Below are 56,294 nucleotides of genomic sequence, written 5' to 3' on the forward strand. Positions count from 1 at the left end.
CTCGCCGAGGGCGACGTCCACCGACGTGCCCTGTCGGCCGTCGTCGACGAGTTGTGCGCACGGCAGCGCCAGCCACACGGCCGCCGCGCTGGCCTTGCCTGCCGGGCCGTAGCGGATCTGGGCGTAGCAGGCCAGGTCCTGATTGGCGTAGAGGGTGTCGTCGGCATAGGGCGTGTCCGGCACGGGGTTGAAACCCTGCGCGGTCAGGTCGTCGGACACCGAACGTGCGGCGCCGCGCTGCGATGACGCGTTGAGGACGCGCACACCGAAGGTCGACAGAGCGGCCGGGGCCACCGCGAGCATCTCGTCGCGGTCGGCAGCGGTCAGCTTGGGCAGCGGCGCGGCGGAGGTGGGTGTCGCGGGAGCCGCGGCAGAGGCGTCGGCGGACGCCGGCGATGGCTGGTTGCACGCGGTGGGGATGGCCGCGGCTCCGGTGTCGCTCAGCGCGATCGCCCAGGTGATCAACCCGGCGACCAGCAAGATCACCCCCATGATGACCGCCGGGAGCAGGCGGCGTCGTCGGAACGGACGGCCTTTGTGATCGACCGAGGACCCCGCGGTAATCTGCGCCACCACCGTGTTCTGGCTCCTTCTCGTGCAGGTGTGCCGCCCACTGTAGAGGGTCGTCGGCGGCGCAGGGCGCAGGCAGGCCGTCGCCGGGCCACACGTGTGATGCCGGCCGCATGGTTTGGAACCCGACACGCACGGGAATGATCTCCGCGAGGAGATCGTTGACCCAGCGGCACGGGTGCACTAGGCTTCGGGCGCCCGCCCTCCTCAGCGCACGGAGGGCATGCCGATCCGATGTGATGAAAGTCACTACGATCTGCAGGGTCCTGGGTAACGAATTGCACCGGTCATGACGTTGTAGTGACGCCGCCGGCAAGACAATCCCGGCGGGGCTCGCGCACCCTACGTTTGTTCGGCCACAAGCCGACATGCGAGAGCGCCCCTCACACTCTCACACTAGGTAAGGCACACAATGGCTACTGATTACGATGCGCCACGACGCACAGAGACCGAGGACATCAGCGAGGACTCCCTCGAGGAGTTGAAAGCGCGCCGCAGCGAGGCCCAGTCGTCCGCGGTCGACGTCGACGAGACCGATACCGCGGAGTCGTTCGAACTCCCGGGTGCGGATCTGTCCGGTGAAGAGTTGTCGGTTCGGGTGATCCCCAAGCAGGCCGACGAATTCACCTGTACCAGCTGCTTTCTCGTGTACCACCGCAGTCGACTCGCCCGTGAGAACGGGAACTCGATGATCTGCGTGGACTGCGCGTGACGCAGCTGTGACACATCGGGCGGGGTAGTCGCCGGCGGTACGCCGACGGACCCCGATCGGGACCGCGTGAGACGAGGCGGGTCGGCAGTGCCGGACCCGCCTCGATGCTCATTCGCCCCAGACGCTCATTCGTCGATGCCCGCCTCGGTGGCCGCGTCGGGCAGATCGAGCGCGGCGAGCACGGCGGACGGATTTCGCGTGGACACCAGCCAGTAGGGCGTCGGGTCGTCCGGGTCGTCGAGCACCAGCAGCACCATCGTCTTCACCCATGCGCGGTGGACCAGGAACGCCGCCGGATCGAGCTGGCGGCCCAGGGCCGCGCTCTTCGCGGTCGCGGGCACGGTCGCCCCGCGCGCGATCACCGCTCGCGGCAGGCGTGCCTTCCCCGCCTGTAACTGGCGATCCGCGGTGACCCGAACCGTGACTCGCCCCAGCGACCACAGCATCCACGCGCACAGCAGGCCGACCACCACGTAGCCGACGACGCTCCATGCGGAGCCGTGCGCCGACAGCTGGATCTCGTAGCCGACCACGCCGGTCACCACGGCGGCGGCGAGCCACCACCACCACGTGACGTGCAGGCGCTCGTGATAACGATCCGAACCCGAGTTGTCTTCTGACAGCGGGCGGTCCGCATCCGAGGCGGATGCGCCACCGTCGTCGCCGGATGGGCTACCTGCCGGATTCTCGGGTGATGCTGGGGGAGTCACGCGACCAGCGTAGTCTGCCCTCGTGGCGCCGAATCCCTCCACCGTGGCAACTGACGGACCCGACCAGATCGGGCCCGTCGCGGTACGCCGAATCGATCCCGACATCCCGCTGCCGACCCGCGCCCACCCCGGCGACGCGGGCGTCGACCTGTGTTCCACGATCGACCTCGAACTCCCGCCCGGCCGTCGTCAGCTGGTCGGCACCGGGATCGCGATCGCCCTGCCGGTCGGCACGGTGGGGCTGATCCACCCGCGCTCCGGGCTGGCCGCCCGCGCCGGACTGTCCATCGTCAACACGCCCGGCACGATCGATGCCGGCTATCGCGGCGAGATCAAGGTCTGCCTGATCAACCTCGACGCCGACGAACCGATCACCATCGCCCGGGGCGACCGGATCGCACAGCTGCTGATCCAGCGTGTCGAACTGCCCGCATTCGTGGAGGTCGAGGAACTCGACGACACCAGTCGCGGCGCCGGTGGCTACGGCTCGAGCGGCGGCCACGCCATTCTGGCCGAGGCCGCCCCCGACATCGATCGGCCCGCCGGCGCGTGACGGCGTCGGTCCCGCCGCGAGCGCACAATCAGGAGTAAGTAGAGAACATGGCACGAGACGAGCAGAGCGAACCCCGGATCGGATCCGCGCAGGGTCCCTATGACATCGAGGCCCTGGTGACACCCGCGTCCGACCTCGAGAACTCGCATCTCGACCTCGGTTCGGTGCTCGTGCCCGTTGTCGAGGGTGGCCAGGTCACCGTGGAGATGTCGGCCGACCACCAGCCCGAATCCGTCTATCTGGTGACGCCGCACGGACGGATCAACGTGAGTGCGTTCGCCGCGCCCAAGTCGCCGGGCCTGTGGCGCGAGGTGGTGACGGAACTCGCCGGATCGTTGCGTGACGAGGGGGCTCAGGTCTCCATCGAGGACGGTCACTGGGGCCGGGAGATCGTCGCGCTGGTGCCCGGCGCTGCGCACCGCTTCATCGGGGTCGACGGGCCGCGGTGGATGGTGAGGTGCATCGCGAGCGGCCCCGACGACGTCGCCGACGAGTTGGGCCGGCTGGCCCGTGCGGTGCTCGCCGAGTCGGTGATCCGCCGGGGTGACGAACCTCACCCGCCGAGGGACGCACTACCCGTCGTGCTGCCGCCGGTCCTGGCCGAACAGGTGGCGGCCGCCCAGCAGCAGATGCTGGCCGAGCAGGACACCGTCGCCGGTGAGGCCGCACCGCCCGCGGGCGGCGAGGTCGATCAGCCCACGCCGGCGGGTGGCGCCCTCGACCAGGTCGCGTCCGCTCGCATCGTCGGCGAGGAAGCGGCGGAGCCCGAGTCGGGCGCCGACGATGAGAACGGGGACGAGGACGTGCCCCGGTCCTCCGGTTCCGCGATGCAGCGTTTCCGTCGGAACCGGCGCTGACCCCGACGACGTCCGCCTTTTCAGCTGATGCCGAGCCACGCTCGCGCACAACCGAATCCGAGCACCGACGGGTCGGCGCCCCAGTCGTCGAGGGTCACCTCGGTGAGTCCCGATCGGGGTGCTGCGGCGGCCCAGTCGCGGCCGACGTGATGCGGGTGTACCGGATCGTCGACGGCTGCGGTGACCGCCAGCGGGACCCGTAGGGTCGCGATCTCGTCCAACTCGGGCGAGCGGAGAGCTGCGGCCTCCGTCAATTGCCCCAGCAGGGCCGGATACAGGGCGCGCCATGAGCGGTCCAGCTCCGCGGCCAGCCATGCGGGGCTGGTCGTGGCCATCGCGGCGATCGTCTGTTCGAGACCGTCGGTTGACAGCGCGCGGGCGGTTGCCGTGGCGCTCCATGCGGCGGGTGCGGTGGCCGGGTCGCCGGTCCACGCGGGCAGGGCGGCCCACACCCCCGCACACGGATGGTGCAATGCCCACTCCAGAGCGATCGCCGCGCCGATCGACACGCCCCCGACGATGATCGGATCGGCCCGCGCCGAGAGTTCGTCGAGGCGGCGTCGATGCCCTGCCACCAGGTCCGATGCCGGTTCGAGAGCGACCAGGGTGAGTCCGAGGGCCTCGGCCGCGGGGCCGAAGGCACGCTGCACATAATCCGCATCGGAGCCGGTGCCGGGCATGGCGACGAGTGTCGTCGGGGCCCTCGGATCCGACCGCGGGATATCGGGCATGTCATGATCATGCCCGACGTTGGAAAGGTAGAGCGATGAGGATTACGCTGACGGTCACAGAGCCGACAGCAGCCCGCTATCCGCCTCATTGCGATGACCACCCAGGGAGTGTGTGATGGCAACCACCGGTTATCTCAAGCGGTTGACCCGCAGGTTGACCGAGGACCTCGGCGAGGTCGACGCGGAGCAGATCGCCGAGGAGTCCCGCGCGACCGGCGCGCAGCGTGCTGCCGAGTGTTGTCGTGGCGACGAGGTCACGATGCACGGCGAGCTGCGCGCGGTCCAGACGTGCTCGCGGACCGCCAAGGAGGGCGTCAAGGCCGAGTTCTTCGACGGCTCCGACACCGTGCTGCTCAAGTGGCTCGGCCGGAACCGGATTCCGGGCATCGAACCGGGCCGCAAGCTGACCGTACGGGGCCGGCTCGCCGAACACGACGGCGCCAAGGTGATCTACAACCCGTACTACGAGCTCTATGGCTCAGACGACGAATGACCCCGCCGGGGGCGACCCCGGCGACCCGGCACCGCAGATCACCGAGACGACCGACGAGAAGGCGCCGTCGATCCTCGAGCAGATGGGCGGCGTCTCCGGACTGATCTATTCGACCGTGCCGATCGTGGTGTTCGTACCCGTCAACGCCGTCTGGGGCCTCACGGCCGCCATGATCGCGGCCATCGCGGTCGCGGTCCTGATCTTCTGTGTCCGCCTGTGGCGGCGCGAACCCCTCAATCCCGCGATCTCCGGCCTGATCGGGGTCGCGATCTGCGTGTTCATCGCGCACCGCACCGGAGATGCGAAGGGCTACTTCCTGTTCGGCATCTGGACGACGCTGGCCTACGCGATCGTCTTCGTCCTGTCGATCGTGGTGCGCTGGCCGTTGATCGGCGTCGCCTGGAACCTCATCAGCGGTGAGGGGATGGCATGGCGCAAACATCGGAAGACGTTGATCGCCTACGACATCGCGACGGCCTTCTGGGCGTTGGTGTTCGCTGCCCGGTACATCACGCAGTCCGAACTCTACGATCACGGCAGCACCGGCTGGCTGGCGGTGGCACGACTCGCCATGGGCTGGCCGCTGACGGCCCTCGCCGTGCTCGCGACGGTGCTGTTGGTCCGTCGCGCCACCCGGCAGGAAGATCTGATCGAGTCGGGAGTCACCCCGGACGACCCCGACCGGGCCCGGCTACCCGCCGACTGAGCCCGGCCACACGGCCGAGCCCGTCCTACACCGGGGTCCGTGGCATCGGGGTCCGTGGCATCGGGGTCACTGGATCTGCATGGCCTGATGCAGCGCCGGCTCCGCCTCCGCGGGTGCGATGAAGATCAGTTCGTCGCCGCCTTCGATCGGATCGTCGCTCTGCGGCACGATGACCCGGCCACCCCGCAGGATGGTGACGAGTGCCGCGTCGCGGGGCAGATCGAGCTTCCGGACCGGTTTGCCGGCGAGCGGGGTGTTCGACGGCAGCGTGAGCTCGACCAGGTTGGCCTGGCCCTGACGAAACGTCATCAGTCGCACCAGGTCACCCACCGACACCGCCTCCTCGACGAGGGAGGCCAGGATGCGCGGCGTGGACACCGCCACATCGACTCCCCAGTCCTCACCGAACAGCCATTCGTTGCGCGGGTCGTTCACCCGCGCGACGACCCGGTTGACGGCGAACTCGGTCTTGGCGAGCAGGCTCACCACGAGATTGGCCTTGTCGTCGCCGGTCGCCGCGACCATCACGTCGAACGTCTGCAGCGCGGCCTGTTCGAGATTGCTGAGCTCACACGCGTCGGCCTGCACCCACGTCGCCTCGGGTACCGACTCCTGGTCGATGTGGGCGGTGTTGCGCTCGAACAGGGTGACGGCATGCGAATTCAGCAGCAACTCACGGGCGATCGAACGCCCGACGGCGCCGGCACCTGCGATGGCGACCTTCATGGAGTGTCCTCTCTCACGTACGTCAGTCGGCTGTGATGTGCGGCGCACGAGCGCTCGCCCGGGCGTCGGCAAGATTGTCGATCAGGACCGCCGCGAAGACGAGGTCATCTTGTTGGAGAACAGTTTTCACGTCCGGAAGGATGGGCCGGCCGACCCGGTTGAGGAAGGCGATGCGGGCGCCGGTGTTCTCCTGGAACTTGCCGACGGTGACGCCGATCCACGACTCGTCGACCTCGAGTTGGGCGATCGCCAGGGAACCCGACGGATCGCGCCACTCGGTGGTCGTCGACGCCTCGCCGAGGGCGGAGACGAACCGCTCGGTGGTCCACGGCACCGTCGCGACCGTCGGGATGCCCAGTCGTTCATAGACCTCGGCGCGCTTGGCGTCGTAGATACGCGCGACGACGCGGTCGATACCGAAGGTCTCCCGGGCGACGCGCGCCGCGATGATGTTGGAGTTGTCCCCGGAGGAGACAGCGGCGAATGCGTCGGCCCGCTCGATACCGGCCCGCGTCAGGACCTCCCGGTCGAAACCGGCGCCGATCACCGTGGTGCCACGGAAGTCCGGGCTCAGGCGCACGAACGCGGACGGATCGCGGTCGATGATGGAGACGTCGTGGCCACGCTTCTGCATCGCCATCGCCAGCGACGAGCCGACGCGTCCGCACCCCATGATGACTACCTGCACGTCCATCCTTCCCACAGCCGGCGTCTCCCGGTCGCGCCCGCACCCCTGTGCGGACGACTTGAACCTACCCGGTGACCCGGGCCCGCGTGGCCGTTGACCACCCATGCGGGCCTGTTATGGCCTTTGCCTACTACACGCTCTAGTGTTGCCTGGTGTCCAACGTGTCCAAGGTGTCCGTGGCGACCAAACGATTGCTGCTCGGCCGCCCGTTCCGCAGCGACAGACTGGGTCACACCCTGTTGCCCAAGCGCATCGCGCTCCCGGTGTTCGCCTCGGACGCGATGTCCTCGGTCGCCTACGCGCCGCAGGAGATCTTCCTCGTCCTGTCCGTCGCGGGCCTGAGCGCACTCGCCTTCACACCGTGGGTCGCGCTCGCCGTCGCGGTGGTGATGGTCGTCGTGGTGGCGAGTTACCGGCAGAATGTGCACGCCTATCCGTCGGGCGGCGGCGACTACGAGGTCGCCACCGTGAACCTCGGTCCGAATGCCGGTCTGACGGTGGGGAGCGCGCTGCTCGTCGACTACATCCTCACCGTAGCGGTCTCCATCTCGTCGGCGGCGGAGAACATCGGGTCGGCGATCCCGTTCGTCTCCCAGCACAAGGTGTGGTTCTGCGTGGCCGCGATCGTCCTGCTCGCGGCGGTGAACCTGCGCGGCATCAAGGAATCGGGTTCTGTGCTGGCGATCCCCACCTACGCCTTCATCATCGGCGTCCTGCTGATGTTGGTGTGGGGCTTCATCGAGATCTTCATCCTCGACGAGCCGATCCAGTCGGAGACGGCGAACTTCACCATCCGGGCCGAACAGGATCACCTCGTCGGCATCGCCTTCGTGTTCCTGATCGCGCGGGCGTTCTCCTCCGGCTGCGCGGCCCTCACCGGCGTCGAGGCGATCAGCAACGGCGTGCCGGCGTTCCGGAAACCCAAGTCGCGCAACGCAGCGTCCACCCTGTTCATGCTCGGCGCGTTCTCGATCGTGCTCCTGCTCGGCATAGTCCTGCTCGCTCAGCAGATCGGCGCGAAGTACGTGATGAACCCGGCACAGGACCTCATCGGTGCGCCCGAGGGCTACCAGCAGAAGGCGATGATCGCGCAGCTCGCGCACGCGGTCTTCGATTCGTTCACCCCGGGGTTCTACTTCGTCGCGACCGCGACCGCGCTGATCCTGATGCTCGCCGCGAACACCGCGTTCAACGGGTTCCCGGTCCTCGGTTCGGTGCTGGCGCAGGACCGCTACCTGCCCCGGCAGCTGCACACCCGTGGCGATCGCCTGGCGTTCTCCAACGGCATCGTGTTCCTGGCGCTGGTCGCGATCATCTTCGTCGTGGCCTTCGGTGCCGAGGTCACCAAGCTGATCCAGCTCTACATCGTCGGTGTGTTCGTGTCGTTCACCCTCAGCCAGACCGGCATGGTCCGCCACTGGACGCGGCACCTGCGCACCGAGACCGACCCCCGGGCGCGCCGCAAGATGATGCAGTCACGCGTGATCAACTCGATCGGCCTGGTGATGACGGCGACCGTCCTGATCGTCGTGCTGCTCACCAAGTTCACCGCGGGAGCGTGGATCGCGATCCTGGCGATGGTCTGCCTCTTCGTCCTGATGAAGCTGATCCATCATCATTACGCCACGGTGCAACGAGAACTCGAGCGCCAGGAAGAGGACGTGGTGCTACCCAGTCGCACGCACTCCATCGTCCTCGTGTCCACACTGCACCTCGCGACCAAGCGTGCGGTTCTCTACGCCCGCGCGACCAGACCCGACGTCCTCGAGGCGATCACGGTCAACGTCGACGACCGCGACACCCGCAAGCTCGTCTCGCAATGGGAGGCCAGCGACATCACCGTGCCGCTCAAGGTGATCGCGTCGCCGTACCGGGAGATCACGCGCCCGGTCATCGAATACGTCCGCCGGGTCCGGCGCGAATCACCCCGCGACGTCATCACGGTGTTCATCCCCGAATACGTGGTCGGGCACTGGTGGGAGCAGATCCTGCACAACCAGTCCGCCCTTCGGCTCAAGGGCCGACTGCTCTTCGAGCCGGGCGTCATGGTCACGTCGGTGCCCTGGCAGTTGACCTCGTCGGATCGCCTGAAGAATCGCGACCTCGCCTACACGGCGCCCGGGGACACGCGGCGCGCGCTCGGTGGCGACCCGGACCGCCGATGAGCGACCATCCCAGCGCGGGTGCCGAGCTGATCATCCGGACCGACCGCCCCGCCAACGGCGGGGAGGCCGTCGGACGGGTGGACGGCCGGGTCGTGTTCGTCCGCGGCGCCGTCCCGGGTGAGCTGGTCCGGGTCCGGATCACCGATGACCGGCAGAAGAGTTTCGCCCGCGCCGAGATGATCGAGATCGTCGAGGCGTCGCCGCACCGGATCGAATCGCGGTGTGACGCCGCCCGCCACGGTGCCGGTTGCTGCGATCTCGGGTTCATCGAGGTCGGTCACTCGCGCGATCTGAAGGGACAGATCCTCGTCGACGCGCTCGGCCGCATAGGTCGGTTCGGGCCCGCCGACCTCGACGCTGCCGGTGTCGGGAGCGGCGTGGTCGCGGACCTCGGCGACGACGGCACCCACTGGCGGGTGCGTACCCGCCTGGGCGTCGATGCCGACGGGCGGGCCGGGATGCATGCCTTCCACGGTTCCGCGATCGTGACCGGTCATCGCTGTGCCGCACCCGAATCCGGCATGCTCGACGATCTCGACGCACTGACCGTCGCTCCCGGTGCCGACCTCATCGTGGTCGCCGATCGGGACGGTCGCCGGCACATCACCGAGCTCGCTGCACCGAAGCAGCCCGCCCGGCGTCATCGCGGCGGTGCGCGGGGCCGGACCCAGTCCGCGCGCCGCCGACGGGACGCACCCCGCGGACGACGCGTCGTCGAGGGCGATGCGATCGCGACGCACCGCGTCGGCGATCGTGTCTGGCGTATCCCCGTCGCCGGGTTCTGGCAGGCCCACGGTGCCGCACCGACGGTATACGCGCGCACGGTCGTCGAACTGCTGGGCGCGGCCGGCCTGCCCGGACGTACCGGGGACACCGTCGCCTGGGACCTCTACGGCGGTGCGGGTGTCCTGGGCGCCGCCCTGCTCGACGGCGCCGCGGCCGCCGGTCTCGGCGAGTTCACCGCCGTCCATGTCGTGGAGACGGATGCCGACGCGGTCGCCGTCGCCACCGAGGCGTTCGCCGGTGACGATCGGCTGACGGTCCATCACGGTGAGGTCGCGGCACTCGTCGGCGGACTGCCCGCGCCGGACGTCGTCGTGCTCGACCCGCCGCGTACCGGTGCCGGCCCTGCGGTCATCGACGCCGTGGCCGACGCGGACCCGTCGGCGATCGTGCATGTGGGGTGTGATGTCGGCCGGTTCGCCCGCGATCTCGCGCTGTTCGCCGAACACGGTTACCGCCCGCGGGAGATCCGGGCCTTCGATGCATTCCCGCTCACCCATCACGTCGAGGCGATCGCCTGTCTGGTGCCGGCACGCGGCCTGTGACGGCCCGGCACGTCCGACGTCACACCTCGGCGGTGGGGTCCGCCCGTGACGAAATCCGTAGACTGTGATGACATGCGCGACGACGCCCACGGGCGTCGCGCGATCCGATACCCGACAGCCCGGGTGTCGCGGACAGTTGCAGTGATGGAGGACTGGATGGGCGTGCTCGACACGATCGGTTCACCGGCCGACCTGCGTGCGTTGTCGTCGGACGAGATGGACGAGCTCGCGGGGGAGATCCGGGAGTTCCTGATCGAGAAGGTGTCGGCGACCGGCGGCCATCTCGGTCCGAACCTCGGTGTGGTCGAACTGACTCTGGCCCTGCACCGCGTGTTCGAGTCACCCGGCGACCCGGTCATCTTCGACACCGGGCACCAGAGCTACGTGCACAAGATCGTGACCGGCCGCAAGGACGGCTTCGACGGTTTGCGGCAGAAGGGCGGGCTCACCGGCTACCAGGAGCGCGCCGAGAGCGATCACGACTGGGTCGAGTCCTCGCATGCGTCGGCCGCGCTGTCCTACGCCGACGGTCTCGCGAAGTCGTTCGAGTTGACCGGGCAGGACGACCGCACCGTGATCGCCGTGGTCGGCGACGGCGCTCTCACCGGCGGCATGTGCTGGGAGGCCCTGAACAACATCGCCGCGGGCGACCGCTCGGTGGTCATCGTCGTCAACGACAACGGACGGTCCTACGCGCCGACCATCGGCGGCTTCGCCCGACATCTCACGGGGCTGCGACTGCAGCCCGGGTACGAGCGATTCCTCGACGAGAGTCGCAAGGTCGTGCGGCAGGTACCGGTCGTCGGGCCGCCCGCCTACGCCGTCCTGCACGGCATGAAGAGTGGCCTGAAGGACCTCATCGCACCGCAGGCGATGTTCACCGACCTCGGGCTGAAGTACGTCGGTCCGGTCGACGGGCATGACATCGGTGCCCTCGAATCGGCATTTCGCCAGGCCAAGACGTTCGGCGGCCCGGTCATCGTGCACACCGTGACCCGGAAGGGGATGGGGTACGCGCCGGCGGAGAATCACGAGGCCGATCAGATGCACTCGACCGGCATCATCGACCCCCGGACGGGTCGCGCCACCAGTGTGTCGCCCCACGACTGGACGTCGGTGTTCTCGGCCGCCCTCGTCGATGCCGGTGCCCGGCGCCGCGACGTCGTCGCGATCACCGCGGCCATGCCCGGCCCGACCGGGCTCACCCCGTTCGGGGAGCGCTTCCCCGACCGCATGTTCGACGTCGGGATCGCCGAGCAGCACGCCATGACCTCGGCCGCGGGTCTCGCGCTCGGCGGACTGCACCCGGTGCTGGCCATCTATTCGACCTTCCTCAACCGGGCATTCGACCAGCTGCTGATGGACGTCGCGCTGCTGAAGCTGCCGGTGACGTTGGTGCTCGACCGCTCCGGGATCACCGGGCCCGACGGCCCGAGCCATCACGGCATGTGGGACCTCTCGCTGATGTCGCTGGTGCCGGGACTGCGTGTCGCGGCCCCGCGCGACGCGGTCCGGCTCCGTGAGGAGTTCGAGGAGGCCCTGGCGGTCGACGACGGGCCGACGGCGTTGCGCTTCTCGAAAGGCGCTGTACCCGAGGACATCAGAGCGCTCGAACGCCTCGACGACGGAGTGGATGTGCTCTACCGGGGCGGTCCGGGCGTCGGCGCCGCATCCGGGGATGTGCTCATCGTCGCGGTGGGTGCGTTCTGCGGCCTCGCCATCGACACCGCGGAACGCCTGGGACGTCAGGGCATCGACACCACCGTGGTCGATCCGCGGTGGGTGCTGCCCGTGCCGGCATCCATCGCCACAGTGGCGGCCCGCCATCGGCTGGTGGTCACCGTGGAGGACTCCGGCGTCCGCGGTGGCGTCGGTTCGGCGGTCAGTGATGCGCTGTCGGCCGCCGACGTCGCGGTGCCCGTGCAACACCGGGGCATCCCGCAGCAGTTCGTCGAGCACGCATCCCGTGGCGAGTTGCTCGCCCAGTTCGGTCTCACCGCACAGGATCTCGCGCGGACCATCACGGCGACGGTCGCGGGCATGCAGTCGGTGCCCGGCATGGACGACACGGCCGACCTGTCGAGCCCGGACCTTTCCGGCGCACCCGAATCGGAGAACTGAGGCGCGGCGCTTCGCTCGATCAGTCCGTCGAGTCGGACACGCTGTTGAGTGCATCCGCGATCGGGCCGGCGGTCAGGCCTCGCTGCCACTCCCGGGCTCCGTCGGCGGCCAGCCGCCGGTCCACGGACTCCACGGTCGCCGGGAGGTCGATGCCGTCCCAGCAGAGTTGGCGCACCGTGTCGGGGGCCAGCAGGTTCTCCACCGGCAACTGCAGGGTCTCGGCGATCTCCCGGACCACCGGCCGGACCTTCGCGGCACGCTCCGCGGCCTCGGGATTGCGCTGATCCCACCGGTTGACCGGGGGCAGCCCGACCGTGGGTGCCTTGCGTGCCGGCAGCTGATCGTCGGGCAGGTCCCGGGCCCGCTGGAGCGCGGCGAGCCAGATGCCGGCCTGCCGTCGCTGCCGGGGCCCGCCGAACACGGGGAGCCGGGTGAGCTCGGGCGGTGACGTCGGGTCCGCCGTGGCGGCCGTGACGATCGCCGAGTCCGGCAGGATGCGGCCGGGCGCCACGTCTCGCTTCTGTGCGAGTTCCTCACGGGCCGTCCATAATTCACGCACCGCGGCGAGGGTGCGGGCGCTCTTGACGGTGTGGATGTTCGACGTCTTGCGCCAGCGGTCGGCGCGCGGCGCCGGGGCCGGCCGGTCGAGGACCGCGCGGAACTCCTGGCGCGCCCACCCGTCCTTGCCTGCCTCGACGAGCGCCGCGTCCATCGCGTCGCGCAACTCGACCAGCACCTCGACGTCGAGGGCGGCGTAGTTGAGCCAGTCGTCGGGCAACGGTCTGCGTGACCAGTCCGCGGCCCCGTGGCCCTTGACGAGCCCCAGCCCGAGGAACTCGGCGACCATCGCCGCCAGGTTCACCTTCGCGAGGCCGAGCAGCCGGCCGGCGAGTTCGGTGTCGTACAGGTCCCGGCACACGAAGCCGAGTTCCCGTAGGCACGGAAGATCCTGATCGGCGGCGTGCAGGACCCATTCGGGGCCGTCGAGGGCCGCGATCACCGGTGCGAGCGCATCCGGCTCCTCGATCGGGTCGAGCAGGAAGCTTCCGGCACCATTGCGACGGATCTGCACCAGATAGGCACGTTGGGAGTAGCGGTAGCCGGAGGCGCGTTCGGTGTCGACCGCGATCGGGCCCTCGCCACCTGACAGGGCGGCGGCGGCATCGGCGAACTCGGACGCGGTGGTCAGGACCGGAGGGACGCCGTCGGCCGGGTGTAGTAGGGGCGTGGTGGCCGGTTCGTCGGCCTCGGGTGAGGGCCGGTCGTCCGGCGAGGACACCGGGGTCTGTTCGTCACCGGTGGTCATCGCGGTCCCGTCACCGACTCAGGCCGACCCGAGTTCGGTGACCCCGGCGGGTGGTAGTCCGGCGGCCGCGGACAAGACCTCGCAGAAGGCCTCCAGGTGGCCGCCGAGGTCGAGTTCGGTGGCGGTCCAGGATGCGCGCAGTTCCAGTTGGTGGGCGCGCGGTGGTCCGGCGATGTCGCCGTAACGGACCGAGGTGGTCGACGTGACCGTGCCGCCGAGCGCGGTGACCTCGATCGTCCGGTCCGACGATGTCGCGCCGGGCGAGCTCGCGGTCTCGCCGGCCGGGACGCCGAGCGCATCCGACAACCAGCTCCATGCCACCTCGGGCAGCAGCGGGTCCATCGCGAGCGCCGCCTCCACCTCGGCCTGCACGTAGCCGACCAGGCGCATCGTGCCGTTCCAGGCCTCCTGGCCCGCCGGGTCGTACAACAGGATCAGCCGCCCGAACGAGCTGCCGGTCGAATCCACCGGGACGTCGTCGGAATCGTCCCAGCCGGTGCGTACCTCGGCACCCACCGCGTAGCTGTACGGCGCCAGCCGCTGCGGCGGACGGATCGGACCGACCTCGATCTCCGGCCGGATCCGCGCGCCATGCAGTGATGCGACCGCGGCGCGGAAGTCAGCAGGCTCCGTCGGAGCTCCAGAAGAGGTCACGTTGGTGACGGTAGGACGGGCCACCCCACCGTGGTCGGAGGCGCGCCGACGCATGGCAGAGTAGGCACTGATGTCCGAGACAACGCGATCCCATGCCCGCCGCACGCACGACCTGGCGCTGGTCGCCGCCGCCACCGGCGGGACGCCGACCCGCCGGCCTGTGTGGTTCATGCGCCAGGCCGGTCGATCCCTCCCCGAGTACCGTGCGATCCGCGCCGATCACGGCATGCTCGAATCGTGCTTCGATCCGGAACTCGTCTGCGAGATCACCATGCAGCCGGTGCGCAGGCACGACGTGGACGCCGCGATCCTCTTCTCCGACATCGTGGTGCCGTTGAAGGCCGCGGGCATCGACCTCGACATCGTCGCGGGTACCGGCCCCGTCATCGCGCAGCCGGTGCGCAGCGCTGCCGATGTCGCGTCGTTGCCGCGCCTGGAACCGGAGTCGGTGGGCGCGATCGCGGGCGCCATCGAGTTGCTCCTCGGGGAACTCTCGGACTCCACCGCCCTGATCGGCTTCGCCGGCGCGCCGTTCACCCTGGCGTCGTACCTGATCGAGGGCGGACCCAGCAAGCACTACGAGCGCACCAAGGCGATGATGCACGGTGATCCGGACACCTGGCACCTGCTGATGGGGCGTCTCGCCGACATCACCATCGCCTTCCTGCGGGTCCAGCTGGATGCGGGTGTGGACGCCGTTCAGCTGTTCGATTCGTGGGCCGGGATGCTCTCGCTGGCCGACTACCGCACCTATGTGGCGCCGCACAGTGCCCGGGTCTTCGCGGAGGTCGCCGACCACGGTGTGCCACGCATCCACTTCGGCGTCGGTACCGGCGAACTGCTGGGTGCGATGGCCGACGCGGGCGCCGACGTCATCGGGGTCGACTGGCGGGTGCCCCTCGACGACGCGGTCCGCCGCGTCGGACCGGGCAAAGCGGTCCAGGGCAACCTCGATCCGACCCTGCTGTTCGCCGGACCCGAGGTCGTCGAACGTGAGGTCCGGCGTGTGGTCGCCGACGGCGAGCGGGCCATCCGTGCGGGCGCCGCCGGTCATATCGTCAACCTCGGTCACGGCGTGCTGCCCGGCACCGATCCCGACGTCCTCACCCGGGCGGTCGAGTTGATCCACTCCATCTGAGCGTGGCGCGGAGATGACTCAGCGGATCGCGATCGTCGGCGGGGGAGTGTCCGGACTCACCGCCGCACTCCGACTCCGCCAGGCTCTCGGACCCGATGCCCACATCGACCTGTTCGAGGCCGGCGAGCGACTCGGCGGCGTCCTGCACACGACGTCGGTGGGGGGCCAGACCGTCGACGTGGGAGCCGAGGCGTTCATCGTGCGTCGACCGGAGGCGGTGGACCTGGTCCGCGAACTCGGCTTGGCGGACCGGGTCGTATCGCCGACGACGCGGCGACCTGCAGTCTGGTCGCAGGGCCGGCTGCATCCACTGCCGACGCCGGCGCTGATGGGCATCCCGGCGACAGCGGAATCGGTTGCCGGACTGGTCGATCCCACCGATCTCGCACATATCGTGAGCGAGGCCGACAGGCCGTGGCCATGGGTTGCCGGCGCGAACCCGTCGGTGGGGGAGCTCGTCGCCGAGCGGTTCGGCGCGTCGGTGGTCGCCCGCAGTGTCGATCCGATGCTCGGCGGCGTCTACTCGAGCCTGGCGGGCGACATCGGTCTGCGCGAGTCGGTACCGGCCCTGGCGAGCCGACTGGATGCCGGCGCGCCGAGTCTGTCCGCCGCGGTCGCCGACATCACCGCCACGAGTACAGCCGGTGGGCCGGTGTTCGGCACCCTCGTCGGGGGGTACCGGGTGTTGCTCGACGCCTTGGCCACCGCCGCGGCCGTCGAGCCGCGGCAGTGCGCCTTCGTCCGGAGGCTGACCTCGTGCCCCGGTGGCTGGACGCTCGACGTCGGCGGCGATGAGTCCGCGGACTACGACGGTGTCGTCCTGGCGATCCCCGCCTGGCGTGCCGGGGACCTGTTGCGGGATGCCGTTCCGGACCTCGCCACACCGCTCCGCGCGGTGCAGCGCGCGTCATCGGTGGTCGTCTCGATAGCGCTGGAGCCGGGAACGCCGCTGCCGGAGAACTCGGGCGTTCTGGTTGCGACCGGAGATACTCTGCGCGCCAAGGCTTTCACCTTCAGTTCGCAGAAGTGGTCGCACCTCTCGGCTCCGGATCGCCCTGTTTCGGTACGCGCCTCGTTCGGTCGGTTCGGAGCCCCGGTACCCGACGACTGCATCGAGGAGGGCGTCGATACGCGGATTCGCGCCGAGGCGCTCGAGGACCTCGACGAGGTCTGTCGGGCGGCCGGGATCGTCCCACCGTCGACGCGGGTCAAGGACGTGGTGGTGCAACGGTGGACCAACGGTCTGCCGGTGTATGCGCCGGGACATCTCGAGGCGATGACGGATGTACTGCGCCGGCGTCCGTCTCGTCTCGTCCTGGCCGGCTCCTCGTACTCCGGAGTCGGGGTCCCGGCGTGTATCGGCCGCGCCGGCCGCGCTGCTGCCGACCTGCTGGCCGACCTCGCCTGACAATTCCGGCGAACCACGAGGCTCTGTCCACAACCACGGAACCCGTGCGATGTCACCCATCGCGTCGGTGGCACCATGAATGGCATGAGCCGCTTGGACTACGCAGAACTCAACTCGACGATCCGCTACCTGATGTTCTCGGTGTTCTCGGTGCGGCCGGGTGAACTCGGTACGGACCGGGACCAGGCCAAGGCCGACGCCACCGACTTCTTCAAGTCGCTGGAGGATGCCGGCGTCGTGGTCCGCGGTGTGTACGACGTCTCCGGCCTGCGCGCCGACGCCGACTTCATGATCTGGTGGCACGCCGAGGAGCTCGAGCAACTGCAGGCGGCCTATGCGCGGTTCCGTCGCGAGACGATTCTCGGGCGCGCGAGCACTGCCGTGTGGAGCAACGTCGCGCTGCATCGGCCTGCCGAGTTCAACAAGAGCCATATCCCGGCGTTCCTGGCCGGCGAAGAGCCCGGCAAGTACATCTGCGTCTACCCGTTCGTGCGCTCCTACGAGTGGTATCTGCTGCCCGACGAGGAGCGACGCAAGATGCTCGCCGACCACGGAATGGCGGCGCGCGCCTACAAGGATGTCCGGGCGAACACGGTCTCGTCGTTCGCGCTCGGCGACTACGAGTGGCTGCTGGCGTTCGAGGCGCCCGAACTGCACCGCATCGTCGACCTCATGCGCGACCTACGCGCCACCGAGGCGCGCCTGCATGTCCGCGAGGAGACGCCGTTCTTCACCGGGCCGCGGGTCGAGCCGACGGCCCTCATCGACGCCCTGCCCTGATCGCGATCGCGATCGCGTCACGCCCAACGGCGTCTCGTTCTGGCCGCAATTCCGGTGTCAGGCCGCGGTTCCCGCTCCAAGCCGGAATCTGAAACCGCGGCCAGAACAACCGGTCAGTCCTCGGCCGACTCCAGCCGCAGACTGATCGAGTTGATGCAATAGCGCAGGTCGGTGGGGGTGTCGTAGCCCTCGCCCTCGAAGACGTGCCCGAGATGGCTGCCGCAGTTCGCGCACAGCACCTCGACACGGCGCATCCCCAGTGACGTGTCGACACGTTCGATGATCGCGTCACCGGCGAGGGGGGAGAAGAACGACGGCCACCCACAGTGGGAGTCGAACTTCTGCGTGCTGCGGAACAGTTCTGCGTCGCAGGCGCGACAGCGGTAAACGCCGACCGTCTTGGTGTCGGTGTACTCGCCGGTGAACGGCGCCTCGGTGCCGGCCTGGCGGAGAACCCGGTACTCGGCCGGCGTGAGTCGCTCACGCCATTGCTCGTCGGTGACCTCGGCCGCGGAGGATTCGGCGGACGTGGATTCGGCCGACGTGGATTCGGCGGGCGTGGAATCGGCGTGGGTGCTCATTTCTCCACGGTAGCCACCGCACCGCGACCCTCGCCACCGTCGCCGGCGCCGTCGGTCAGGGCGGGATCGGCCACGCCCGCACCGGAGTCGTCGAGCGATGCCACCCCGTCGCGGCGCATGTCGAGGTAACGGAACAGCAGGGAGCAGAACACGGCGATCATCAGCAGCGACCATCCCCAGGTCACCTTGTTGAACTCGAGCTGACGGCCGAAGGCCTCCCACCGCACGGAGTAGAACGAGTCGAACGTCATGCACCCGTACACGCCGAGCCAGGCGGGCCAGTTCCGCACCGTCGAGCCGGCCAGGAAGACGGTCATCAGGAGCGGGAAGAGAAGCATCGAGTAATAGCCCTGGCCGAGCGCGCCGACGAGGAAGGTCGTCCCCATCAGCACGCCCGACGACGTGGTGAGCCACAACAGTTCGTCGCTGCGTCGGTAGTAGCGATACAGGAACCACAGTGAGAAGACCGCCATCACGACGAAGGCGATGCGCAGCAGGAGGATCAGCCAATCCGCCACACCGAAGTACGCGCCGTTGCCGCCGATCGAACTGTTGTAGTAGTCGCGGGCCTCGTTGAGGTAGGGCATCGTCCGCGTGATGAACGAGTTGGGGTCCACGCTCAACGGCCAGGCGATCGCGGTCAGCACCACCGGAATGCCGATCGCGGTGACCAGGATCCGCCATTGACGATTCAGCAGGGGGAGCAGCAGCAGCGGGGCGATGATCGGTTTGACCGCGAGCACCAGGCCGATCGGCACGCCCGCCCACAGATCATGCCGGTTCATCATCAGCACCATGAAGGCGAGCATGCCGAGGAGCACGAACGAGTTGAAGTTGGTGAAGACGAGGGTGTGCGCGACGGTCTCGGTGCTGAAGAAGACGAACAGGATCACCGGCACGACCCAGGACTTCGCGGAATAGCCGAAGAGACGGGCGAGCAGGTAGGCGCTCGCGACGAGTGCGATGACGCTGATCGCGATGAACAGCCACCGCGATCTCTCGGGGTCGATGATGGCCAACGGGGCCATCAGCAGCGTTCCCGACGGCGGGTACAGGTAGTGCGGATCGACGGTGTTGAGGTTCTCGCCGTAGACCGGCTGGCGGTTCAGGAACTGCAGCGCGGCCGCATAGACGGGCTTGAAGTCGTCGGTGCGGTCGCCGTTGACCCCCAGGATGACCGCCCGGTGGAACATCGTCATGAGAGTGATCGGCCACAGCACCATCGGGATGATCCGCTGCGGCGTCATCTGCGGGTGGAGGTACCTGTCGAGAATCGCCACTCGCGAACCGTACTACGTCCGGACGCCCACCTGAGCACAGCCTGGACCGTTTGTCGGAGGTCGACGTCCGTGGTCGTACGGTCTGTGCGGGTTGGGTCTGCCGGGGTTCAGGTGGGGCAGCCGCGTTCGGTCGGTTCACCCAGCGGCCGGTCGCCGAGGTACTGACCGACGAGATCGGCCGCACACGCGCTGCGCGACAGCACCGAGTAGCCCATGCCGTCCCACGACACCGTCGTGGGAGTGGTGCCCGCCTTGATGAACAGACCACCCAGTGCGTCGAGGCCACCGTTGCCGTTGATCGGGTCGTTGGCGCCGTTGAGCACCAGCGGATCGACCGGCAGCGCGTTCGGCGGATTCGTCGGCGTCGCGGATGCCCACCCGTTGCACCGCAACAGTGACAGTGCACTGTTCGCCCCGGTCAGCGGGTTCTGTTTGGTCCAGCTGTCGATCAGGCCGGGGATCTCGTTCTGTCCGACCGGACCGGAGACATCGTTGCACCGCCCGACGAGCTGCCCGTCGGTGGTGCGCAGGGCATCGGCGCGTTCGGCCTGCGCGCCCAGTGCGCCGGTGTCGCCCCGCGCAGCGGCCGCGATGGCCGAGGCCAGCTCCGTGACGGCCTCGGGGCGGTCCGGAGCCAGCGCCAACGAGGTCGTGATCGCCGCGAGTGCCTGGGTGTCCGAGATGCCGCCGAGGTCGCCGGTCCGTCCCCTCGCGAGAACGTCGGCGATCATGGCGTTCCCGTTCGCACCGAGCGGACAGGAACCCGCCGATGTGCACTGCTGGACGAACTCCCGCAACGCGGCCTGGACGCCGGTCGCCTGCGTCGCGGCCCGGTCCCTGGCGTTGGCGCCGAACGGCGTCGGTGTGTCCAGGATGATGCGTCCGGCCCGGCCGGAGTAGTCGCTCGCATAGGACAGCACGATGTCCGAGCCCTCACCGATCCCGACCAGAGCGAGATGTTCGACGCCCCAGCGGATCCGCAGGGCCTCGATGTCGGCCGCCGCGAAACCGGCGCCGAAGTCGAGCTGGTAGGGGGTCAGGGTCTCGGTGCACCCGTCGGCGGCCGACGACGCCGCCCGCGCCAACCGATTGATGCGTTCGTCCTGGGTCGAGCCGGCCGCGCCCGCGAGACCGTTGCTGCTCAACGCCGAGCGCTCCTGGCGCGTCATGCAATCGAGTTCGGTGCTCTCGGCGCCCCCGCGTCGATCGATGGCGACCACCGGATGCTTGTCGAGCAGGGTTCGCCCGGGACCGGACGAGAGCAGCATCAGCGTGCGCGACGACGGCAGGTCGGATCCCGAGGTGAGCACGAGCGGCGCGGCATCGCCGGGGGTGGCGGCCACCCGGGCACGCGTCATCGACACCGTCAACGTGTCGCCCGTCGGCCGGTCCGGGTTGACCGGGACATCGAGCTTCGCGCATTCGAGGGTCACACCGCCGGGCGCCGGGATGCCGAATCGGCCCGCGGTCTGGCGAGCGCAGGGGGTCCAGTCCAGGTCCCTTTTCGGGACGTCGACAGACGGCAACGCGGGCGGAGCGGACGACGACGTCGCCGCGTCGTCACCCCCACCGCCGCCGGTGACGACGTCGGGCCCTGGATCCGGACCGACCGTGCACCCGCTGAGACCGACCGCGACCGTGATCACCGCGGTCGCCCACAGCATCAGGGTGCGCCGTGGTCGGATGCCGCGGGCCTGCCCACCGGGTGCTCGTCGCATGTCCGCGAGCCTAGTCATTGCACGGCGGGTGCAGCCGGGCACACCTCGCGCACCTGCGGTCCGCCGCGTCGATGGAGCGGTTCACGCGCCCTCGCCGGTCGCCCGAGTCCATCGGGTGAAGACGAACCCGTCGTCGTCGGTGATGATCGTGGCCGGCCGCATCGCGTGCAGCGCAGCCTTTCCCGGGGCCCGGGCGATGCGTCCGGAGTCCCCGGCGACCAGAGTGGGGCTGGTCGTGACGCACAATTCGTCGACGACATCAGCGTCGATGAGAGCCCCCAGCAGCGATGGTCCACCCTCGCTGAGCATCCGCACCCACCCACGTTCGGCGCACACGTCGAGAAGCTGGTCGATGTCGACGGTGTCGTCTCCGCAGTCGATGAGGGTGGCGCCGATCGCGGTCAACGCCGCCCGTCGCTCCGGTGGCGCAGCTCGGCAGGTGACGACGACGGTGTCGGGGTGGGTGAGGGGCGTGTAGTCGCCGGGTATGGACAGCGACCGCGACACCAGCGCCAACGCGGGCGCGGGATGCTGCTCGCGTGCGGCGCGGTCCGCGGCGAACATGTCGTCGGGGGCTGGTTGCCGATAGCCCTCGGTGGCGGCGGTGTTCGCACCGACCAGCACCAAGTCGGCGAGTCCCCGCAGCACCCGGAAGATCGTCCTGTCCCCGGGGCCGCCGAGATCGCCCGACTTCCCGTTGTGGGTCACCGCGCCGTCGATCGAGCTCACCATGTTCGCGCGCAGGAACGGACGCGGCAGGCAGGGCGGCGAGGCCGGGCGATCCGGGTACGCATACAGACCGGCGAGCCGGCGAAGCGTCGCGGCCTCGTCATCACCCGATGTGAGCTGGGTCGCTTTCTGTACACCGAACATGAGTCCATCATGTCGGAGGTGGCTACGCTCGCTCTATGACGGCACGACTCTGCGACCGGAATCCGGTGGTCGCACCCGACGCACTCATCGGTGAAATGGTGCCACCGTCGACGTTCGACTCGGTCAGCTTCGACTCCTACATCCCCGACCCCGCCGAGCCATCCCAGGCACAGGCGGTCGCCAAGGCCCGGGACTTCGTCGCTCGCGCGAGCAAGGTGCGCGGCGGCGGCAAACGCGGACTCTTCTCCCGCAAGTCGACAGGTCAGGGGATCGGGCTCTACCTCGACGGCGGGTTCGGTGTCGGCAAGACGCACCTGCTCGCATCGATCTACCACTCCATGCCCGAGCCCAAGGCATTCGCGACATTCGTCGAGGTCACGCACGTCGTCGGCGCACTCGGCTTCGTCAACGCCGTCGAGCGGCTCTCCGACCACACGGTGCTCTGCATCGACGAGTTCGAACTCGACGACCCGGGCGACACCATGCTCGTGTCGCGGCTGCTCACCGAGCTCAGCGCGAAGGGCGTCTCGATCGTGGCGACGTCGAACACGCTGCCCGGTCAGCTCGGCGAGGGACGGTTCGCCGCACAGGACTTCCTCCGGGAGATCCGTAAGCTGGCGTCGGTCTTCGAGCCGATCCGCGTCGACGGGCCGGACTATCGGCACCGGGATCTGCCGCCCGCCCCGCAACCCCGGACCGACGCCGAACTCGCAGAGATCGCCGAGTCGACGCCCGGCGCCACGCTCGACGACTTCGACGCACTGTGCGATCACCTGAGCACGTTGCATCCGTCGAAGTACAAGGATCTCGTCGAGGGTGTGCCGCTGGTCTGCATCCGCGGTGTGCACCCGGCGAAGGACCAGTCGGTCGCGCTGCGCATCGTCGTCCTCGCCGACCGCCTGTACGACGCCAACATCCCGGTCACCGTATCGGGGAGCAAACTCGACGAGATCTTCACCGAGGAGATGCTCAACGGCGGCTACCGCAAGAAGTACCTGCGTGCGACCTCGCGCCTGCTGGCACTGTCGCGCTTCGCGGAGTCCGCGGTCTGACCGGTCCGGTCACGACGGAACGACGGTCGGCCCACCTTCGCCGTCGGTGATGCCGTGCACCGATATCGACTGCCACATCGAGTGGGTCGCCCCGGGCGGCACGACCACGACGTCGGGTCCGGCGTTGGCTGCCTCGACGCACACGAACTCGCGCCACGACGACCCGACATCGGCCATTCCGGCGGCCACGTCGGCGCCCGGGTTCCACACCACCGCTGTTCGGCCGTCACGCACCGACACCTGGATCTCGCGGTCCAGGCCGGGATCGATCAGGTGATAGGTGCCGGGTGCGTCCGGGTAGAGCCGGTCGCTGCGTGCAGGTTCTTCCGGCAGTGCCCAATCGCCGTGCTGGACATGAGGGTTGGAGTGGTCGAACTTGTCGAGGTAGGTCAGCGTGTCCAGGCCCCGCACACGGACACGCGTGACGTCGGCGACCCGGAAGTAGTTGTGTAGTGCTTCGGTGATGGTGGCCGGTGCGGTGCCCGGATTGTGCGTGTGCAACCCATGTTCGAGGGTGTCGCCGATACGCAGCGTCATCCGCAGGCGCAGGTCCAGATCATCGAGGCCCGACGGTTCGAGATCGAGTTCGACGCCGCGGCCGGTTCGGCGACCGTCGGTCAGCACCCATGTCGCGGTGCGCGCGTAGCCGTGGGACGGGACGTCGTCGGGTTGACCGTCACGGGCGAAGTACGGCCAGCACACCGGGGTTCCGCCTCGCAACGGCGTCGGGGGATCGGCCAGGTGCGGGGACAGCCACAGAACATCGGGGCCACCACCCGCCGGGACGAACGAGATGACCTGACCGCCGAACAGCGAGATCGCCGCGGTGGACTGCGGGGTCTCGACGATCAGCGCGTCGAGACCGGCCACCGTGCCTACGCGGACACCGGGGATCTCCTCTGGGGTTGTCATGAGTCGACCCTGCCAGATGTCAGGCGCCGGGTGAAGATGAAGTCGTGCTCGACCGAACCATTCAGGTCGAAGGTCTTCACGCCCGCGCGGGCGAAGCCCATCTTCGCGTAGAAGCGTTGGGCACGTTCGTTTTCCTGGTTCACCCCGAGCCAGATCAACACGCTGCCCCGCCTGCGCGAGCATTCGATCGCGGCGTGCATCAGGGCGTGCGACGGCGCGCCGCCGCTGCCCCGCGCGTGATGGTCCGGGACGACATACATCTTCGACAGCTCCGAGACCGGACGCTGCGTCACCACCTCGGCGACATCCGGGTGTTGCGGTGCCTCGTGATGGACGAGCGTGTAGCCGACGACCGGACCGCCCGGGGAATGCCGCGCGACCAGGACGTCGGTGTTCGGATTCTCGATGTGGCCGGCAAAGGACTCGGGCCGCAGGTTGGCGCGGATGAACCCGGCGATGTCCGCGGGTGTCGAGTGCGGTGGGCAGGCCAACGGGAAGGTCGCGGCGGCGACCTCGGCGACCGCGGCCGCCTGTGTCGGGTCGGTGATGGTCTCGATCAGGACGTCGGGCACATGGGCAATTTACGCCGGGCCGGTCGGCGGTGGGTCACCCACGGCGGTTGTCGGCCGGCCGGCACCGCGGGCGGCGGCCGAGGCGGCGGTGTCCCGCGCCACCGCGTCGCCGAGGAGTTGTCCACCACTGGTGAGCAGCGCACGACGCCACGGCAGGACGCCGTCGATCTCGATCTGGATCGACATGGACAGCACGGTTCGGATCAGCACGATGAGTCCGAGGATCAACGCATCCTCGATCGACGGCTTCGACGTGATCGTGCGGATGAGGTCGGCGGCGACCAACACCTCCAGCCCGAGCAGAATGGCCGCGCCGAGGGTGTTGCGCAGCACCGAGAACGCCACGCTGCCGCCCTCGGAGCGACGCAGTGAGCGGAACCCGAGTACCACCGCGACGACGAAACCGATGATCATCGCGAGCGCGCCGATCACCTCGAACGTCACGGCGACGCCGGTGAAGACGGCCTCGAAATCCATGGGCGTCAGCCTACGCACCGCGACTCGGCGGTGCCGGGTTCATTCGCCGGCGAGATCGGCGGACAGGTCCGCGACCGCGACACCTTCCGGGATCTGCACCTCGGCGATGCGCTCGGGGACGTCGTCGAACTCCAGTCGCAACGCCTTGCTCATCGTCGCGTGCATGTCGTACATCGCGGTGATGTAGGTCAGCTGGAGGATCTGGTCCGGTGGCAGATGTTCGGTGAGGACCTCGAACACGCCGTCCGGGACGCGACCGCCATCGAGCACGAGCGCGTCGGTGTAGGCCAACACGGCGCGCTCGAGCGGCGAGAAGAGGTCGCTCACCTGCCATGCCGGGATGGCCTCGATCTTCTGCTCGGGCATGCCCAGTGAGCGCATCTGCTTGCAGTGCTGGGAGAACACGAACTGGCTGCCGCGCGCGTAGCCGGCGCGCCCCTGACCCAGTTCACGCAGGAGCGGGTCGATCGCCGCATTGCGGTACAACGCGAATCCGCGAACCGCGTGCCGGAACACGTCGGGTGACTGCGCAAAGACCGTCCACCAGTCGCCGGGTGTGGCGTGGATGGTGCCGTGATCGACGGCCGGGTCCTTCTCCGGTCCGAAGAGGTGGTCGTAGAACCACAGGATCTTCTCGTCGGTGACGTCGGCGCGGTGGACCTCGGGCAGGCGTGGCATCGGTTTCCTTCGCTCGGGAGTTGCTGCGGGTGGTGGGTTTCGTGGATCAGGAGCCGGTGCGCACGCGGCGATCGGCGGCGGTCTTGGGTTCGTGGGCCACATCGGCGTCGGTGAACTCCCTTGTCCAGCAGGCGAACTCCAGGAGCACGCCGTCAGGATCCTGGAAATAGAACGATCGCACGAATGTACCGGGGTGAACATGTCGCGACACACCGGCCGGACTGTCGTCGTGGTTGAGGACCGGACTGACGGCGATGCCCTCGGCCTTGAGGCGCGATCGGTAGTCGTCGAACTGCTCCGGCGGCACGGCGAAGGCGACGTGGTTCATCGAGCCGACCGCGCTGGCCAACTCGCCCTCGTCGGGGCGCCCCTTGGGCGCGGCGATACCGGGCGCGGCGTCGGGGGAGTCCGCGAGCCAGAAGAATGCGACCGTATTGCCGCCGCCGCAGTCGAAGAAGAAGTGCTGGCCCAGGCCCGCCGGGAGGTCGAGGGTCTTGACCAGCGGCATGCCGAGCACGCCGGTGTAGAAGTCGATGGTGCGCCGCATGTCCGCGCACACCAGTGCCAGGTGATTGATGCCGCGGAGTTCGAACTTGGGGTTCGTGGCCGACATGAGAGCTCCTTCCCAACATGACTTGACTGTCATGTCATCTTCTTGGAGAGTCTTGAACGTGGCGAAGTCGTCTGTCAACACCCCGATCGCAGCGGTCGACTCGCTGTCGCCGCGGGGGAGGGCGACGCGCGACTCGCTCCTCGACGCCGCCACCCGGGTCTTCGAGCGGGTCGGATTCCTCGACGCGCGGGTCGAGCTGATCGCCCAGGAGGCCGACGTCTCCTACGGAACCTTCTACCGGTACTTCGAATCCAAGGAAGACGTCTTCCGCGAGTTGAGCACCCGGTTGTTCACCGACGTCCACCTCCGTGAGCCGTCAGCCCCGGACATGACGCCGGCGCAACGGCTGATCGCGTCCAATCGCGCCTATTACCAGGCGTATCGACGCAATGCGCGGATGATGGCCATCGTCGAGCAGGTCGCGACCTTCAACGCCGAGTTCCGTGATCTGCGACATCAACATCGGGCCCAGTGGATCGAACGGACCGCATCGGCGATCGCGCGATGGCAGCGCGAGGGCCGTGCCCGGGCCGGGCTCGATCCGACGATGGCGGCGCGGGCGATGGCGGCGATGGTCGACCACAGCCTGTACTTGTGGCTGGTCCAGGGGGAAGATGCCGACGAGACGAAACTGCTCGAGACCCTCGACCAGATGTGTCTGGGCGCATTGGGTCTCGACGGCTGAGCACGGTGCCGGGCGCGGCCTGCGCCGGAGACGAACGGGGAGATCGATGACGATCGACGAGCTCGCGGACCGCCTGTTCGCGGCGATCGAGTCCGGCGACACGGATGTCGTGCGCGGGCTGTACGCCGACGATGCCGTGGTCTGGCACAACGAGGACCGGGCGACGCAGACCGTCGACGAGAATCTCCGGGTGCTCCGATGGCTCTCCCGGACGGTCGCCTCCCTGCGATACCGCGACGTCCGGCGGATCGTCCACGCCGGGGGATTCGTCCAGCATCACGTGCTGACCGGCTCGCTCGCCGACGGGACCGAGGTGACGGTCCCCGCCGCACTGTTCGTCGCCGTCGTCGGCGACCGGATCGTCCGCATCGACGAGTACGTGGATTCTGCCGACCTGGGGCCGCTCTATGCCGTCGCATCCCGGCGGCGGGCGGAGACGACACCATGACCGACACGACCCGGATCCATCCGATCAGAAAGAGCGCGCAATGAGCGACCTGACGATATCCCCACCCGACACGGAGCTCGCCGGGCTCTGTGCACGCATGCGTGCCTTCATCGACGACGAGGTGATCCCGCGGGAACACGAGCTGATCGTCGACGACGATTCGGCGGGCAAGGTTCTCGACGAACTGCGTTCGCGCGCCAAGGAACTCGACCTGTGGGCACTCGGCCATCCGGCCGAGGTCGGCGGTGGCGGTGTGCCATTCCTCGACTTCGTCTACCTGAACGAGATCATCGGGCGGTCCGAGTTCGGGCAGCTCGCGGTCGGCTCGGTCACCATGCAGGACACCATCATGTTGCACAAACACGGCACGGACGAGCAGCAACGCCGGTGGATCCCCGGGATGGTGTCGGGTGACGTGCTGCCGTCGGTCGGTCTGACCGAGCCGGAGGTGGCGGGTTCGGACCCGACCCTGATCGCGACGCACGCCCATCTCGACGGCGACACCTGGGTCATCAACGGGCACAAGTGGTTCACCACCGGCGCCGACGTCGCGGCCTACTGCACGGTGTTCGCCCGGACCGAGGACGAGTCGGTGCCCCGGCATGCCCGGATCAGTTCGATCATCGTGCCGACCGACACACCCGGTTTCGAGATCGTCCGGTCGATCCCGACCATGGGGCACGATCCCAGCGACCACTTCGAGGTGCGGCTGACCGATGTCCGCGTCCCGGAGGAGAGTCTGCTCGGCGAGCGGGGCAAGGGCTTCGTGATCGCCCAGGATCGGCTGGGACCCGGACGCATCTTCCACTGCATGCGATGGCTCGGGCAGGCCCAGCGCGCCTACGAACTGATGTGTGCGCGAGCCAATTCCCGCCATGTCCACGGATCATTGCTGGCCGAGAAGGGCGAGATCCACCGGTACATCGCGGAGTCCGCGGCGGAGATCCAGGCGGCGCGCCTGATGACCCTCGACGCCGCCCGCGTGATGGACACCGGCGACGACGCCCGCGTGCAGATCGGTCTGATCAAGTTCTGGGGAGCGCGGATGCTGCACAACGTCGTCGACCGGGCGATCCAAGTGCACGGGGCACTCGGCCTGACCGCGGACACACCGCTGGAGCGGATGTACCGACACGCCCGCTACGCCCGCGTCTACGACGGTCCGGACGAGGTGCATCGGATGTCGACGGCGCGGCGCCTGCTCCGTGACCCCGACGCTGCGCCGTGGCGGTGACCACCACGATGTCTGCCGAGACGGATGGACTGGCCGCGGGAATCGGCACGGTGCTGACCGACGTCACCGGCGAGTCGGTGGAAGTCGGCGACGTTCGACGGCTCACCGGCGGTGCGAGCCGCGAGACCTGGTCCGCCCGGACACGATCCGGGACCGACGAGCGGACGGTGGTCCTGCGGCGTGATCCGCCGGGTCACGGCGAACCGGACCGAATGCGCGCCGAGGCCGCATGCCTGCGCGCAGCGGCCGACGCCGGGGTCCCCGTGCCGCGGCTCATCGCGGCCGGCGACGACGCCGTGGGTATCGGTGCGCCGTACCTGTTGACCGACCTGGTCCCCGGTGAGGCGATCGCTCGGAAGGTGCAGCGCGATCCCGAGTTCGCCGATGCCCGACTCCGACTCGCCCGGGAGATGGGCCGGGTGCTGGGCATGATCCATCACACCGAGACCGGGTCACTGGCCATGCTCGATCGCCGGGACCCACTTGATCTGATCGAATCCATATATCTGGGCTTCGACGAACCGAGACCTGCCGTCGAGGCCGGGCTGCGGTGGCTACGCGACCACCGTCCCGATCGTCGGCCGGATGCACTGGTGCACGGTGACTTCCGACTCGGCAACATCCTGGTGGACGCGACCGGCATCCGCGGTGTCCTGGACTGGGAACTCGCGCATCTGGGCGATCCGATCGAAGATCTCGGCTGGTTGTGTGTGCGGGCATGGCGGTTCGGCCGGGACGCACCCGTCGCCGGGATCGGCAGTCGGGAAGATCTCCTCGACGGCTACGCCGAGGCGACCGGTCTCCGGCCGACGATGGACGAACTGCATTGGTGGGAGGTCTTCGGGACGCTCCGCTGGTTGGTGTTCAGCAGGCTTCAGGCGCAGCGCCACCTCGGGGGAGAGGAGCACTCGCTCGAACTCGCGGCGGTCGGCAGACGGGTGTGCGAATCGGAATACGATCTGCTGCTCGTGCTCGGACTGCTCGACGACGTCGCCGCTGCACCGACATCGTCGTCACCGTCAGCGCTCCATGATCGGCCGCAGGTCACCGAGATCCTGGGACTGGTCTCCGAAACACTCGCCGGCGATGTGCTCGGCGCTCTGCCGCCGGAGAAGGCCCGCGAACGCTACCTCCTGCGGATCTGCCTGAATCTGCTCGGCATCGTCTCCCGGGAGATCGATGGGGGATCCGGCGACGAGGCCGTCGTGCAGGAGACGTTGCGTGCGGCGGGATACAGCGGCGAGCAGGATCTGGCCGCGCGACTGCGCGACGGATCAGCCGAGCCCGAGGACACAGGCGTTCGACACGCGATGTCCGCGGCGGTGATCGCGCGACTGCGCGTCGCCAACCCCCGTCACCTGATGTGACACGGGCGAGACCTCGTCGACCGGGGGTGGAGTCGAGCTCGGGTCACGACCCGACCGCCGAACACGGATGACCGGACGGTGCGCTCCTCATCAGCCCCTTTCGTCCCACCGGTGACTCGTTCGCCACGCAAACTATATTCCGCCGAAAACCGCACCAGCAGAGCGACATCGGTCTGTCCGGCACCGATGCGGCCGGCGAATCGGGTCGATCGGCGGGCCATCACTTCCCCTGACTGCGCAGATCGTGATTCACTCTCTTCACCCAGCCCGAATCGACCGATCGGCGTGTCTGACGACGCCTGCTCGGACGCGGCCATCGATGCCGGCGGGGTGGGGGCGATGACGGATGGTCCGGGGGGACAGGAACTCGATATGTGGTGGAAATCTTTCGCGATGGGGGTCGCGACAACGACAGCGGTGCTCGGCTGCGTGCTCGCTTCGGCGCCGGCGGCGGCGGAGCCGGGATCAGAATCGGCGCCGATGGTGTCGTCGCGTGCGCCGGATGGGGCGCGGATCGTCGGCGTGACGATGGTGACGCCGACGCGGGCCAAGGTGACGGTGGCGTCTCCCGCGATGGGCCGCCCGATCAGCGTCGGCGTCCTGCTGCCGCGAGAACGGGCGAAGCCGCGGCCCACGCTGTATCTGCTCGACGGTATCGACGGTGGCGTCTACACGAATTACACGGAGAGCGGCTGGACGTACCAGACCGACATCGTTGCGTTCATGGCGGACAAGGACGCCAACATCGTCCTGCCGATCGGCGGAACCGGCTCGTACTACACGGACTGGATCTCCCGGGATCCTGTTCTCGGCCTGAACAAGTGGGAGACGTTCCTGACCGAAGAGCTTCCGCCGCTCATCGATTCACGATTCCACGGCAACGGGGTCAATGCCATCGGTGGGCTGTCGATGGGTGCTCTCGGGGCCATGTCGCTGGCAGTGCGGAATCCGGATCTGTACACGGGCGTCGCCGCCTTCAGCGGCTGCCTCGACCAGGGAACCGCCGAGCTACGCCAGGCCACCGCGGCCACCGTGGCGACACGCGGTGGCAATCCCGACAACATGTGGGGGCCACTGAACAACTCCGATTGGGCCGCCCACGACCCGGCGACACACGTCTCGGTTCTGAAGGGCAAGCCGCTGTACGTCGCGGTGGGCAATGGTCTGCCCGACCCGGCGCTGGGCTTGGCGGGCATCGCGTCACCGGTTGGCGGCATCCTCGAGGGCGTGGTGCTGCAGTGCACGCACGGATTCAAGGCGCAGGCCGATCGTGCCGGCGTCGACGTCACCTACGACTTCCGCGCCGGCCTGCACTCGTGGGGGTATTGGAACCAGGATCTGCATCGCGCGTGGCCGACACTGGCCCGGGCGCTACATCTGAGCCACTGAGATCGGGACACGAGAAAGCCCGCTGTCGCCAGCGGGCTTTCTGGTGCGCGATACAGGGATTGAACCTGTGACCTCTTCCGTGTCAGGGAAGCGCTCTCCCGCTGAGCTAATCGCGCGAGACTATGAAGTTGGTGATCTTGGAGGCGGCGACGGGAATCGAACCCGTGTGCACGGCTTTGCAGGCCGTTGCCTCACCACTCGGCCACACCGCCAATTGCGAGAGGACTCGCTCGCCGAGCGGATGACGGGATTCGAACCCGCGACCCTCACCTTGGCAAGGTGATGCGCTACCAGCTGCGCTACATCCGCGTGGTCGGGAGCAGATCTTGTGGATCTTTGTTGCTCTCGACGCGAAGCAGAACACTATCGGACCACTCCGCGCCGTGCCAAATCGGCTGGTCAGCGGGTCGCGTCATCGCGCTGAAACACTTCGACACGGCATCGTCGGAAGGATTTGGGTTCCGCGGACCAATCCGTGTAATCTTCCTCCTCGTGCACCGGCGCCGATCGCGCCGCGCGCGGTCCCGTGGCTCAGTGGAAGAGCGTCCCGTTCACACCGGGAAGGTCGCTGGTTCGATCCCAGCCGGGACCACCACCATCATCGATTCCTTCGACGCGGTTCTCGCGTCTGCCTGCCGGTCTCACTCCCGAGCACGAGTCGGCGCAACGCGCGCCACCCCACGAAGCATCCACGGCGTTCGGCGCGCCATCGCCGCGACCGCACGGTCGGTCCGGCGCATGCCGGTGTGCGGCCCCGGTGTCGGAGTGGCCAGCAGGTCGGCCTCGGTCGAGCCGGGGGAGGCGCCGTGGCGGTCGACCGCCAGGAGTTGCCAGGTACCGGAGATCCCCCGCAACTCGACGGTGCCGCGGTCGGCGAATCCCGTACCCGAACCCACCACCAGATCGCGGACGGTGCGCGACACCAGAATCTCTCCCGCACCGGCCTTTCCGAGGATGCGTGCGGCGATGTGCACGGCGATCCCACCGATGTCATCGCCGATGAGTTCGCATTCACCGGTATGGATGCCGGCCCGGATCTCGACGCCGAGCGTCTCGGACTCCGACCGTAGCGCCTCGGCGCAGCGGATCGCCTGTGTCGGACCGGTGAAGGTGATGAGATGGCCGTCGCCGGTGCTCTTCACCACCGTGCCGCCGAATCGCTCGGTCGACTCGGTGGTGATCTGGGTGAAACGCTGCAGCACCGCCCGCCACCGCTCATCGCCGGCGGCCTCGGCGTGTCGGGTGGAGGCCACCATGTCGGTGAACAGCACGGTGCGCAGCGCGCGATGCGAGGGGGCCGGCGCCGCGTGGCTGCCGGTGAGGAACTCTTCGACCGCGGTGAGGATCCGGTCGGGTTCGGTGGCCCAGGGGGCGTGGTCGATTCCGTCCACCTCGAGCCAGCGCGCGTCCGGGATGTGGTCGGCGAGGTATCGGCCTCCTTGGACCGGAACGGTTTCGTCGCAGGCGTGGATCACCAGGGCGGGTGTGGTCAACGTCGCCAGCGCCGGCCGCACATCGATCAGGAAATTCGACTGCACTGTCGCGCGCGCCATGCCCGGGCTGGCGCACATGCGCTCGACCATCGCGAGCTGGCGCATCGACCGGATCGACGGAAACATGCGTTTGGTGGCCACGCCGGTGCCCCAGGACGACATCGCTGCGCGTGCGAACTCCTGCAGGCCGACGAGCTTGTCGACGGTGGGTGCGTAGTCCGCGCCGATCTCGCGGACGAGCTGCGCCCGCAACTCGACCGGATCAGCGTTGAGGACGTCCCAGTCGGCGCTCGCCAGAAAGGCGAACGAGCCGTAGATGACGATGGCCCGGACCCGATCCGGTCGTTGGGCCGCGAAATAGATGGCCTGGGAGCCGCCCTCGCTCATCCCGAAGAGTGCGGCGTCACCGAACCCTGCGGCGTCCATGACCGCCTCGATCTCGCTGACGCGATCGTCGAGGGTGCGGACCTGTGGCAGCGGGTCCGACAGGCCCACCCCGGCCTTGTCGAACAGGAGCACCCGGCAGAATGTCCCGAGCTGGTCGAAGAACGCCTTGAACTCCGGAGTGGTCCAGAACAACTCGATGTGGGTGACCATCGGGCCGACGAAGACGAGATCGATCGGCCCGGCGCCGAATACCTGATACGCAAGGCTGAGATCGCCGCATCGTGCATACGATGTCTCCGGCACGCACTCGACGATACGACCGGCGGGCCACAGAGAAGTCCGGTTTGGCCTTCTGCTCGGCGCAGCCGCTTCCGCGTCGACGTCGCGGTGTCACCGGCTCAGCCGCCGGTCACCGACGTCTCGGTCACTTCGATCTCCTCGAGTTCCGCGACCAGCGCGCCCGCTTCGGCGTCATGGCGGATGATCGCGCCCAGCCGTGCAGCCGCGTCGGCGTACGCGGAATCGCCGAGCACCTGCTGCGTGGCTGCGGCGATCTTGCGTGCGCTTGCTTTGCGGGACAAAGTCTTTCCGGCTCCTCGTACACTGACTCGGACCGCGTTGTCGGCCTGATCGCGGCCATGGGGGAGTGCGACGATCGGTACACCGGCGGCGAGGGTCCGGACCACCGTGCCGTGGCCGGCATGGGTGATGACGGCATCGGCGTGGGGCAGGATCCGGGAGTGCGGTGCCGCCTCGACGACGGTCACGGTGTCCGGGGCGGTCAGCGCGCCGGGATCGACGGCCGGTCCGGTCGTCACATATCCGCGTACGGGGAGTTCGGCGAGCGCATCGATCACGCGCTGCAGGCACCCCACCTGATCCTGGAACGTCGACGACAGGGCGACCAGGACCAGCGGCGCGTCACCCGGGGGAGGGGTCCACGGTGCATCCGACGTCCAGGCCGGGTCGTCGAGGACCGCACCGACATACCGCACCCGGGCGGGCATCCGGGCGGGGAAGTCGAACTCGGCGGACGTCAGCACGAGGTGCTTGCGGGCGAGGTTCGCCTGATCGAAGAACCCCTCCACCGGGGGTAGTCCGTACGTCGCGCGCACCGCGTTCAGCGCGGGGACACCCTTGTTCCACTGCCGCAGCGTCAGTGACCGGACGACGCGATCACGAAGTCGGGTGAGGGGGCCGTGGGCGGGCGTCAGTCCGAGACCGCTCGGTGGCATCCCCTCGACCGGGAGCAGATAGGTGTTGGGGAACGGCACGTCGAACGGGACGCCGCGGGCCTGTGCGGCAACCATCGCGCCGACGGCGAAGAAGGAGCACACCGCCAGATCGGGTTTCACCGTGTCGATCGCGTGGGCCGTGTCGTGTGCGTAGGCCGGTGCGGGACCGGCGAATTGGTACTCGAGGAGTCTGCCGAACAGCTCGAGTGGGTTGGTGCACTCCCAGTCGCGGTAGGGGTCGTCCTCCGGTCGGCGCGAGGCACGGTTGGGCGCGGTGGTCCACGGGATGAAGGTGGCGCCCGTTGCGTGGACGTCGGACGCCATCGAGTCCTCGGCGAGCACCGTGACGTGATGGCCCCGTTCGACCAGGCGACGTGCCGCGCCGAGCTCGGGCGGCACGGTGCCACCGCCGTCGACGAGTGCGAAGAGGTAGGTCCGAGCGTTCATGGTGCGATGCCTCTCAATACACCGACCACCAGGTCGGCCATGGTCTTCTCGGTCTCGGCGCGGCTGCGTCGGAGATCGCGTCGGAGCAGCTTCCAGGTGTAGACGTCGGTGGCGGCGTGCAGGGCGTCCAGGAGTTGTTCGCGCCATGCAGGGTCGGTGGGCAGCTCGGTGTCGAACATCGCCGCCAGCCAGGCCCGGTGGCCGGCCCGGGCGACATCCATCTGTGCGGACAACTCGGGGAGACGATCCGCCGATGTGGCCCAGCGGACGTTGGCGTCGCCCATGTCCTCGTAGTCGTCGACGAGGGCATGGACAGCTCCCTCGACGTCACCCGGGCGCGCCGCGTAGCGCGTGTCGTTGGCCTGCGCCGCGAAGAGCTCCGTCACGCCGAGAACCACACCGGCCTTGGATTCGAAGTGATTCAGGACGGTCTGGTGGGACACCCCCGACGCCTTGGCGATCGACGCCAGGGTCACGTCCTCGAACGCCTTCTCGAGGAAGAGTTCCTTGGCGGCGGCCAGGATTCGAGCGCGTGTGGCGACCTTGCCGTTGGCGCGGCCGGATTGGGTGTAGGTGCGTGTCGTTTTCATTTGACTGTCACTCAACCACTGATTTGAGTGGCAGTCAAGCGAAATTATCCGCGTGCCAACGGTCGTCTTCCGGGGCGGGTGCAGTGAGTTCTCGTCCATGCGAGGGTCTGTATGTGCGCACACCGCCATCGGGGCGGTCGGACAGGGAGTGGCACATGGGCCAGATCGTGGTGAGCGAGTTCGTTTCCGTCGACGGCGTGATGGAGGCGCCCGGCGGCGAGGAGGGCCACCCGCACACGGGCTGGACGATCGAGCACCACACGCCGGAGTTGCGCGCCATCAAGCGCGACGAGATCCTGGCGGCCGACGTGCATCTGCTCGGCCGCCGGACCTATGAGTCCTTCGCGGGGGCGTGGCCGCACTACGAGGATGACGACGGATTTGCCGTGAAGATGAACTCGATGCGCAAGTGTGTCGTCACCTCGACACTGACCGAACTCGAGTGGAACAACTCGGTCGTCCTCGACGGTCCCATCGACTCATCGGTGCGCCGATTGCGCGACGAGGTCGACGGTGACGTGCTCGTCGCCGGAAGTCGAACCCTGGTGCACACATTGCTGACCCTCGGCCTCGTCGACCAACTCCGCCTGATGGTGTTCCCGGTCGTGCTCGGCTCCGGCTTCCGCGTCTTCCCGGACACCGAACAGAAGATCGACGTGACGCTCATCGATCAACGCACCCTCGGCAACGGGGTCCAGTTCGTCACCTACCGGGTCTGAGCGACGCCGGACCCCCGCCGCGACTGCTCGAACCGCGCGATACGGGCCCGGATCGACGACGACAAACCAGACCTTCCCGGCGCCACGGCGATTCGCCTCGCCAGGTCCGATGTCGTGCGAGTACGTTCGGCTCGTGCGCGTCGCTTCCGTCGACACCCAGGGGTCGGGACGAGCCGCGCCCGTGATCGCCTGGTGGGTCATCGGGATCGCCGCGTCGGCCGCGGTCGGTGCGATCGTCTGGCATCTCACCGCGGTCTCGCCGGGCAATCCGTTCTACGGGCTGTTCAGCAACTACACCGACCTCCGCGTCTACCGGGCCGGCGCCCAGACGGTCCTCGACGGTCGCTCCCTCTACGGTGGTCCCGTCCTGTGGCGGCTCGACTTCACCTACCCGCCGTTCTCGGCACTCGTCTTCGTCCCGTTCGCGCTGCTGACCCAGACGACCGCCGCGGTCGTCTGGTGGGTCGCCACCTTCGCGGCCCTCATCGCGGTGATCGTGCTGAGCTTCCGCAGCCTCGGGTATCGGATCGACCGGCGGTTGTGGATGCTCGCGGTGCTGCTCGCGATCGGTTCCACGGTCCTCGAACCGGTGCGCACCACCATCTGGCTCGGTCAGATCAACATCTTCCTGATGGCGCTGATCCTGGTCGACCTCGTCCTGTTGGACATGGTGCGGCCGGGTTCGAGGCTCAAGGGCATCGGGGTCGGGTTGGCCGCCGGGGTGAAGCTGACGCCCGCCTTCTTCCTGCTCTATCTGGCGGTCAACCGGCAGTGGCGTGCGGTGGTCACCGGTATCGGTGCGTTCGCGACGACGGTCGTCGTCGGGCTGCTCGTCATCCCGGGCGATGCCTGGTCCTACTGGACCGACCGCGTCGGCGGTGCGGCGCGGGTCGGTCGTGTGGACTCGCCGGCCAATCAGTCGGTGAACGGTTTCATCTCGCAGATGCTGGCCTACTTCGACGTTCGGCGATTCGCGCACCCGTTGCGGGGGATACCGCTCTACGAGGCGCCGTGGTGGCTGTGGATGCCGGTGGCGCTGATCGCGGCGATCCTCGGATTGTGGGCGGCCCGCGTCGCCCACCGGCGCGGTCAGGAGCTCCTGGCAGTCACGATCGTGGGCATGACCGCGTCCACCGTCTCCCCGTTCTCGTGGGGACACCACTGGGTGTGGTTCGTCCCGTTGTTCGTCGTCGCCTTCGACTTCGCCTATCGCGGGGTCACCGAGATCGGCGCGGGGGCGTGGGCGCGCTGGCTCGCGCCCGCGACGGTCGTCGGTCTGTCCTTCACGTGGTGGCACCACTGGTACAACAGCGGGCCCCGGCTGGGCTCCGACCACGCGATCGCGCTGGGGCTGTTCATGATGCCGCGGTGGCCAGATCCCCAATGGTTCGACCGGTTGGCCGTGATCCTGTACGCCGGGTGCTATCCGCTGGCGTTGCTGCTGACGATCATCGTCACCCTCGTCGCCGATGCGCGCCTGCGTCGCGCCGAACAGCGACGGTCGGTCGGTCGCCCACCGGGCGACATCGTCTCCGTCGCGTAGGCTGGGCTTCCGAAACCGGTCGGAACGGTCATGAAACGGGGAAGATGTCGGCCTGGAAGCGGTTGCGGCTGTGGGGCCGCCAGCGGCGATACCTCATCCGTCGGAACCCGAGACTCCATCTCGCGTACCGCATCGGTGTCGGCGTGGTCGGCACGGTCGTGCTCGCCTGCGGCATCGTCACGATCCCCTATCCGGGCCCCGGCTGGCTGATCGTGTTCCTGGGGCTCGGCATCCTGGCGTCCGAGTTCACCTGGGCGCATCGGCTGCTGACCTTCGCCCGCGGCAAGTACGAGGCATACATGGACTGGCTGCAGCGCCAGCCCTGGTGGGTGCAGGCGGCGGCGTGGCTGGCGACGGCGGCGATCGTGGTGATCACCCTGTGGCTGCTGGGCGCGATCGCGTTGGTCGCGGGCTGGCTGAACATCGAGGCCGGCTGGCTCGAGAGCCCCATCCTGTCCTGAGCGCGGTCGTGCGCCGCGCCCGAACCGGTCGGCGGGTGCGGGGCGGCGAACCCGGCGCAGATACCATCAGACTGCAACCGACCGACTCGACACGCCTACCGTGTTCTGACTGCTGAGGAGCGTCCCCGTGCCCGACGATCTCCAGGTGACCGTCCCCGCCACCATCCGTGTGCCGGCCGGGACCACCGCGGGTACGGCGCTACGCGAACACGACCTGCCCAACAAGGGGCCCGACGCCGTCGTCGTGGTTCGTGACGCGGGTGGGCAATTGCGTGATCTCTCCTGGACCCCGGACCTCGACACCGACGTCGAGCCGGTGGCGGCGAACACCGAGGCCGGGCGCAGCGTGATCCGACATTCGTGCGCGCACGTGCTGGCGCAGGCCGTCCAGGAGCTGTTCCCGAATGCGAAACTCGGCATCGGCCCGCCGATCAAGGACGGCTTCTACTACGACTTCGACGTCGCCGAGCCGTTCACGCCGGAGGACATCACCGCGCTCGAGAAGAAGATGAAGCAGATCATCAAGTCGGGTCAGCGCTTCTCGCGGCGGGTGTACGCATCCAAGGATGCGGCGCGGATGGAACTCTCCGCCGAGCCCTACAAGCTCGAACTGATCGATGACAAGGGTGCCGCCGCCGACAGCGAGGTCATGGAGGTCGGCGGGGCCGAACTGACCGCCTACGACAATCTGAATCCCCGCACCGGCGAACTCATCTGGTGCGACCTGTGCCGCGGCCCGCATGTCCCGACCACCAAGTACATCGCGGCATTCAAGCTGACCCGCAGTTCGGCTGCCTACTGGCGTGGCGATCAGGACAACGCCGACCTGCAGCGCATCTACGGCACCGCGTGGGAATCGGCGGAGGCCCAGGACGCGTACCTCGAACTCCTGGCCGAGGCCGAACGCCGCGACCATCGCCGGCTCGGCGCCGAACTCGACCTGTTCAGCTTCCCCGACGAACTCGGGTCCGGCCTGCCGGTGTTCCACCCCAAGGGCGGGATCATCCGCAAAGAGCTCGAGGACTACTCGCGGCACCGCCACACCGAGGCCGGATACGAGTTCGTCAACACCCCGCACATCACCAAGTCGCACCTCTACGAGGTCTCCGGGCACCTCGAGTGGTACGCGGACGGCATGTTCCCGCCGATGCAGCTCGATGCGGAGTTCAACGAGGACGGCAGCATCCGCAAACCGGCGCAGGACTACTACCTGAAGCCGATGAACTGCCCGATGCACAACCTGATCTTCCGGTCGCGTGGACGCTCCTATCGGGAACTCCCGTTGCGGCTCTTCGAGTTCGGGTCGGTCTACCGGTACGAGAAGTCCGGTGTGGTGCACGGCCTCACCCGTGTCCGCGGGATGACCCAGGACGACGCGCACATCTACTGCACCCGCGAGCAGATGCGCGACGAACTGCGGTCGCTGCTGCGCTTCGTGCTCGACCTCCTCAAGGACTACGGCCTCGACGACTACTACCTCGAACTGTCCACCAAGGACCCCAAGAAGTTCGTCGGCGACGACGAGTCGTGGGAGATCGCGACCAACACCCTCGCCGAGGTCGCGGGTGAGTCCGGGCTCGATCTCGTGCCCGATCCGGGCGGCGCCGCGTTCTACGGACCGAAGATCTCGGTGCAGGTGAAGGACGCCCTCGGCCGCAACTGGCAGATGTCGACCATCCAGCTCGACTTCAACCAGCCGGAGCGGTTCGAACTCGAATACACCGGCTCGGACGGCAACAAGCACCGGCCGGTGATGATCCACCGCGCGCTGTTCGGCTCGATCGAACGGTTCTTCGGGGTCCTCACCGAGCACTATGCGGGCGCCTTCCCGGCCTGGTTGGCGCCGGTACAGGTCGTCGGCATCCCGGTCGCCGAGGCATTCGCGGACCATCTGCAGTCGGTGATCGGCGAGCTCAAGAAGCGGGGTATCCGCGCCGAGGTCGACCATTCCGATGACCGGATGCAGAAGAAGATCCGCAACCACACCACGGGCAAGGTGCCGTTCATGTTGCTGGCCGGCGAGCGCGATGTGAGCGCAGGTGCGGTCAGCTTCCGGTTCCGCGACGGATCGCAGGTCAACGGCGTGCCGGTGGCGACCGCCATCGACCTGATCGACGACTGGGTTGCGCAGCGCCGCAACGACTCCCCGTCTGCGGACGTGATCGACACGGGCGGGCCCGGATCGGACGCCGTCGATGGCTGAGCCCGGCGGCGCCCCGAGGATCGGGAGATCCGCGACTGCGGGACCGGTGTTCCCGATCGGCTTCAGCGACTGTGGAGTCCGCATCGGATGACCTACATCACCGCCGACCCGCCGCCCTCGTCGAAGTCGACCGGACATCCGTTCCTCGACATCCCACGGATGTCGGACGAGGACGGGCTGATCGTCGCACGGGGAGAGGCCGTCTACGCGGTGCTGAACCTGTATCCGTACAACCCCGGGCACACGATGATCGTGCCGTATCGGCAGGTGGCCGATCTGGAGGATCTGACCGCCGTCGAGTCCGCGGAGCTGATGTCGTTCACCCAGCGGATCATCCGGACCATCAAGTCGGTCTCGAATCCCAACGCGTTCAACGTCGGGCTGAATCTGGGGTATGCGGCGGGCGGTTCGCTGGCCGAGCACCTGCACCAGCACATCGTCCCGCGGTGGATCGGCGACGCGAACTTCATCACGGTTGTCGGCGAGACGAAGGTCATGCCACAGTTGCTGCGCGACACCCGTTCGTTGCTGGCCGCGGCGTGGCACGAACAGTCGTGATGCCGTTGTCGTCACGGGGGCGGCGCGGGAAAGGAGCGGTCAGATGCTGAGCATCCGGGGCCGGGCCTCGGTCTCCAAGGTGACCCTGCCGATCGGTCGTGCTCTCCTGCGTACCGGCCTGAGCCCGGACATCATGACCCTGATCGGCACCGCGGCGACCATCGCCGCGGCACTGACCCTGTTCCCGATGGGCTACCTGTTCGCCGGGACGCTGGTGATCTGGCTCTTCGTGATGTTCGACATGCTCGACGGTGCGATGGCCCGTGCCCGCGGCGGCGGCACCCGGTTCGGCGCTGTCCTCGACGCCACCTGTGATCGTGTCGCCGACGGTGCGATCTTCGCCGGGCTGGCCTGGTGGTGTGCGGTCACCGAACCGCACCGACTACTGCTGATCGCGACCCTGATCTGCCTGGTGACGTCGCAGGTGATCTCGTATGCGAAGGCGCGTGCCGAGGCCAGCGGACTCTACGGTGACGGCGGCTGGATCGAGCGGCCGGACCGCCTCATCATCGTGCTCGTGGGCACCGGGCTGACCGGGCTCGGGCTGGATTGGGCTGTGCACGTGGCGGTCTGGGTGCTTGCGGTGCTCTCGGTCATCACCGTCGGGCAGCGCATGTGGTCGATCTATTCGTCGCCGGGCGCACGGGAACTGATCCCGCTCGCGCCGCAGGCGCCCGACGAGGAACCCCCGACGACGGGCACGCAACCGCAGGCCGGGGCACACTGACACACATGGCGACGGGGGACAGGTCTCGATGAGTTCGGTCAGTGCCAAGCTCACCGACCTCGGGTACGCGGCCGGGTGGGCCGCGGTGCGTCATGCGCCCGAGTCATGGGCACGCAGCGCATTCGAGAAGGGCGGCGACCTCGCCGGCCGCCGTCGTGGCGGTCCCGTCCAGCTGCGCCGCAACCTCGCGCGGGTCATCGGGACCACGCCCGAACGCGTCCCCGACGACCTGGTCGCCGCGGCGATGCGGTCGTACGCCAGGTACTGGTACGAGGCCTTCCGGCTGCCCGCACAGGATCTCGCCACGACTGCCGCCACGGTGACCATCTCGGAACGGGACCGTACCGAGCTGACGGCCGTGGTGGAGCGCGGCAAGGGTGTGATCCTGACGCTGCCGCACACCGGCAACTGGGACATGGCCGGCGTCTGGCTCGTGCAGCACTACGGTGGGCTGTCCACCGTCGCCGAACGCCTCGAACCGGAGTCGCTGTTCAACCGCTTCGTCGAGTACCGGGAGTCGCTCGGTTTCGAGATCTTCCCGCTCAGCGGCGGTGAGGAGCCCCCGTACGGCCGGCTTGCCGCGCGGCTGCGGGCCGGCGGGATCGTGTGTCTGGTCGGGGAGCGCGACCTGGCCCGGCACGGCGTCCCGGTCACCTTCTTCGGGGAACGCACCCGCATGCCCGCGGGATCGGCGCGATTGGCCATCGAGACCGGCGCCGCACTGCTGCCGGCGCATCACTGGTTCACCGATGCGCCGAACTCGATGGTCTCCTGCGGTCCGGAGATCGACGTGTCCGGCGGCGTCGCGGCCACCACACAGGCCCTCGCGGACGCCTTCGCCCGGAACATCGCCGCGCACCCGCAGGACTGGCACATGCTGCAGCCGCTGTGGGAGTCCGACTGGTCGGCGGCCCGACGCGCCCGGCTCGGCGTGGACGCCCCCGACCCGGCGATCACCGAAGAGCCGGACCGATGAGGATCGGGATGGTCTGCCCGTACTCCTTCGATGTGCCGGGCGGCGTACAGGCCCATGTGGTGGAACTGGCCCAGGTCTTCATCGAACGTGGGCACGAGGTCAGCGTGCTCGCCCCGTCGGCGCCCGAGACCCGGTTGCCGGAGTACGTCGTGTCCGCCGGGCCGGCACTCGCCCTGCCCTACAACGGGTCGGTGTCACGGGTGAACTTCAGTCCGAAAGGTTATCTGCGCCTTCGTGATTGGGTTGACTCCAATGGCTTCGACGTGTTGCACGTACACGAGCCGAACGCGCCGAGCCTGTCCATGCTGTCGCTGATGGTGGCCTCCGGGCCGATCGTCACCACCTTCCACACGTCGACCACACGCTCGATGTGGCTGACGATCTTCCAGGGCATCCTGCGGCCGTACCATGAGCGGATCGCGGGCAAGATCGCCGTCTCGGAACTGGCGCGTCGGTGGCAGATGGAATCGCTCGGCTCGGACGCGGTGGAGATCCCCAACGGCATCGATGTGGCCGCATTCGCGGATGCCGAACCGCTGGACGGATACCCGTGGCCGGGTCACACGATCCTGTTCCTCGGGCGATACGACGAGCCGCGCAAGGGAATCGACATCCTGATGCGCGCGCTGCCCGCCGTCGTCGCGGAGTTCCCGGATGTCCGCGTCCTGGTCGTCGGAGGTGGCAACGAACGCGCGCTGCGCCGTCGGGCCGGCGAGCTGGCCGGTCACCTCGTCTTCCTCGGTCAGGTCGACGACGAGACGAAGGCCCGCGCACTGCGCTCGGCCGACGTCTACTGCGCGCCCAACCTCGGCGGCGAGAGCTTCGGCATCGTGCTGGTGGAGGCGATGGCTGCCGGTGCGGCCGTACTCGCCAGCGATCTGAACGCATTTCGCCGGGTGCTCGACGACGGGCGGGCGGGCCGCCTGGTGCCGACCGGGTCGTCCGATGATCTCGCCAAGGCGGTGATCGGTCTCCTCGGCGACGATGCCGCCCGCGCCGAACTGGTGGAGGCGGGACATCGCCGAGCCGACCGATACGACTGGTCCCGGGTCGCCGATCAGATCCTGCGCGTCTATGACACCGTGACCGTCGGCGCAGGTCCCGTCGTGGTCTCGGACTGAGAGGAGCGTCAATGCAGATCTCGGGCCTGGCCATCGCCATCATCGCGGTGGTCGTCCTGCTGGTGGTCCTGGCCGCCGGCTGGGCATACCAGACCGCGAATCGCCTCGACCGGCTCAACGTGCGGGTCGATCTCGCCCGACAGGCCCTCGACGCCGCCCTGGAACGACGGGCCGTGGTGGCCAGGGCGATCGCGGCGGGCATGATCGCCAGCTACGACGAGGAGGCGCGCGTCGCCGGGCAGGAACTGGCGGTCGCCGCCGATCACGCCGAGCATGCGCCACCGCACGCACGTGAACAGGCCGAGAACCGGGTGTCGGGGTTGCTCGCCCGGACCGACACCCACTCGCGTTCGCAGGGCCTGGTCGTCGAGCTCGCCGATGCCGAGACGCGGGTCATGATGGCGCGTCGCTTCTACAACGATGCCGTCCGCGACACCCGCAATCTCGGCGAACGTCGGCTGATCCGCTGGCTGCACCTGGGCGGCACCGCCGAGTTGCCCCAGTTCTTCGAGATCATCGAGCGCGTGACGCCGGGGAGCGGTTCCTAGATCGGACCGCCGATCGGGTCGCACGGTGACCGCGTCCTCGGGGTGTGCAACGACCGGCGACCCCGCGGCCGAGGAGGCCGGTGATGTCGATCCACACGCTCGCCTAGACTTGTGGGGTCCCCGCGCACACGCGGAGCCGGTACCACCTGCCGGACAGTACGACATCAGGAGCATCACGTGAGTCAATTCCAGTCAGGGAGCACTCCCGGACCGGACGGCCCGAACACCCTCAACGGCACCGCCGGGAACGGACAGCACGATCCGGTGGCGACCCTGGGGCAGGGGACTGCCCGGGTGAAGCGCGGTATGGCCGAGATGCTCAAGGGCGGCGTCATCATGGACGTGGTCACCCCCGAGCAGGCGAAGATCGCCGAGGACGCAGGTGCCGTCGCCGTGATGGCGCTCGAGCGGGTGCCTGCCGACATCCGTGCCCAGGGCGGCGTCTCGCGGATGAGTGACCCGGACATGATCGACGGGATCATCGCCACGGTGTCGATCCCGGTCATGGCGAAGGCACGGATCGGTCATTTCGTCGAGGCGCAGATCCTGCAGAGCCTCGGCGTCGACTACGTCGACGAGTCCGAGGTGCTGACCCCGGCCGACTACGCCAATCACATCGACAAGTGGGCGTTCACCGTTCCGTTCGTGTGCGGTGCCACCAATCTCGGTGAAGCGCTTCGTCGCATCACCGAGGGCGCGGCGATGATCCGTTCGAAGGGCGAGGCCGGTACCGGCGACGTGTCGAACGCGACGACCCACATGCGCAAGATCCGCGACGAGATCCGACGGCTGACGTCGCTGCCGAAGGACGAGCTGTATGTGGCGGCCAAGGAGCTCCAGGCGCCCTACGATCTGGTCGTCGAGGTGGCCGAGGCCGGCAAGCTGCCGGTCACACTGTTCACCGCGGGTGGTATCGCGACCCCGGCGGATGCGGCGATGATGATGCAGCTCGGGGCCGAGGGTGTGTTCGTCGGATCGGGCATCTTCAAGTCCGGCAACCCCGCCCAGCGCGCCGCGGCCATCGTGCAGGCCACCACCTTCCACGATGATCCGGACGTGCTGGCGAAGGTCTCCCGAGGCCTGGGCGAGGCGATGGTCGGCATCAACGTCGACGACATCCCGGCACCCCATCGTCTCGCCGAGCGCGGCTGGTAGACGGATCTGCCGTAGGATCTGCTGATCATGGACGCGGCGACCATCGTGCGGGATGCATCCCGTTGCGGCACCGACACACTGGCGGGACTCCGGTTGGAATGGGCGGTCGTCTGCAACGTCGGCCGGGTCCGTGACGCGAACGAGGATGCCGCGTTGGTCGCGCCCGGCAAGTACCTGATCGCCGACGGCATGGGTGGCCACGACAGCGGTGAGATCGCCAGCGAGGCGGCGCTCCTGACCCTGGCCGACGTGCAGAGCGACCAGGATCAGACCCAGACGCAACTCGCGTTGATCGAGTTGCTGGAGGTCGCGCAGGGCAAGATCGGCGCGATCGCCGGCGAATCCGACCGTCGGGCCGGGACCACGGCGACGGGCGCGGTGCTGGTGAACCACGAGGGTGCCCCACACTGGCTGGTTCTCAACATCGGCGATTCCCGGACCTACCGACTGCAGGGCGGGGTACTCGAGCAGCTCACCGTCGATCACTCGCAGGTGCAGGAGTTCGTGGATGCCGGTTTCCTCACCCGCGAGGAGGCCCGGATCGACCCACGGCGCAACGTGATCACCCGTGCTCTGGGTGCGGGCATGGCTGCGCCGCAGGCGGACTTCTTCTCGCTCCCAGCGCTTGTCGGTGATGTCATCCTGGTGTGCTCGGACGGGCTGACGGGTGAACTGCCCGACGAGGAGATCGCCGACATCCTGCGCGATGCGGACAGCGCCGAAGCGGGCGCCGAGGCGCTGGTGGACGCCGCGCTGGCGCTCGGCGCCCACGACAACGTGACGTTGGTGGTGATAGTCGTGCACGAGGACGACGTCACCGACGGTGACGCACCCGTGGTGGCGGACGAATCCTGATCGGCGCACGCCCGAATCGAGCCGGCTGCGACCGGTCACGTGCGTGTTTCTCCCCATCGATTGGGTAGTTCTCCCCATCGCGGAACCTCTTGCCGATTCATAGCGTCTAACTCACGACAGCGGGGCAGACAGACCGGATGCCCCCGGACGAGTGAGGACAACCATGACAGTCATCGCAGATCACGTGCAGCAACATCACTCCTCGGTCCGCAACGGCGGGAACCGGCCGGCCCTCGCGAGTGCCGGTGCCGCCGGCGACGGGCGTGACGCGCGCCGCAGGGCAGAGGCCACCCGCCGTCGCCAGGAGGCGCTCGCCCGGCTCGCCCAGCGCCGGATGCCGTTGCCCGGCATGCCTTTGCCCGGCGACGTCGATGCGCCGGGTCATCGGACAGACGGTGCGCGCGGCCGCGCCCACATGACGCTGGTGACGTCGGCGGGCCGGAGCGAGTCGGCGGGGGTGCACTGCTCGTGCGGTCTCGAACAGGCAGACATGGAGCGGCCGTCGCTGACCACACGCGAGGTCGAGGTGCTCCGGACCTGGCTGATGGTCGATTCCAAACCTGCTGTGGCGGAAGAACTCTACATCTCGCTCGGTACCGTCAACACGCACCTGACGCGCATCCGGGCGAAGTACTCGGATGTCGGGCGGGCCGCACCGACGAAGGCCGCGCTCGTCGCCCGCGCCGTGCAGGACGGGCTGATCGCGCTCGACGAACTCTGAGCGACCGGCGTCGGCCGCCGAACAGGTCGCGCTCCGGCCGGTCCCCGGGTCGGGGGGTTCGGAGACCGACCGAAGCACTCAGGACATCGTCGGCGCGGTGCCCGGACGTTACATCGCCTCGGCACCGACCCCACGATCGCCGACCCCACGATCGCCGACGCCGCGGCGACGGGCACACCGATCGAAAAGCGGGCGTGCGCGATACTGTTCTCCCGTGGCAACCATCGAAGAGATCCTGCAGGTCGAGGCGATCGAGACCGACATCTACCGGGGGCCCGCCTTTCCGAGTTACCTCCAGCGCACCTTCGGGGGACAGGTCGCCGGGCAGGCGTTGGTCTCCGCGACGCGGACCGTGTCCACGGAGTTCGCGGTGCACTCGCTGCACGGGTATTTCCTGCGGCCGGGCAACCCCGGCCATCCGACCGTCTTCCTGGTCGACCGTATCCGCGACGGGCGGTCGTTCACCACGCGCCGGGTCACCGGGATTCAGAACGGCGAAGCCATCTTCACCATGTCGGCATCGTTCCACGTGATCGGCGACGTGGGTTTCGAGCACCAGGACCACATCCCGCCGGCGCCGGCCCCCGACGAGGTCAACGACGCACTCGAGGACCTGTCGGACGAGGCCATCTCGATCTTCCGGGAGTGGGACAACTTCGACATCCGGGTCGTGCCGCGCGCGCAGATGATCACGTCGGACTACTTCGCCGCGCAGCAGCGCGTGTGGTTCAAGTACCGTCACCCGCTGCCGGCCGACCAGGTGTTCCACGTGTGCACGCTCGCCTACATGAGTGACATGACGCTGCTCGGGTCGTCGAGGGTCCCGCACCCCGACGTGACGCCCCAGGCGGCGTCGCTGGACCACGCCATGTGGTTCATGCGCCCGTTCCGGGCGGATGAGTGGCTGCTCTACGACCAGACATCGCCGTCGGCGTCGGCCGGCCGGACGCTGACGCAGGGGCGCATCTTCGATCTCGAGGGGCGACTGGTGGCGGCGGTCACCCAGGAAGGCCTGAGCAGAACCGGACGCGCTACCGGGTACGAACATCTCGAGTCGGCGAAGTGAGTGCGCAGACGCGGCCACGGATCGGTGTTCTCGCGCTTCAGGGTGATGTCCGTGAACACCTCGCTGCCCTCGAGGTGACGGGCGCCGAGGCCGTGGCGGTCCGTCGGGAGACCGAGTTGGCGGAGGTCGACGGGATCGTGATCCCGGGCGGTGAGTCCACGACGATGAGTCACCTGCTGACAGTGTTCGACCTGTTCGATCCGCTGCGTGAGCGGTTGACCGCCGGACTGCCCGCCTACGGGTCGTGCGCTGGGATGATCATGCTGGCGACCACGATTCTCGACACACGCCCGGACGCGCGGCATCTCGATGCCCTGGACATCACCGTGCGCCGCAACGCATTCGGTCGCCAGGTGGAGAGCTTCGAGACCGATCTGGAGTTCGCCGGGGTCACCGATGCGCCCGGGGAGGCGCCCATGCGTGCGGTGTTCATCCGGGCTCCGTGGGTGGAGTCGATCGCGCCGGACGTGGAGGTGCTCGCGCGGGTGCCGGACGGGCCGGCCGAGGGCCGGATCGTCGCCGTCCGCCAGGGCTCGGTACTGGCCACCTCCTTCCACCCCGAGGTGACCGGGGATCGCCGGGTGCATCGCTACTTCGTCGACATGGTGCGCACGGTGGGGGCGTCGTCGGACGGGTAGCGCGCGTCGGCGGGCGGGCCCGGTTCCGCGGGAGTCCCGAACCGGTCCGGATCTGCACCGGTAAGATCTTGGCGTTGGGCGGATCGTCATCGGATGGTCACGTCAGTACCGACCCGGCCGCTCCGAGCGGGGCGCCCGGGGCCCACTGTCGAGAAGGATGCGGAGTCTCATGAGCGGCCATTCCAAATGGGCCACCACGAAGCACAAGAAGGCGGTCATCGACGCCAAGCGCGGCAAGATGTTCGCCAAGTTGATCAAGAACATCGAGGTGGCGGCGCGGACCGGCGGCGGTGATCCGGCAGGCAACCCCACGCTCTATGACGCGATCCAGAAGGCGAAGAAGTCGTCGGTGCCCAACGACAACATCGAGCGTGCGCGTAAGCGCGGCGGCGGTGAAGAGGCGGGCGGCGCGGACTGGCAGAACATCACCTATGAGGGCTATGGCCCCAACGGTGTCGCCATCCTGATCGAGTGCCTCACCGACAACCGCAATCGCGCGGCCGGTGAGGTGCGCACCGCGATGACCCGCAACGGCGGGAACATGGCCGATCCCGGGTCGGTGTCCTATCTGTTCACCCGCAAGGGTGTGGTGACGTTGGAGAAGGGCGGCCAGTCCGAGGACGACATCCTGATGGCCGTGCTCGATGCGGGTGCCGAGGAGGTCAACGATCTCGGGGAGAGCTTCGAGGTGGTGAGTGAGCCGACCGATCTCGTGGCCGTCCGGAGTGCCCTGCAGGAGGCCGGCATCGACTACGACTCCGCCGAGGCCGATTTTCGCGCATCCGTCGAGGTTCCGGTGGATGCCGAGGGGGCCCGCAAGGTGTTCAAACTGATCGATGCCCTCGAGGACTCCGACGACGTGCAGAACGTCTACAGCAACGTCGACATCAGCGACGACGTGCTCGCCGAACTCGACGCCTGAGCCCGAGCGGGCCGGGACTGCTGATCACTTCGCGGGATCACCCGTCCGGACGGCGGGCCGGTCGGGGTGGTCGTAGCGGACCTCGATGTCCGCGGCCGGTGCCTGCCGCGCATGGTCGAGTATCGCCTCGATCGTCCATGTGTCGTCGGGCGGAGTCCGGCGTCGCAGGGCCGCCTCGCTCATCACCAGCGCGATCGTCGCATCGAAGCGCAGTGCGCTCCCGAGCAGCATCGGTCCGGCCACGACAAGCACCTGATCGGGTGCTGCCTTCCGCGGGCGGTCGCGAAACGACCTGTCGCGGGCCGCATCCCACAGTCGGGGCAGCCATTCGCCCCGGGTGTGCAGCGCGTCGGCCACCTCGCGCCGGATGGCGTCGTGGTCGAACCAGATCGTCTGGTAGCTCTCGGTGTCGGTGTGTCCGTACTCCAGCCGCAGCGAAGCGGGGCGGACGAAGTCGGCCATCGCGACCGCCGCGGCCGACCGGCCGGCCGTGACGAGCCGCTCGACCACGGCCGCCGCGAGTGCCACCGGTGCCGCGGCGTCGGCGCCGTCGATGGCGACGACGCGTCGCCCCGGCCCTCCGGCCGCGAGGTCGGCACAGAGCTCGACGAGACCGTCCGGGGATATCGCGCGATAACTGGGCATGGCAGGTGCCATTGTCGCGTGTTGCTCGCCCGGCTCGTCGGCGACGACCGATAGAATCTCGAACAACTGTTCGGTCAGGTCGTCCCGGTGGAGGTGTACGTGCGTGTGATGGGGGTCGATCCCGGCCTGACGCGGTGTGGGATCGCGCTGGTGGAGTCGGGTCGCGGCCGGGCGGTGACGGCGCTCGACGTCGACGTGGTCCGTACGCCCAGCGACATGGATCTTGCCGATCGTCTGCTCGCGATCTACACCGCCGCATGCCACTGGCTCGACGTCCATCGTCCCGATGTGGTCGCCATCGAGCGCGTGTTCGCGCAGAACCAGGTCTCGACCGCGATGGGCACCGCACAGGCGGGCGGCGTCATCGCACTCGCCGCCGGACAGCGGGCCGTCCCGGTCCGCTTCCACACGCCGTCGGAGGTCAAGGCGGCCGTCACCGGCAGCGGACGCGCCGACAAGGCGCAGGTCACGACGATGGTCACCCGGATTCTGGGGATGCAGACCAAACCACGACCGGCCGACGCCGCAGACGCACTGGCACTGGCGATCTGTCACTGCTGGCGTGGCCCGACGACCGACAAGATGATCGAGGCGCAGCGCAAGGCGGAGGAACTGGCCCGCCACCATCGGGCGCGGGTGGCCCGCGCCGCCGTCGCGACGAAGGAATCCGCACGGACGCCGAAGGGGGGAGCGGCGTGATCGCATCCGTTCGTGGGCCTGTCGTCGACGTCGCGCTGGACCACGTGGTGATCGACTGTGCCGGCGTCGGGTATCGCGTCCTGGTGACCCCCGCGACCGTGGCGTCGGTGCGCCGGGGCGAGGAGGCGACGCTGCTCACCTCGATGATCGTGCGTGAGGATTCCATGACGCTCTACGGCTTCACCGAGCCCGACGCCCGCTCGCTGTTCGCGTTGCTGCAGACGGTGACGGGGGTGGGGCCGCGCCTGGCGATGGCGACCCTGGCGGTCCTGGAACCCGACGCGCTGCGGCGTGCCCTGGCCGATTCGGACGTGAAGGCGCTCACCACGGTGCCCGGAGTGGGCAAGCGGGTCGCCGAACGGCTCGTCGTGGAGTTGCGCGACAAGGTCGAGGTGCCGGTCGCGCACACGGCCGGTGGTGCGGCCGTGGCGATCGGCGGAACGGTGCGCGAGCAGGTGGCCGAGGCGCTGGTGGGGCTGGGCTTCACGGCCGGACCCGCGGACAAGGCCGTCGCCGCGGTCCTGGCCGACGCGCCCGAGGCCGACGCCTCGACCGTCCTGCGGCAGTCGCTGGCCCTGCTGGGGAAGACGGCATGACCCGCGACGAGATGCCCGATCCCGACGAACGTCCGGTGAGTCCGACCGAACAGCCCACGGACGGCGACTTCGACGCGGGCCTGCGGCCACGCTCGCTGGCCGACTTCATCGGCCAGCCCCGGGTGTGCGAGCAGCTCGAACTCGTCCTGCAGGGGGCGAAGGGGCGCGGTGGCACTCCCGACCACATCCTGATGTCGGGTCCGCCCGGACTGGGCAAGACGTCTCTGGCGATGATCATCGCCGCCGAGATGGGAGCCGCGATCCGCGTCACCTCGGGGCCGGCGCTGGAACGAGCGGGTGACCTCGCCGCGATGCTGTCCAACCTGGTCGACGGCGACGTGCTGTTCATCGACGAGATCCACCGCATCGCCCGGCCCGCCGAGGAGATGCTCTACCTCGCCATGGAGGACTTCCGTGTCGATGTCGTCGTGGGGAAGGGCCCGGGCGCGACGTCCATCCCACTCGACGTCGCGCCGTTCACCCTGGTCGGTGCCACCACGCGATCCGGTTCGCTGACCGGCCCGTTGCGTGACCGCTTCGGCTTCACCGCGCACATGGAGTTCTACGAGACCGACGAGCTGGTCCGGGTCCTGCGTCGATCCGCGGGCATCCTCGGCATCCGACTGCTGCCGGATGCGTCCACCGAGATCGCGCGTCGCTCGCGGGGGACGCCGCGGATCGCCAACCGGCTTTTGCGCCGCGTGCGCGACTACGCGGAGGTCCGCAGCGACGGCGTGGTCACCGTCGAGGTCGCGCGTGCCGCGCTCGCGGTGTACGACGTCGACGACCTGGGTTTCGACCGACTCGATCGCGCGGTGCTCAACGCGCTGGTCCGCGGGTTCGGTGGCGGTCCGGTAGGGGTGTCCACCCTGGCTGTCGCCGTGGGGGAGGAGCCGACCACCGTCGAGGAGGTCTGTGAGCCCTTCCTGGTGCGGGCCGGGATGATGGCGCGCACGCCGCGCGGCCGCGTCGCGACGGCCGCGGCCTGGCACCATCTCGGACTGACGCCGCCCGCCGGCGCGATGAACGCCAGTTTCGGGGTGCGATCCCGGGACGCGATCACGGAGAGCCTGTTCGACGATCTATAGCCCGGACCGATGAACGTCTCGAGGCGGCATGGCACACTGGGTGCAGCCCTCGGAGGAGTTGGGTGTGTCCGAGCGTGCCTTCGAGTGGCCGTCGGCTGACCGGCCGAACCGGACATACCACCCACACCCGCCACGACCAAACCGACAAGGATTGTTGCTGTAATCATGGAGTCCCTCTTCTTCCCCCTTCTGCTGGCCCTGCTGGCCGGGTTCATGTTCCTGAGCATCCGCAAGCAGAAGAAGCGCGTGACCGAGATGCAGAACATGCAGAACTCCGTGGCCACCGGTGCCCGGGTGCAGCTGACGTCCGGCATGTTCGCCACCGTCGTCGACGACTCGGCCGCGGATTTTCTCGACCTGGAGATCGCGACCGGTGTGGTGACCCGCTTCAACCGACTCGCCGTCGTGCGCGTCGTCCCGACCGAGGACGCCGCCGAGACCTACCCGGGCGCGCTCACCGCGCGGCCCGAGCAGATCGATGCCGACGAGATCGACACGACGCCGTCGTCGGACGACGTCAGCCCGCGGGCCGACGACACCTTCTCTTCCGATCGTCCGCGCGAGAACCCCACAGACGACAAGTGAGCACCCGCTGCGGGCGCATCGTGCGCCCGCAGCGCCATGGTTGGACTCTCAGCCGGGACTTACCGTGCAGTCAGTAGAGTGGTCGACCGACCGGCTCGTCCGCGCGTGCCGGCGCCGATCGGTGCCCCAGCGCGCTTTCCCTAGGAGACCAGAACAGCAGTGACCACACCTCGCCGGGCGTCGGCGAAGCGGTCGGGACCTCCACGTGAGATTCCGCCGTGGAGACCCCTGACCGCTTTTCTCGTGTTGTTGGCCGTCGTGTACGGATTGGTCTTCTTCACCGGTGGCGGATCGCCGACACCCAAGCTGGGCATCGATCTGCAGGGCGGCACCCGGGTGACGCTCACCGCTCGCACCCCGGACGGCCAGCCGCCGTCGCGCGACCAGCTGAACCAGGCGAAGCAGATCATCGAGCAGCGTGTGAACGGGCTCGGTGTGTCCGGTTCCGAGGTGGTGGTCAACGGGAACAACCTCGTGATCACCGTGCCCGGCGACGATGGCAAGCAGGCCCGTTCGCTGGGTCAGACCGCTCGGCTGTTCGTCCGCCCGGTCGAGAATGTCACCGCGGCGACGCCGCAGCCGAAGCCGGCGGACGAGCAGGACTCCGACGAGAACGGCGAGACATCGGCCGCGGCGATCGACGAGCAGCGCAAGCTCAGACAGGCGCCGCAGGGTGCGAACCTGGATGCGTTGACCGCGCAGATGGCGAAGATGGACTGCTCGCCGGGAGCGAACGATCCGTTGCTCGGCAACGACCTGCCCGATCAGTACCTGGTGGCGTGCTCGCAGGACGGCACCGAGGTCTATCTGCTCGGACCGGAGATCATCGACGGTCGCGACATCAAGAACGCCACCGCCGGCACTACGCAGCAGGCGGGTGCCTGGATCGTGCAGGTCGAGTTCAAGGGTGATGCGCAGAACTTCTGGCCCACCTACACAGGTCAGAACATCGGCAAGCAGACCGCGTTCACCCTCGACACCAAGGTCGTCTCGGCGCCGCAGATCCGCGGCGCGATCACGACACCCCAGACCGAGATCAGCGGCAACTTCACGCAGCAGGAGTCCAAGGACCTCGCCAACGTGTTGAAGTACGGCTCACTGCCGCTGTCCTTCGAGGCCTCCGACGCCGAAACCGTCTCCGCCACACTGGGTCTGTCGTCGCTCAAGGCCGGCCTGATCGCCGGTGCGGTCGGTCTGATCGCCGTGCTGCTCTATGCGCTGCTCTACTACCGGATGCTCGGCATCCTGACGGTGTTGTCGCTCGTGCTGGCCGGGCTGATGGTCTACGGGATCATCGTGCTGCTCGGACGATGGATCGGGTTCACCCTCGACCTCGCCGGCATCGCCGGCCTGATCATCGGTATCGGCATGACCGCCGACTCGTTCGTCGTCTACTTCGAGCGAATAAAGGACGAGATGCGGGAGGGCCGAAGTTTCCGATCCGCGGTGCCGCGCGGCTGGGCCAGCGCGCGGCGAACGATCTGGTCGGGCAACGCGGTCAGCTTCATCGCCGCCGCCGTCATCTACATCCTCGCCATCGGTGAGGTGCGCGGCTTCGCGTTCACCCTGGGCCTCACCACCATCCTCGACATCGTGGTCGTGTTCCTGGTGACCCATCCGCTCGTGGTCCTCGCGAGCCGGTCGGAGTTCCTGTCCCGGCCGAGCGTCAACGGCCTCGGCGCGGTCAGTGAGGTTGCCCGCCGGCGACGGCAGGCCACCCGGCCGGACCGGGCCACGGCGTCGGAAGGATCGGCGAAATGAGTTTTCAGACACCCAATCCCGGCCGTCCCGACACCGGGCGGTCCACCGGCGGCAGTGGCAATCCGCCGCGCCCCGACTCCGGGCGCCCCAACTCCGGACGCACCGGCGGCGGGCGGGCCGAGGACACCGGAACCATGGCACCCGACGTGCTGGTCGATGACGTCGACGAGGCCGACGGCGCCACCGGGGCACCGACCTCCGAGGCCAACTACGTCGCGGAGAAGGACAGGTCGTTCCTGTCCCGGCTCTACACCGGAACCGGCGCGTTCGACATCATCGCGAAGCGTCGCACCTGGTACCTGGTCACGGCGGCGATCCTGCTGATCTCGATCGGATCGATCGCGATCCGTGGGTTCACGCTCGGTATCGAGTTCGAGGGCGGCACCCAGGTCTCCATCCCGGTGTCGGCGGGCATCACCTCCGATTCGGTCGAGGAGGTCTTCTCGGCGACCCTCGGCGAGGAGCCGGAGTCGGTGCAGACCGCCGGGTCCGGGTCGAGCGAGACCGTGCAGGTCCGTACCGAGACGCTGACCATCGCCCAGACCGAGCAGGTGACCCGAGCCCTGGCCGACAAATTCGGTCCGGGGCTGACCGCCGCGGAGGTGAGTTCCTCCGACGTCAGTTCGACGTGGGGCGGGGAGATCACCGAGAAGATGCTGATCGCCCTGGCCGTGTTCCTGGTGATCGTCTTCGTCTACATCGCCATCCGGTTCGACCGGGAGATGTCGACAGCCGCACTGGCGTCGCTGTTCTTCGACATCATCGTCACCGCCGGCATCTACTCGCTGGTCGGCTGGGAGGTCACCCCGGCGACCGTCATCGGTCTGCTGACCATCCTCGGTTTCTCGATCTACGACACCGTCGTGGTGTTCGACAAGGTCGCGGAGAACACCCGGTCGGTCCTGCAGACGTCGCGGCGCACGTATGGCGAGCAGGCGAACCTCGCGGTCAACCAGACATTGATGCGTTCGATCAACACCACCATCATCTCGGTGCTGCCGATCATCGCGCTGATGGTCATCGCGGTCTG

At 68.5% G+C, this 56,294-nt stretch carries 58 protein-coding genes and 4 tRNA genes (2 of these 62 running past the window's edge); 39 read left to right on the plus strand and 23 right to left on the minus strand.

Annotated elements, in window-relative coordinates:
• Positions 1–576: the 5' portion of an envelope integrity protein Cei gene (gene cei / locus D7316_RS03775; protein WP_124707106.1), read on the minus strand. The gene continues 132 nt to the left of window position 1, outside the view; the window shows 576 of its 708 coding nt (coding positions 1–576); its start codon is at positions 574–576; the stop codon falls past the left edge of the window.
• A gap of 406 nt (positions 577–982) precedes the next feature.
• On the opposite strand from cei, the gene D7316_RS03780 reads away from it, so the two are divergent.
• A complete protein-coding gene (locus D7316_RS03780; RefSeq protein WP_124707107.1) occupies positions 983–1,282 on the plus strand; it encodes a DUF4193 domain-containing protein in 300 nt (99 codons plus the stop codon).
• Between the two features lie 125 nt (positions 1,283–1,407).
• Here the strand turns inward: D7316_RS03780 and D7316_RS03785 are convergent, their stop codons facing one another.
• Positions 1,408–1,992, minus strand: coding sequence for a DUF3093 domain-containing protein (locus D7316_RS03785; protein ID WP_408609965.1), 585 nt, complete (start codon positions 1,990–1,992; stop codon positions 1,408–1,410).
• A 22-nt stretch (positions 1,993–2,014) separates the two neighbouring features.
• Here D7316_RS03785 and dut point away from each other — a divergent pair, with 22 nt between their 5' ends.
• Positions 2,015–2,545 (plus strand): dUTP diphosphatase, encoded by a 531-nt coding sequence (gene dut / locus D7316_RS03790; protein ID WP_232016749.1) that lies wholly within the window; start codon positions 2,015–2,017, stop codon positions 2,543–2,545.
• Between the two features lie 47 nt (positions 2,546–2,592).
• Positions 2,593–3,402 carry a DUF3710 domain-containing protein gene (locus tag D7316_RS03795; protein WP_124707110.1) on the plus strand — a complete coding sequence of 270 codons (810 nt, stop codon included), beginning with the start codon at positions 2,593–2,595 and terminating at the stop codon, positions 3,400–3,402.
• A gap of 20 nt (positions 3,403–3,422) precedes the next feature.
• Here D7316_RS03795 and D7316_RS03800 read toward each other — a convergent pair whose 3' ends face one another.
• Positions 3,423–4,082, minus strand: a complete 660-nt coding sequence (locus tag D7316_RS03800) for an alpha/beta hydrolase (RefSeq protein ID WP_331852559.1) — start codon at positions 4,080–4,082, stop codon at positions 3,423–3,425.
• A gap of 166 nt (positions 4,083–4,248) precedes the next feature.
• On the opposite strand from D7316_RS03800, the gene D7316_RS03805 reads away from it, so the two are divergent.
• Entirely contained in the window at positions 4,249–4,626 is a 378-nt protein-coding gene (locus D7316_RS03805) for an OB-fold nucleic acid binding domain-containing protein (protein WP_124707112.1), read from the plus strand.
• Entirely contained in the window at positions 4,607–5,332 is a 726-nt protein-coding gene (locus D7316_RS03810) for a DUF3159 domain-containing protein (RefSeq protein ID WP_124707113.1), read from the plus strand. Before D7316_RS03805 ends, D7316_RS03810 begins: the two co-directional genes overlap by 20 nt.
• A gap of 66 nt (positions 5,333–5,398) precedes the next feature.
• Here the strand turns inward: D7316_RS03810 and D7316_RS03815 are convergent, their stop codons facing one another.
• Complete coding sequence (locus D7316_RS03815; protein WP_124707114.1) at positions 5,399–6,058, minus strand: potassium channel family protein; 660 nt, start codon at positions 6,056–6,058, stop codon at positions 5,399–5,401.
• Between the two features lie 22 nt (positions 6,059–6,080).
• Complete coding sequence (locus D7316_RS03820; RefSeq protein ID WP_124707115.1) at positions 6,081–6,746, minus strand: potassium channel family protein; 666 nt, start codon at positions 6,744–6,746, stop codon at positions 6,081–6,083.
• A gap of 152 nt (positions 6,747–6,898) precedes the next feature.
• On the opposite strand from D7316_RS03820, the gene D7316_RS03825 reads away from it, so the two are divergent.
• The 3 genes from D7316_RS03825 (at position 6,899) to dxs (ending at position 12,360) form a co-directional block, all read left to right on the plus strand.
• Positions 6,899–8,911 carry an APC family permease gene (locus D7316_RS03825; protein ID WP_197718179.1) on the plus strand — a complete coding sequence of 671 codons (2,013 nt, stop codon included), beginning with the start codon at positions 6,899–6,901 and terminating at the stop codon, positions 8,909–8,911.
• Positions 8,908–10,239, plus strand: a complete 1,332-nt coding sequence (locus tag D7316_RS03830) for a class I SAM-dependent RNA methyltransferase (protein ID WP_124707117.1) — start codon at positions 8,908–8,910, stop codon at positions 10,237–10,239. Before D7316_RS03825 ends, D7316_RS03830 begins: the two co-directional genes overlap by 4 nt.
• A 156-nt stretch (positions 10,240–10,395) precedes the next feature.
• Positions 10,396–12,360: a 1-deoxy-D-xylulose-5-phosphate synthase gene (dxs, locus tag D7316_RS03835; protein WP_124711085.1), complete on the plus strand. Its 1,965-nt coding sequence runs from the start codon at positions 10,396–10,398 to the stop codon at positions 12,358–12,360.
• A gap of 19 nt (positions 12,361–12,379) precedes the next feature.
• Here the strand turns inward: dxs and D7316_RS03840 are convergent, their stop codons facing one another.
• The gene (locus D7316_RS03840) at positions 12,380–13,666 is read right to left on the minus strand and encodes an HRDC domain-containing protein (RefSeq protein ID WP_124707118.1); all 1,287 of its coding nucleotides are present in this window, start codon (positions 13,664–13,666) and stop codon (positions 12,380–12,382) included.
• A gap of 18 nt (positions 13,667–13,684) precedes the next feature.
• Positions 13,685–14,320, minus strand: a complete 636-nt coding sequence (locus tag D7316_RS03845) for a DUF3000 domain-containing protein (RefSeq protein WP_124707119.1) — start codon at positions 14,318–14,320, stop codon at positions 13,685–13,687.
• A gap of 70 nt (positions 14,321–14,390) precedes the next feature.
• Here D7316_RS03845 and hemE point away from each other — a divergent pair, with 70 nt between their 5' ends.
• From hemE to hemQ, 3 genes are all read left to right on the plus strand, one after another.
• Positions 14,391–15,458: a uroporphyrinogen decarboxylase gene (gene hemE, locus D7316_RS03850; protein ID WP_197718180.1), complete on the plus strand. Its 1,068-nt coding sequence runs from the start codon at positions 14,391–14,393 to the stop codon at positions 15,456–15,458.
• A gap of 13 nt (positions 15,459–15,471) precedes the next feature.
• Positions 15,472–16,866 (plus strand): FAD-dependent oxidoreductase, encoded by a 1,395-nt coding sequence (locus tag D7316_RS03855; protein ID WP_124707120.1) that lies wholly within the window; start codon positions 15,472–15,474, stop codon positions 16,864–16,866.
• 84 nt (positions 16,867–16,950) lie between these two features.
• Positions 16,951–17,646, plus strand: a complete 696-nt coding sequence (gene hemQ / locus D7316_RS03860; protein WP_124707121.1) for a hydrogen peroxide-dependent heme synthase — start codon at positions 16,951–16,953, stop codon at positions 17,644–17,646.
• Between the two features lie 113 nt (positions 17,647–17,759).
• On the opposite strand, the gene msrB is transcribed toward hemQ, so the two are convergent.
• The 4 genes from msrB to D7316_RS03880 all read right to left on the minus strand — a co-directional run bounded on the left by msrB (position 17,760) and on the right by D7316_RS03880 (position 22,098).
• The gene (msrB, locus tag D7316_RS03865) at positions 17,760–18,227 is read right to left on the minus strand and encodes a peptide-methionine (R)-S-oxide reductase MsrB (RefSeq protein WP_124707122.1); all 468 of its coding nucleotides are present in this window, start codon (positions 18,225–18,227) and stop codon (positions 17,760–17,762) included.
• On the minus strand, positions 18,224–19,507 hold the full coding sequence (locus D7316_RS03870; protein WP_124707123.1) for a glycosyltransferase family 87 protein: 1,284 nt from the start codon (positions 19,505–19,507) through the stop codon (positions 18,224–18,226). Before D7316_RS03870 ends, msrB begins: the two co-directional genes overlap by 4 nt.
• 107 nt (positions 19,508–19,614) lie before the next feature.
• The gene (locus tag D7316_RS03875; RefSeq protein ID WP_197718320.1) at positions 19,615–21,171 is read right to left on the minus strand and encodes an alpha/beta hydrolase; all 1,557 of its coding nucleotides are present in this window, start codon (positions 21,169–21,171) and stop codon (positions 19,615–19,617) included.
• Positions 21,172–21,306: 135 nt separating this feature from the next.
• Positions 21,307–22,098, minus strand: coding sequence for a pyrimidine reductase family protein (locus tag D7316_RS03880; protein ID WP_124707124.1), 792 nt, complete (start codon positions 22,096–22,098; stop codon positions 21,307–21,309).
• 35 nt (positions 22,099–22,133) lie between these two features.
• Between D7316_RS03880 and zapE the strand changes: the two genes are divergently transcribed.
• Positions 22,134–23,150, plus strand: coding sequence for a cell division protein ZapE (gene zapE / locus D7316_RS03885; protein ID WP_124707125.1), 1,017 nt, complete (start codon positions 22,134–22,136; stop codon positions 23,148–23,150).
• 9 nt (positions 23,151–23,159) lie between these two features.
• Here the strand turns inward: zapE and D7316_RS03890 are convergent, their stop codons facing one another.
• From D7316_RS03890 to D7316_RS03910, 5 genes are read right to left on the minus strand one after another with little or no spacing between them, the layout of a single operon-like run.
• A complete protein-coding gene (locus D7316_RS03890; protein WP_124707126.1) occupies positions 23,160–24,062 on the minus strand; it encodes a D-hexose-6-phosphate mutarotase in 903 nt (300 codons plus the stop codon).
• On the minus strand, positions 24,059–24,634 hold the full coding sequence (locus D7316_RS03895) for a GNAT family N-acetyltransferase (RefSeq protein ID WP_124707127.1): 576 nt from the start codon (positions 24,632–24,634) through the stop codon (positions 24,059–24,061). Before D7316_RS03895 ends, D7316_RS03890 begins: the two co-directional genes overlap by 4 nt.
• 9 nt (positions 24,635–24,643) lie before the next feature.
• Entirely contained in the window at positions 24,644–25,111 is a 468-nt protein-coding gene (locus tag D7316_RS03900) for a DUF1622 domain-containing protein (protein ID WP_124707128.1), read from the minus strand.
• Between the two features lie 39 nt (positions 25,112–25,150).
• Positions 25,151–25,789 (minus strand): carboxymuconolactone decarboxylase family protein, encoded by a 639-nt coding sequence (locus D7316_RS03905; protein WP_124707129.1) that lies wholly within the window; start codon positions 25,787–25,789, stop codon positions 25,151–25,153.
• 46 nt (positions 25,790–25,835) lie between these two features.
• Positions 25,836–26,402 (minus strand): VOC family protein, encoded by a 567-nt coding sequence (locus tag D7316_RS03910; RefSeq protein ID WP_124707130.1) that lies wholly within the window; start codon positions 26,400–26,402, stop codon positions 25,836–25,838.
• A 58-nt stretch (positions 26,403–26,460) separates the two neighbouring features.
• Between D7316_RS03910 and D7316_RS03915 the strand changes: the two genes are divergently transcribed.
• From D7316_RS03915 to D7316_RS03935, 5 genes are all read left to right on the plus strand, one after another.
• Positions 26,461–27,087 (plus strand): TetR/AcrR family transcriptional regulator, encoded by a 627-nt coding sequence (locus tag D7316_RS03915; protein ID WP_124707131.1) that lies wholly within the window; start codon positions 26,461–26,463, stop codon positions 27,085–27,087.
• A gap of 46 nt (positions 27,088–27,133) precedes the next feature.
• Positions 27,134–27,535 (plus strand): nuclear transport factor 2 family protein, encoded by a 402-nt coding sequence (locus tag D7316_RS03920; protein ID WP_124707132.1) that lies wholly within the window; start codon positions 27,134–27,136, stop codon positions 27,533–27,535.
• A gap of 40 nt (positions 27,536–27,575) precedes the next feature.
• The gene (locus D7316_RS03925; RefSeq protein ID WP_124707133.1) at positions 27,576–28,769 is read left to right on the plus strand and encodes an acyl-CoA dehydrogenase family protein; all 1,194 of its coding nucleotides are present in this window, start codon (positions 27,576–27,578) and stop codon (positions 28,767–28,769) included.
• On the plus strand, positions 28,766–30,136 hold the full coding sequence (locus D7316_RS03930; protein ID WP_331852560.1) for a phosphotransferase family protein: 1,371 nt from the start codon (positions 28,766–28,768) through the stop codon (positions 30,134–30,136). The genes D7316_RS03925 and D7316_RS03930 overlap by 4 nt, the downstream gene beginning before the upstream one ends.
• Positions 30,137–30,529: 393 nt before the next feature.
• On the plus strand, positions 30,530–31,525 hold the full coding sequence (locus D7316_RS03935) for an alpha/beta hydrolase (protein ID WP_124707134.1): 996 nt from the start codon (positions 30,530–30,532) through the stop codon (positions 31,523–31,525).
• A gap of 41 nt (positions 31,526–31,566) precedes the next feature.
• On the opposite strand, the gene D7316_RS03940 is transcribed toward D7316_RS03935, so the two are convergent.
• The 3 genes from D7316_RS03940 to D7316_RS03950 all read right to left on the minus strand — a co-directional run bounded on the left by D7316_RS03940 (position 31,567) and on the right by D7316_RS03950 (position 31,834).
• Positions 31,567–31,641: transfer RNA gene (locus D7316_RS03940), tRNA-Val, on the minus strand.
• Positions 31,642–31,663: 22 nt separating this feature from the next.
• Positions 31,664–31,737: transfer RNA gene (locus D7316_RS03945), tRNA-Cys, on the minus strand.
• A gap of 24 nt (positions 31,738–31,761) precedes the next feature.
• Positions 31,762–31,834: transfer RNA gene (locus tag D7316_RS03950), tRNA-Gly, on the minus strand.
• Positions 31,835–32,045: 211 nt separating this feature from the next.
• Between D7316_RS03950 and D7316_RS03955 the strand changes: the two genes are divergently transcribed.
• A tRNA-Val gene (locus D7316_RS03955) sits at positions 32,046–32,120 on the plus strand.
• 46 nt (positions 32,121–32,166) lie between these two features.
• Here D7316_RS03955 and D7316_RS03960 read toward each other — a convergent pair.
• From D7316_RS03960 to D7316_RS03970, 3 genes are all read right to left on the minus strand, one after another.
• The gene (locus tag D7316_RS03960; protein ID WP_124707135.1) at positions 32,167–33,708 is read right to left on the minus strand and encodes an adenylate/guanylate cyclase domain-containing protein; all 1,542 of its coding nucleotides are present in this window, start codon (positions 33,706–33,708) and stop codon (positions 32,167–32,169) included.
• Between the two features lie 95 nt (positions 33,709–33,803).
• Complete coding sequence (locus D7316_RS03965) at positions 33,804–35,087, minus strand: glycosyltransferase (RefSeq protein WP_124707136.1); 1,284 nt, start codon at positions 35,085–35,087, stop codon at positions 33,804–33,806.
• A complete protein-coding gene (locus D7316_RS03970) occupies positions 35,084–35,677 on the minus strand; it encodes a TetR/AcrR family transcriptional regulator (protein WP_124707137.1) in 594 nt (197 codons plus the stop codon). The genes D7316_RS03965 and D7316_RS03970 overlap by 4 nt, the downstream gene beginning before the upstream one ends.
• A 155-nt stretch (positions 35,678–35,832) precedes the next feature.
• Between D7316_RS03970 and D7316_RS03975 the strand changes: the two genes are divergently transcribed.
• The 15 genes from D7316_RS03975 (at position 35,833) to D7316_RS04045 (ending at position 49,890) form a co-directional block, all read left to right on the plus strand.
• The gene (locus tag D7316_RS03975) at positions 35,833–36,396 is read left to right on the plus strand and encodes a dihydrofolate reductase family protein (RefSeq protein WP_124707138.1); all 564 of its coding nucleotides are present in this window, start codon (positions 35,833–35,835) and stop codon (positions 36,394–36,396) included.
• 109 nt (positions 36,397–36,505) lie between these two features.
• Positions 36,506–37,939 carry a glycosyltransferase 87 family protein gene (locus D7316_RS03980; protein WP_124707139.1) on the plus strand — a complete coding sequence of 478 codons (1,434 nt, stop codon included), beginning with the start codon at positions 36,506–36,508 and terminating at the stop codon, positions 37,937–37,939.
• A gap of 44 nt (positions 37,940–37,983) precedes the next feature.
• A complete protein-coding gene (locus tag D7316_RS03985) occupies positions 37,984–38,400 on the plus strand; it encodes a TIGR02611 family protein (RefSeq protein ID WP_124707140.1) in 417 nt (138 codons plus the stop codon).
• A 127-nt stretch (positions 38,401–38,527) separates the two neighbouring features.
• Positions 38,528–40,603, plus strand: a complete 2,076-nt coding sequence (gene thrS, locus D7316_RS03990) for a threonine--tRNA ligase (protein ID WP_124707141.1) — start codon at positions 38,528–38,530, stop codon at positions 40,601–40,603.
• A gap of 27 nt (positions 40,604–40,630) precedes the next feature.
• Positions 40,631–41,161, plus strand: coding sequence for an HIT family protein (locus tag D7316_RS03995; RefSeq protein WP_124707142.1), 531 nt, complete (start codon positions 40,631–40,633; stop codon positions 41,159–41,161).
• Between the two features lie 43 nt (positions 41,162–41,204).
• Positions 41,205–41,888: a phosphatidylinositol phosphate synthase gene (gene pgsA, locus D7316_RS04000; protein ID WP_124707143.1), complete on the plus strand. Its 684-nt coding sequence runs from the start codon at positions 41,205–41,207 to the stop codon at positions 41,886–41,888.
• 28 nt (positions 41,889–41,916) lie between these two features.
• Positions 41,917–42,864 carry a phosphatidylinositol mannoside acyltransferase gene (locus D7316_RS04005; protein WP_124707144.1) on the plus strand — a complete coding sequence of 316 codons (948 nt, stop codon included), beginning with the start codon at positions 41,917–41,919 and terminating at the stop codon, positions 42,862–42,864.
• Positions 42,861–43,985, plus strand: coding sequence for a glycosyltransferase family 4 protein (locus D7316_RS04010; RefSeq protein WP_124707145.1), 1,125 nt, complete (start codon positions 42,861–42,863; stop codon positions 43,983–43,985). The genes D7316_RS04005 and D7316_RS04010 overlap by 4 nt, the downstream gene beginning before the upstream one ends.
• Positions 43,986–43,996: 11 nt before the next feature.
• Entirely contained in the window at positions 43,997–44,533 is a 537-nt protein-coding gene (locus D7316_RS04015; RefSeq protein WP_124707146.1) for a LemA family protein, read from the plus strand.
• A 264-nt stretch (positions 44,534–44,797) separates the two neighbouring features.
• Positions 44,798–45,688 (plus strand): pyridoxal 5'-phosphate synthase lyase subunit PdxS, encoded by an 891-nt coding sequence (gene pdxS, locus D7316_RS04020; RefSeq protein ID WP_269462521.1) that lies wholly within the window; start codon positions 44,798–44,800, stop codon positions 45,686–45,688.
• A 27-nt stretch (positions 45,689–45,715) separates the two neighbouring features.
• Positions 45,716–46,543, plus strand: coding sequence for a PP2C family protein-serine/threonine phosphatase (locus D7316_RS04025; RefSeq protein ID WP_124707148.1), 828 nt, complete (start codon positions 45,716–45,718; stop codon positions 46,541–46,543).
• Between the two features lie 163 nt (positions 46,544–46,706).
• On the plus strand, positions 46,707–47,264 hold the full coding sequence (locus D7316_RS04030) for a helix-turn-helix transcriptional regulator (RefSeq protein WP_124707149.1): 558 nt from the start codon (positions 46,707–46,709) through the stop codon (positions 47,262–47,264).
• Positions 47,265–47,478: 214 nt separating this feature from the next.
• Positions 47,479–48,330 (plus strand): acyl-CoA thioesterase, encoded by an 852-nt coding sequence (locus D7316_RS04035; RefSeq protein WP_124707150.1) that lies wholly within the window; start codon positions 47,479–47,481, stop codon positions 48,328–48,330.
• The gene (pdxT, locus tag D7316_RS04040; protein ID WP_124707151.1) at positions 48,327–48,968 is read left to right on the plus strand and encodes a pyridoxal 5'-phosphate synthase glutaminase subunit PdxT; all 642 of its coding nucleotides are present in this window, start codon (positions 48,327–48,329) and stop codon (positions 48,966–48,968) included. The genes D7316_RS04035 and pdxT overlap by 4 nt, the downstream gene beginning before the upstream one ends.
• A gap of 169 nt (positions 48,969–49,137) precedes the next feature.
• On the plus strand, positions 49,138–49,890 hold the full coding sequence (locus D7316_RS04045) for a YebC/PmpR family DNA-binding transcriptional regulator (RefSeq protein ID WP_124707152.1): 753 nt from the start codon (positions 49,138–49,140) through the stop codon (positions 49,888–49,890).
• A 24-nt stretch (positions 49,891–49,914) separates the two neighbouring features.
• Here the strand turns inward: D7316_RS04045 and D7316_RS04050 are convergent, their stop codons facing one another.
• Entirely contained in the window at positions 49,915–50,535 is a 621-nt protein-coding gene (locus D7316_RS04050) for a nucleoside/nucleotide kinase family protein (protein WP_124707153.1), read from the minus strand.
• 99 nt (positions 50,536–50,634) lie between these two features.
• On the opposite strand from D7316_RS04050, the gene ruvC reads away from it, so the two are divergent.
• The 6 genes from ruvC to secF all read left to right on the plus strand — a co-directional run.
• Positions 50,635–51,234, plus strand: a complete 600-nt coding sequence (gene ruvC, locus D7316_RS04055) for a crossover junction endodeoxyribonuclease RuvC (protein ID WP_124707154.1) — start codon at positions 50,635–50,637, stop codon at positions 51,232–51,234.
• Complete coding sequence (ruvA, locus tag D7316_RS04060) at positions 51,231–51,830, plus strand: Holliday junction branch migration protein RuvA (RefSeq protein WP_124707155.1); 600 nt, start codon at positions 51,231–51,233, stop codon at positions 51,828–51,830. Before ruvC ends, ruvA begins: the two co-directional genes overlap by 4 nt.
• Positions 51,827–52,918: a Holliday junction branch migration DNA helicase RuvB gene (gene ruvB / locus D7316_RS04065; protein ID WP_124707156.1), complete on the plus strand. Its 1,092-nt coding sequence runs from the start codon at positions 51,827–51,829 to the stop codon at positions 52,916–52,918. Before ruvA ends, ruvB begins: the two co-directional genes overlap by 4 nt.
• A 165-nt stretch (positions 52,919–53,083) precedes the next feature.
• Positions 53,084–53,503, plus strand: coding sequence for a preprotein translocase subunit YajC (gene yajC / locus D7316_RS04070; protein ID WP_124707157.1), 420 nt, complete (start codon positions 53,084–53,086; stop codon positions 53,501–53,503).
• A 159-nt stretch (positions 53,504–53,662) separates the two neighbouring features.
• A complete protein-coding gene (gene secD / locus D7316_RS04075) occupies positions 53,663–55,264 on the plus strand; it encodes a protein translocase subunit SecD (protein WP_124707158.1) in 1,602 nt (533 codons plus the stop codon).
• A gap of 134 nt (positions 55,265–55,398) precedes the next feature.
• Positions 55,399–56,294 carry the 5' portion of a protein translocase subunit SecF gene (gene secF, locus D7316_RS04080; RefSeq protein ID WP_124711089.1) on the plus strand. The gene runs 298 nt beyond the window's last position, so the window shows 896 of its 1,194 coding nt (coding positions 1–896); its start codon is at positions 55,399–55,401; the stop codon falls past the right edge of the window.

Source organism: Gordonia insulae (assembly GCF_003855095.1).
GTDB classification, from domain to species: domain Bacteria; phylum Actinomycetota; class Actinomycetes; order Mycobacteriales; family Mycobacteriaceae; genus Gordonia; species Gordonia insulae.

What these genes read in the sequence shown, in the direction of transcription:
- dxs (WP_124711085.1), top strand. Translation starts at nt 10,396, where the DNA reads ATGGGCGTGCTCGACACGATCGGTTCACCGGCCGACCTGCGTGCGTTG.
- D7316_RS04045 (WP_124707152.1), top strand. Translation starts at nt 49,138, where the DNA reads ATGAGCGGCCATTCCAAATGGGCCACCACGAAGCACAAGAAGGCGGTC.
- pgsA (WP_124707143.1), top strand. Translation starts at nt 41,205, where the DNA reads ATGCTGAGCATCCGGGGCCGGGCCTCGGTCTCCAAGGTGACCCTGCCG.
- D7316_RS03925 (WP_124707133.1), top strand. Translation starts at nt 27,576, where the DNA reads ATGAGCGACCTGACGATATCCCCACCCGACACGGAGCTCGCCGGGCTC.
- D7316_RS03920 (WP_124707132.1), top strand. Translation starts at nt 27,134, where the DNA reads ATGACGATCGACGAGCTCGCGGACCGCCTGTTCGCGGCGATCGAGTCC.
- D7316_RS03810 (WP_124707113.1), top strand. Translation starts at nt 4,607, where the DNA reads ATGGCTCAGACGACGAATGACCCCGCCGGGGGCGACCCCGGCGACCCG.
- D7316_RS04010 (WP_124707145.1), top strand. Translation starts at nt 42,861, where the DNA reads ATGAGGATCGGGATGGTCTGCCCGTACTCCTTCGATGTGCCGGGCGGC.
- D7316_RS03980 (WP_124707139.1), top strand. Translation starts at nt 36,506, where the DNA reads ATGTCGTGCGAGTACGTTCGGCTCGTGCGCGTCGCTTCCGTCGACACC.
- D7316_RS03830 (WP_124707117.1), top strand. Translation starts at nt 8,908, where the DNA reads ATGAGCGACCATCCCAGCGCGGGTGCCGAGCTGATCATCCGGACCGAC.
- D7316_RS03875 (WP_197718320.1), bottom strand. Translation starts at nt 21,171, where the DNA reads ATGCTGTGGGCGACCGCGGTGATCACGGTCGCGGTCGGTCTCAGCGGG.
- D7316_RS04005 (WP_124707144.1), top strand. Translation starts at nt 41,917, where the DNA reads ATGAGTTCGGTCAGTGCCAAGCTCACCGACCTCGGGTACGCGGCCGGG.
- zapE (WP_124707125.1), top strand. Translation starts at nt 22,134, where the DNA reads ATGACGGCACGACTCTGCGACCGGAATCCGGTGGTCGCACCCGACGCA.
- D7316_RS03975 (WP_124707138.1), top strand. Translation starts at nt 35,833, where the DNA reads ATGGGCCAGATCGTGGTGAGCGAGTTCGTTTCCGTCGACGGCGTGATG.
- D7316_RS04015 (WP_124707146.1), top strand. Translation starts at nt 43,997, where the DNA reads ATGCAGATCTCGGGCCTGGCCATCGCCATCATCGCGGTGGTCGTCCTG.
- D7316_RS03780 (WP_124707107.1), top strand. Translation starts at nt 983, where the DNA reads ATGGCTACTGATTACGATGCGCCACGACGCACAGAGACCGAGGACATC.
- hemQ (WP_124707121.1), top strand. Translation starts at nt 16,951, where the DNA reads ATGAGCCGCTTGGACTACGCAGAACTCAACTCGACGATCCGCTACCTG.
- D7316_RS04050 (WP_124707153.1), bottom strand. Translation starts at nt 50,535, where the DNA reads ATGCCCAGTTATCGCGCGATATCCCCGGACGGTCTCGTCGAGCTCTGT.
- D7316_RS03795 (WP_124707110.1), top strand. Translation starts at nt 2,593, where the DNA reads ATGGCACGAGACGAGCAGAGCGAACCCCGGATCGGATCCGCGCAGGGT.
- msrB (WP_124707122.1), bottom strand. Translation starts at nt 18,227, where the DNA reads ATGAGCACCCACGCCGATTCCACGCCCGCCGAATCCACGTCGGCCGAA.
- D7316_RS03905 (WP_124707129.1), bottom strand. Translation starts at nt 25,789, where the DNA reads ATGCCACGCCTGCCCGAGGTCCACCGCGCCGACGTCACCGACGAGAAG.
- yajC (WP_124707157.1), top strand. Translation starts at nt 53,084, where the DNA reads ATGGAGTCCCTCTTCTTCCCCCTTCTGCTGGCCCTGCTGGCCGGGTTC.
- D7316_RS03890 (WP_124707126.1), bottom strand. Translation starts at nt 24,062, where the DNA reads ATGACAACCCCAGAGGAGATCCCCGGTGTCCGCGTAGGCACGGTGGCC.
- ruvB (WP_124707156.1), top strand. Translation starts at nt 51,827, where the DNA reads ATGACCCGCGACGAGATGCCCGATCCCGACGAACGTCCGGTGAGTCCG.
- D7316_RS03935 (WP_124707134.1), top strand. Translation starts at nt 30,530, where the DNA reads ATGGGGGTCGCGACAACGACAGCGGTGCTCGGCTGCGTGCTCGCTTCG.
- D7316_RS03800 (WP_331852559.1), bottom strand. Translation starts at nt 4,082, where the DNA reads ATGCCCGGCACCGGCTCCGATGCGGATTATGTGCAGCGTGCCTTCGGC.
- D7316_RS04025 (WP_124707148.1), top strand. Translation starts at nt 45,716, where the DNA reads ATGGACGCGGCGACCATCGTGCGGGATGCATCCCGTTGCGGCACCGAC.
- D7316_RS03965 (WP_124707136.1), bottom strand. Translation starts at nt 35,087, where the DNA reads ATGAACGCTCGGACCTACCTCTTCGCACTCGTCGACGGCGGTGGCACC.
- D7316_RS03900 (WP_124707128.1), bottom strand. Translation starts at nt 25,111, where the DNA reads ATGGATTTCGAGGCCGTCTTCACCGGCGTCGCCGTGACGTTCGAGGTG.
- D7316_RS03840 (WP_124707118.1), bottom strand. Translation starts at nt 13,666, where the DNA reads ATGACCACCGGTGACGAACAGACCCCGGTGTCCTCGCCGGACGACCGG.
- hemE (WP_197718180.1), top strand. Translation starts at nt 14,391, where the DNA reads ATGTCCGAGACAACGCGATCCCATGCCCGCCGCACGCACGACCTGGCG.
- D7316_RS03970 (WP_124707137.1), bottom strand. Translation starts at nt 35,677, where the DNA reads ATGAAAACGACACGCACCTACACCCAATCCGGCCGCGCCAACGGCAAG.
- D7316_RS03855 (WP_124707120.1), top strand. Translation starts at nt 15,472, where the DNA reads ATGACTCAGCGGATCGCGATCGTCGGCGGGGGAGTGTCCGGACTCACC.
- D7316_RS04030 (WP_124707149.1), top strand. Translation starts at nt 46,707, where the DNA reads ATGACAGTCATCGCAGATCACGTGCAGCAACATCACTCCTCGGTCCGC.
- D7316_RS03805 (WP_124707112.1), top strand. Translation starts at nt 4,249, where the DNA reads ATGGCAACCACCGGTTATCTCAAGCGGTTGACCCGCAGGTTGACCGAG.
- D7316_RS03880 (WP_124707124.1), bottom strand. Translation starts at nt 22,098, where the DNA reads ATGTTCGGTGTACAGAAAGCGACCCAGCTCACATCGGGTGATGACGAG.
- D7316_RS03985 (WP_124707140.1), top strand. Translation starts at nt 37,984, where the DNA reads ATGTCGGCCTGGAAGCGGTTGCGGCTGTGGGGCCGCCAGCGGCGATAC.
- D7316_RS03910 (WP_124707130.1), bottom strand. Translation starts at nt 26,402, where the DNA reads ATGTCGGCCACGAACCCCAAGTTCGAACTCCGCGGCATCAATCACCTG.
- D7316_RS03815 (WP_124707114.1), bottom strand. Translation starts at nt 6,058, where the DNA reads ATGAAGGTCGCCATCGCAGGTGCCGGCGCCGTCGGGCGTTCGATCGCC.